We start from the raw sequence: 57,671 nt of genomic DNA on the forward strand, positions 1-57,671 counted from the left end.
GATACGCCTTTCGGCGAAGTGAATGTCCGTCAGGTCTTCGACGAAGTGAAGCCGGGAGTATGGATGCCGGTAGGTCACAATTATGCTTTCGAAGGCGGCGTTTTGGGTGTAAAAGGCAGCGTCCATTTCGGCGGTTCGGTAAAATATCGCGACGTTGTTTTGAATCCGCGGCTCATTGCTGTCAACCCGATAAATACGATGCCGCAGTTCGCTGAAAAAGCTAAAGCCGAAGCCGAATCCAAAACGGAAGCCAAACCCGAAACGGACAAAGAAGATTCGGTCGAAGAAACGAAAAATGAGCCGTTGGGACACGAAGTAAAAGACGGAAAGCGTGTGGCAAAAATGGCAGAAATCCTCAACAAGGAGAATATCACCAACCGCGACATGAACAAGCTTTCACGCCTGATGTCACGGGAAGCGAAAATTGCCAATGACGATGAAGAACAATCGCTCGAGTTAAAAGATAAAAATCAGAAGGTAATCGTTTCAGGAGCCGCCGATAAAGATTCCTCGTACTGGAACGAAATCAGGCCGATTCCGTTGACCGAAAACGAAAAAGAGAGTTTTGAGAAACGTGACTCATTGGAAAATTCTCCCCGGAAAAAATTATTTGGGTCATCAAAAAACGGTAATAAGTTGCTTTCTGGATATCTCGGCCCGCTTTTCACCGGCAAACGATGGACGAACCGCGATACCAGCTTTCATGTCTCCTATCCGGGAATCCTCAACCTGAAATCGGTCGGTTTTAACGCAGTCGACGGATGGAAAATTCACCAGGAAATTACTCTGAATAAAACCGGACGACCGGGTCATGCATTTTGGTTCACTCCCTGGGGAACGTGGGCCATCAACCGAAAGGCTGTTTTATGGGGAGGGAAAACGGCCTTGACGTATGCTCCCATGCATCGCGCCATCGCTAATCTTGATTTTGGCCGGAAAACTGAAGACTTTAACAGCCTTTATGCGGTCGATCCGTTTATCAACGCGGTAGCTTCGCTTTTTGCCAAAGAAAACTACGCCCGTTATTACGAAAACCGTTATATCGATTTCCGTAACCGGATAGATATGGCCAATGGCTTGGTCTTTTACACCGGATTCAGCTGGAATGACCGGCGCCGGTTGGAGAACTCCACTAATTACTCCTTTTTCAGAACCGATGTTGATTACATGAACAATCTTCCGCACAATCACGTGGTAACTGATGCAAATCTGAATAGCCAAATCAACACGGTGCTGAAACTGAAAATCGAGTACACGCCACGCTATTATTACCGGGTAAAAGATGGCGTGAAAGAGATGGCCCATTCCGATTTCCCAACATTCTGGTTCCAGTACAATAAAGGTATCAAAGGGTTGTTCAACAGTACGGCCGATTTCGATTACCTTGAGGCAGGACTTACGCAAGGTATCCATCTAAATTCGGCTACCAGCTTCACGTATGAAATCCGGGGAGGTTGGTTCCCGAATAACGAGCACATCCATTTCGCCGATTTCTCGCAAACCAACAGCCAGCCCTCGCCGGTACTGTTCAAGGAATTCAGGCACGGATTCTTTACTCCGGGCTATTATGAACTGAGGACAGATGATCGATTTGTCGAAGCACACGTTTCGTACAAAGCACCCTATATTTTATTGAAATACCTACCGGGAATCAGTAATACACTATGGCGCGAACTGGTATGGGCAGGCTATTACAAAATGCCTAATCACCCTCAATATACCGAAGTTGGTTACTCGTTAATTGAAGTATTATTCAACGGAAATATCGGCGTGTTTGCAGGATTCGACGACTGGCATTACAGCCGCATCGGCATGAACTTGGTGATTCGCATTTATTAATACCGTTATTCCAACGAAATTCGCATCTTTGACAGCTAAATTTTATCACAATGGAATACACCAAAGTCAGTTGTTTTCCGGAACCGGATTCCGAAACCAACCGTGAAATATTAACGGCTCAATTGGGCGAACTGGGCTTCGAAAGTTTCAGCGAGACTGATGATGCGGTTGAAGCATTCATCCCTTCCTCCGCCTACCGTGAAGAGTTGCTGCACGATGAGAGTCTGGTCAACAATCCATTGTTTAAAGTGCGGTTTCAAACCGAAATCATTCCCGACCAAAACTGGAATGAGGTGTGGGAAAAAAATTATTTTCAGCCCTTGCTGGTAGAAAATCGTTGTCTGATCAGAGCTCCATTCCACAAAGATACACCGAAGGCTGAATATGAAATTGTGATTGATCCGCGCATGGCCTTCGGTACCGGTAATCATGAAACCACTTACCTCATGATTTCGGCAATTCTGCAACAGGATTTGCAAGGCAAACAAGTACTCGATATGGGATGCGGAACCGGCATTCTGGGCATTTTGGCCTCCATGCGAGGTGCTGATATGGTTAAAGCCATCGATATCGATGAGTGGTCATACAAAAACACACTCGAAAATGCCGAAATCAACAACGTAACGAATATCGACGTAGCACAGGGCGATGCCGGTCTTCTTGGCAAAGAAAAATTCGATGTGATTTACGCGAACATTCAGCGGAATATTCTGCTTCAGGATTTACCGGTATATGCCTCCGTGATGTGTAAAGATGCTGAAATTATCGTGAGCGGATTCTATCGCGAAGATTTGCCGGCCATTTCCGCGAAAGCGGAAGAAGTAGGACTAAAACCTGCCGGATACGAGGAACGGAACAACTGGGTGGCTGCCCGATTTATTCGCTAAAATTTCCGCGACGTCCCATTTCCACTACCTCCAAATCGAAAATACGGGCACCTTCGATTGAAAAGCGCACCAGGGTTCGCACCTGATGAAATCCCTGCACTCCGGCAGCTCCGGGGTTGATGTGCAACAAACCGAGCTTGGGATCATTGATGACTTTCAGTATATGGGAGTGACCGGAGATGAATAATTTCGGCGGATGGTGGTAGATTTCCGGTGTCACGTATCGTTCGTACCTTCCGGGATAACCGCCAATGTGCGTCATCCAGACATCCATTTTTTCGCACATAAACCGCTGGTGCAACGGATATTCCTGCCTGATTTGATTGCCGTCGATATTTCCGTAGACCGCCCGCAATGGCTTTAAGCCAGCTAGCCTATCAACCACTTCCAGGTTACCGATGTCGCCTGCATGCCATATTTCATCACATTCCGAAAAATGATTCAGAATGGCATCATCCATATATCCATGCGTATCCGATAGCAGACCGATTCGTTTCATGAGAAAAATTTGCGCGTAAAGATAGTGCTAGATTTACGGCTTTGAAAATGAAGAAGACGTTATATCCGGACCGGCGGTAAGTTGTTGTCCTTCATAGAAGGCTACTACGAAGATGAATTTATCGACGCCTTTATCGATGAGATAAGCACGGTAGCGCATGGCATCTTCAAAACTAAAAAAACGGCCAACAGCATAGCGGTTAAATCCATCGCTACGGCTGATATAAAAGGGACCGGGCACTTGGGTTCTCCGTGTTAAGATACGTGCATCCTTTACCGGTTTTCGCAGGGCACAAATTTGAATCCGGTACATGACCCCGTTGTCTAAGTTTCCCGAAGCTTTCAGAGCCACACCCTTTGCTGTTTCGCCCAGCGATGCCTGCGTGGTTGCATCTGAAGGGGAGGCGAAAGCAACACAGATACCGATAAAAAGGATTAGTAAACGTATCAATTAGCTGCAAGCTTTGGTTTTCACTAATTTAACTTATTATTGAAATTTCCGCAAAATTCCATTAGTCAAATTATCAGCCGGTTAACTTTCTCCAGATATGCAGCAGGTCCTATTCACCACTTATTGTGCACAAAACGAGGATAATCCGGCAACCGTTTATTCCGCAGGAGAAATTTCTTTTCCTGATTAAATTAAAAAACATCCGTCCCGAAAGAAACGGCTGCCGCACTGTTTCGCTACGTCCTACCGGGAATAAACGACATTTTGTAGTTGTTTCCCGTAACGTAAAGAGAACGAAATACAATTTGTAGTTGCTTCCCTGAACGTAAAATGAACGAAATACAGATTGTACTTGCTCCCTTCAACGCAAAGTGAACGAACTACAGATTGTAGCTGCTCCCTGCAAAGCAAAGTAAACGAACTACAGATTGTAGTTTTCTCCGCGCCCGGTCTGGAACCATCTGCCGTTCGCAGAAGCTTCACGCAAGGGAAAAAAGACGTCGTCGCAGATGGCGGTTGCTCTGTAAGCGGGGCCAACAATCTTCTCTAACACTTGAATTCCTCCCGGTTTTCCCTTATTATTGATGAAAACAACAGAGAAATATTCCGTTCTGCGGGATATTCTGCTTCTCATTAAAATGATATCTCATGAAATTAGTTGTTCTTGTCCGTCACGGAAAAGCCGAACATACCGATGAGCCAAAACCCGATTACAGGCGTGATTTGACAACACGCGGAGAAGTGGATGCCACCAGAATCGCCGAAGAAATCAAACCGATGCTCCCGCAGCCACTTCATTTTATATCGAGCCCGGCGAACAGAGCAAAACAAACTGCGACTTTTTTTGCCTCCGTTTTGGGCTATCCCGAGGAAGCCATCCGGGAGGAAGAAGACCTTTACGATGGATTAACCACGACCGAATTTTTGGAGATGCTGGCGAAAGTACCGGAAACATCCGATTGTGTTTTGGTTTTCGGACACAACCCGACGCAAACGATTCTGGCCGACCGGATGCTCGAGTATTTTGGCCGCATTCTTCCTACAGCCGGTGCTGTTGCCATTCGCTTTGAGGTACAATCGTGGGCCGATATCGAACCTCGCAGCGGAGAACAGGCTTTCTATAAATATCCAAAAATGTTTCGTTAAGTTTGTCGCAGAATAACAATTCCGCGTGATTATGCATCTTTTCTATACCCCCGATATAAACGGAAATCAATATACATTGGATGAAACCGAGTCGAAGCATTGTGTCCGGGTTCTTCGTCTGAAAGAGGGCGATAAAATCCAGTTGGTGGATGGTAAGGGAAGTTTTTTCGAAGCAGTTATCAGTCATGCTCATCCAAAAGCCTGCCAGGTTGAAGTGACCGATGCACAGCACGAAGTGGGTAAACGCGACTTTCGGCTACACATTGCCATCGGCCCGACCAAAAGCATCGACCGTTTTGAATGGTTCCTGGAGAAATCGACCGAAATTGGAATTGATGAAATCACACCGCTTTTGTGCCGCTATTCCGAACGGAAAAGTATTAAGCCTGCGAGACTGGAAAACATTATCACTTCGGCAATGAAGCAATCGCTGAAAGCTTACCGGCCGGTTTTGAATGAAATGACCAGCTTCAAGGATTTTATTTCTCAGGAATTTGATGGCGAGAAGTATATTGCTCACTGCGAACCAACCGAACGAAAACTGTTCAGCCATATTCTCCCGAAAGGGAAAGATGCATTAATCCTGATTGGTCCGGAAGGTGATTTTTCTCCAGAAGAAATAAAGCTAGCGCTGGATAACGGTTTTCAGCCGGTTTCGCTGGGAGAATCGAGATTGCGGACCGAAACGGCAGGAGTAGTAGCCTGCCATACCGTTAACCTCATCAACGAGTTGAGATGACCATGAAGTGGCAAAGAATATACAGAAGCATTTGGGGACTCATGGTGTTTATCACGTTGGCCGTTTCAGCCAATGCTCAATCGAAAACATCGGTGAAGATTGCCTTGCTGAAGTATGGTGGTGGCGGCGACTGGTATGCCAATCCAACCTCGCTGGGCGACCTTATTCAATATTGCAATAAAAACATTGGTACCAACATCGACCCGGAGCCGGCAACTGTTGACGTGGGTAGTCCGGAGATTTTCAATTACCCGTTTTTGGATATGACGGGACATGGGAACGTTTTTTTTACGGATGCTGAAGTCAAAAACTTGCGAAAATACCTGACCTCAGGAGGATTTCTCCATGCAGACGACAATTACGGAATGGACAAGTATATCCGCAGAGAAATAAAGAAAGTTTTTCCGGAAAGCGAACTGGTCGAGCTGCCGTTTTCACATCCTATTTACCATCAGAAATACGATTTCCCGAATGGACTACCCAAAATTCATGAGCACGACGGGAAACCGCCACAGGGATTTGGTATTTTCTACAAGGGCCGATTGGTTTTCTTTTATACCTACGAATGCGATTTAGGAGATGGTTGGGAAAATCCGGCTGTTCATCACGATCCATGGTCGCTTAGGGAAAAAGCGCTGCAGATGGGCGCCAATATTATTTCTTACGTATTCGACCATCCGTAAATAAAAAAGCCAGACGGGAAGCCTGGCGATGATTTTAAAACGTTGCCTCTACGGGCAAATGCTTCGATATGGTTTTCCGGACTTCTTCGATGTAACCTATTCGCACCGTTTTGTCACGGGTTGTCGCATTTCCAAAAAGCAAATGCTCCACTGTTTCAATCCCGCAAAATCCAAACACACCAGAACGAATGAAATTCAGAATGGAGTCGGTCATGCCACTGGCATCGGCATGTTTCCGCGAGTCCCCCATATTATTTACAACCAGCGCTTTTTTGCCTTCCAGTAATTTTAACAACCCTTTTTCAGGATGATAATCGAATGCAAAACCACGAGTAAATACGCGATCGAAATATCCCTTCATGATGGCCGGCATGCTCCCCCACCAAACCGGATAAATCAAGCTAATCAAATCAGCTTTTCGCAAATATTCCTGTTCCGTTAAAACCTCTTCAGGGTACTCGCCTTTACGCGATTTTTCAAAATCGGCAGCATAATCAACCGGTTTGAAGTGCATTTGGTATAAATCTCTGACAATGACATCGTGGTGGTTCGCCCGGGTTTGTTCCTTCATCACTTCCAGGTATGCATGGCTTAGTGAATTTGGATTGGGATGGGCGTATATAATTAAATGATTCATTACGCGAACTATCGATTCTATTTTTATTTAATCTAATTAACCGACAAAAGTAACGAATGCCCTGCACGCATCCAAGCTGAATCGCGAAAGGTAAATTTGAGTTAACAAACAAGAAAAGCTGCAACCTCACGGTGCAGCCTTCACTCGGAAAAACTATGCATAATGCAACTAAACCTAATTATGAACTATTTGCGTTGGAAATTCTCGTTATTTAACTCCCCAGTACTCGTTCGATGCCATCCAGCTTTCGATAGCCAGATTGTCGTCTTTTTCCTGATGTCCACCGGTCCAGTACGTATCGGATGACATCCAGTTTTCAACTGTCAGAGGGCTGTCGGAAAAATCAGCTTGTTCCTTAACTCCCCAGTAATTCTCATTACTCATCCAATCTTCTACTTGCAGTTGTCCGTCCTGTTCATTTACTCTCCAGTAGTTATCGCTGCTCATCCAGTCTTCTACTTGCAGTTCGCTATCGTTTATCTCGTTGTTGACTAGGGCAGTCATTTTTTCAACACCTGTACCTGTAATGGCATTGACCGGCGAAAGCATGGCGGTGAACCCAGAGATTCCCTGAGCGTTAGCGATGTTCATTACGCTTACTGTCAGAACTATCATGAAGGTTACGATGACCTTTTTTGCTGAGTTTGTTACTTGTGTTTTCATGACGTTATCTCCTATTTTTTTAATCTTTTATTTTTTGTCCGTTTGACCAGCCTAAAACAGGAAATATGCCAAAAACAACAAATAACTAAATAACAACACCTTACAAAGGAATATCATAGATTCTTAGAGTATTGGAGGGTCAAAAAATTGAACGGTAAAGAACAAAGTATGTTCGATTTCGTACACTCCTAATGGAAGTAACCCTGATGAAGAAAATTCGGGTAAAAGTGTTCCAAATAACACATCATAATATCAAATTATTCAGACTCTTAATTTAATTCGAGCAAAAAAAAGAGGCTGTCCGGATTTGTGACAGCCTCTGCAGTATAATCTGTTTTCGATTATTTACTTTGCTCGAGCTCCAGTGTTTTGGTAGTGGCATCGCAAACTTCGGTTGGGCCGAAATACTGGATGGGCCCCGGATAAACATAACTGGTTTCAACAGCCCATTTTTCGCGGTTTTCCGCCAGTTTCAGGAATGGGGCAGCATCCAGTTCAACCAGCGCTTTCTGAATCACAGGCTTCATGTGTCCGTGACGACGCTCCATGTTCATCATCATGGTAATCGGGACACCACCAGCAATCCACTGATCAGCCGGCTTCGTTGTATTCCGTACAGAAGACATGTAACCGGTCTTACCGTTTCCAATCAGAACGGATGCAGTTGAACCGAGTGAGTAGCAATAATCAGCGTCGAAATTTGACGGTGCTGCGCAACGGCCTTCGTAACCGAAGAAGTGGTTTTGAGCAGAGAAACTGCCTTTATAGGAACCTTCTTTCTTCATTTCCGCCAGACGAACATCTACCATCTCAATCAACAGCTTTTCCGTCTCAATTTTCGAAACCTGTACGTTTCCGTGCGGGTCACGATCGAGTGTCAATTGCTTGGCGATTCCTTCCGGAAGAGAGGCAAACACTTTCGATGAAGCTTTACTCAGTTTACCAATAACGTACTCGCGTTTTTCTGCGTCGGTAGCCAGCGCTTTGAAATCGTTGGCCGATTGTTGTCCTTCAGCGAGCAGATCATTCAATTCGGTAATCAAGGTTTTCATTTCAGGAATGAACTCAATCAATCCTTCCGGAACGAGAACAACACCGAAATTGTGATCGTCTTCAGCACGACGCGCAATCACTTTGGCAATGTAATCAACGATTTCGGCCAAGGTCTGCTCTTTCTCTGCCACCTCTTCCGAAACCAGGGCAATATTAGGCTGTGTCTGCAATGCACACTCCAATGCTATGTGCGAAGCAGAACGTCCCATCAATTTGATAAAGTGCCAGTATTTTTTTGCCGAGTTGGCATCACGCATGATGTTACCGATGAGCTCGGAATACACTTTAACGGCCGTATCGAAACCAAACGAGGTCTCAATCATCTCGTTTTTCAGGTCACCGTCGATGGTTTTCGGACAACCAATCACCTGGATTCCGGTTTCTTTCTGCAAGTAATATTCGGCCAATACGCAGGCGTTGGTATTGGAGTCATCGCCACCGATAACAACCAGCGCATTAATGTTCAACTGCTTGCAAATCTCAACACCTTTATCGAACTGAGACTCTTCTTCAAGCTTGGTACGACCGGAGCCAATGATATCGAAACCTCCGGTGTTACGATACTCGTCGATAATCTCGTCGGTCAGTTCCATGTATTTATGGTCAACCAATCCACCGGGACCACCCAGAAAACCATATAACTTGTTTTCGGGATTCAGTTTCTTCAAACCGTCATAAAGACCAGAGATTACATTGTGGCCGCCAGGAGCCTGACCACCGGAAAGAATAACTCCAACATTCATCACCGGAAGCGAACCAGCATCACCACCTTCTTCAAAGGCGATAAGCGGCATGCCGTAAGTATTTGGGAAGAGTTTCTGAATTTCTTCCTGATCGGCAACCGATTCGGTTTTCTTTCCCTCGACCACTTTTACTGGTCCTTGTAAAGCTTTGGGTAACTTGGGAGCGTATTTTGATCGCTCAAATTGTAAAGCACTTATAGCCATCCTACTTGATTATTTAGTAACAGGTTAATACTATCCAAAAAAGCAGCGTAAAATTAACGGATTATCGCTAGTACACCAAAGTCTAGGCCTGAATTGTGGGAAATTTAAAGTTTAGTTTTCATACCAAACAAAACAAGAGGCCTGAACCGGACCTCTTGTTTAGAATCACTATTTTTTATCTAAAAAATCAATTGGTAAAGAAATCGAAAACGTTCCCTAATTTACTGCTGGGAACACCATAAAATTCGGTGTAAGAACATTTGGTACAAGTGACCGAAGTAAACTTCCGGCCTTGTACATCAAATATTTTTGACCAGAAACCGCCAGCCACTCGAATTTCGCCGACATCGTAGTAACGGTTTCCACATTTTGGGCATACATATTTATTCCTGCTCATTATTCTTTTGATTATCGGTTAATGTTTGATTATTCTTTTTGGCTGGGCTTCTGCCCGCCTTTCTCAACTCGTGATGTAAGAGGTATTCAATCTGTGCGTTGGTGCTACGAAATTCATCCGATGCCCATTTTTCCAACGCATCGTAAGTCTCCGGATCAATCCTGAGCACGAATGATTTTTTCTTAGCCATACAAATTTTTTAATACAACGAGCCTGCATTCAGTACCGGCTGTGCTGCTTCATCTGAACAGAGCACAACCATCAGGTTACTCACCATACTCGCCTTTCGTTCGTCATCTAATTCAATAATGTCTTTTTCTTTTAGCTCATCCAATGCCAGCTTCACCATCCCCACAGCGCCCTCAACTACCTTGGTTCGCGCAGCCACAATTGCTGTTGCCTGCTGGCGACGCAGCATGGCTCCGGCAATTTCGGAAGCATAAGCCAGGTAATTAATCCGCGCTTCATGGATTTTAATTCCGGCTATGGAAAGGCGTTCCATCAACTCCTGCTCCAGCAAATCGTTCACTTCTTCGCCTCCTCCTCTCAGTGTGATTTCAGCATCCTCATCTTCGAAGTTATCATACGGATAATATCCGGCCAGTTTTCGTATGGCGGCCTCACTCTGAATATCAACAAACTGCTCATAATTATCAACTTCAAAAGCAGCTTTGTAGGTATTTTCAACTTTCCAAACCACGACCACACCAATCATCACCGGATTCCCAATTTTATCATTCACTTTTATCGGATCCGAATCAATATTTCTTGCCCTCAGCGAAATCTTCTCTTTTGTAAAAAACGGATTTGCCCACCAAAAGCCATTCGCTTTAACAGTTCCCTTATAAGCACCAAAAAGTACAAGAACAGCGCTCTCGTTAGGAGCAACAATCAGGAAGCCGGGCATTATCAGAATAAACAACACAATACCAATAATTCCGGGAACCAGCATCAGTCTCGTAAAAGAGAAAACCGATAACGCCAGTATAACCAGGGCGAGGAAGAGATAAAGGTACCCCGACATGGGCTTAAATGATTTTTCCATGATTTTAAGATTTGATTTATGATATCATAAAGATATCATTTTTATTTCATTTTAAATATAGAAAGAGCAAAAAAAAGTCCGCCGAAGCGGACTCTTAAATCGTTTAAAGTGAGATTTAATTAAGGTTCAGTTCTACCTGTGTATCACCTGAACTCAAAACGGTGTATTGCTTAGCAAAGCTTAAAATATTGTCGACGGTTTCCTGGGAAGGGCTGTACTTACAAGATTCTTCTTCGCTTTTTAGATTTTCTTGTTTCATTTCCTTATGCCCTTCAACCTCCGTTTTTTCCTTTGATTCACCTAAATCTGTTTCAAAAAGGAAATCAAAATAAAGAGTAAAAATTTCGTTCATAGGCAAATTATGAGTGTTTAATATTATGATTGCTTTGTCTTTAAAACGAAAGGGGATGACATTTTATTGCCATCCCCTTTGAATTTTTTTCTTCTTTTTTTAATCATTACGAAAGTGTCAAATTCAACTGTCGTTCTTCAATCAGTTTTCTTAGGTTAATCAAAGCGTAGCGCATCCTTCCGAGTGCTGTATTTATTGACACTCCACTGTGCTCCGCAATTTCCCGGAAGCTGAATCCAAGATAGTGACGCATGATGACAACCTGCCGCTGATCGTCAGGCAATTCATCAATTAAGTGACGAACTTCGCGAAAAATTTGTTCGCTTACCAGGTCATCCTCGATGTTCATGTCGGAGAATTTCGGGCTATTGAAAATATCCACTTCTGACTCGTCATTTGATACCGTACTCAGGTGCTTCTCTTTCCTGAAGTAATCGATAATCAAATTGTGAGCAATACGGATAGCCCAGGATACGAATTTACCGTTTTCGGTATACCGTCCTTTTTTTAGCGATTGAATAACTTTGATGAAAGTGTCCTGGAAGATGTCTTCAGCAACCGCATGATTCTTCACGATCATAAAAATGTACGTGTAAATCCGGTTCTTGTGACGTGTAATCAGGATTTCGAGACATTCGTGTTCGCCATCTACAAATTTCTGAACGAGCGCATGGTCGTCCAATTGCTTTATTTCTACCATAACAATATAGGGTTGGTTCTCAGGGTAGAAATATTTCTTCTCAGGGTAGAAATATTTCGATAGGCGTGTCTCCTTTTTTAAATTGGTTAATGACTAATTATTAACTTTGCAGACGTCAAATATAAATTATTTTTTACAAATATTAACATTAGACGATTTTTTTTTCACTTTTTTTCATTCCAATGATCTCAGAACCTACTGAATACATCGAAATAAAAGGCGCTCGCGTCCATAATTTAAAGAACATAGATTTAAAAATTCCCCGCGGTCGGTTCATTGTCATCACCGGACTTTCCGGTTCCGGGAAATCGTCGCTGGCATTCGATACGCTGTACGCAGAAGGACAGCGAAGGTATGTCGAAAGCCTTTCCAGTTACGCACGGCAATTCCTGGGACGTATCGATAAACCCGAGGTTGATTACATCAAAGGAATACCACCGGCCATTGCCATCGAGCAAAAAGTAAATACGCGAAATCCGCGTTCAACAGTTGGTACGTCTACCGAGATATACGATTACCTGAAACTGCTCTTTGCCCGTGTGGGAAAAACCATTTCACCCGTTTCCGGGAAAGAAGTTTCAAGGCATCAGGTCACCGATGTGGTCGATTTTATTTTATCGTACCCGGAAAAAACCCGCGTGCTGATATTGTCGCCGCTCCACGTTAAAAAAGACAGATCGCTGGAAACTGAAGCTGATTTGCTCCGGCAACAAGGATTCACACGTCTGGAAATTGACGGCGAAATTACCCGGATTGATGACCTCCTGAATGATCCGAAAAAACTAAAGACAAAAAATGATATTCATATTGTGATTGACCGGATTGCGGTTTCCCGAGACGAAGACACACAAAGCCGGGCCGCGGATTCGGTGCAAACTGCTTTTTACGAAGGCAAGGGCGAATGTGTCATCAAAGTGCTGGTCGATGAGAAAACCGTTACCGAGCATTTCTCGAATCGGTTCGAGGCGGATGGAATTGAATTTGAAGAGCCGTCGATGCACATGTTCAGTTTCAATAATCCCATCGGTGCGTGCCCCACGTGCGAAGGATACGGTAAAATCATCGGTATCGATGAGGATTTGGTGATTCCGAACAAGTCGCTGTCCATATACAACGATGCCATTGCCTGCTGGAAAGGCGAGAAAATGAGTGAATGGAAAGAACAACTGCTCTTCAATGCTGAGAAATTTGATTTCCCCGTTCACAAACCTTATTACGAATTAACCGAAGAACAGCGACATCTGCTTTGGACCGGCAACCGCCATTTTCATGGCTTAAACCGGTTCTTTAAATACCTCGAAGAAAAGTCATACAAAATACAGTACAGGGTCATGTTGTCGCGCTATCGCGGAAAAACAATCTGTCCTGATTGTCGTGGAACCCGCTTGAAGAAAGAAGCGTCTTACGTAAAAGTCGCCGGAAAATCCATCCAGGAATTAGTGGTTATGCCGGCTACTGAACTGCAAAAATATTTTTCCGGCATCAAGCTGAAAAAACACGAACAAAATATCGCGGGCCGGTTGCTTACCGAGATTAATAACCGCATGGCATTTCTTTGCGATGTTGGCTTAGGTTACCTTACCTTAAATCGCTTGTCCTCTACCCTTTCGGGCGGCGAATCGCAACGGATTAACCTCGCCACCTCATTGGGTAGCAGCCTGGTTGGCTCGATGTACATTCTGGATGAACCGTCTATCGGTCTGCACTCACGCGACACGACGCGTCTTATCAATGTCCTCAAAAAACTGGAGGAACTGGGAAATACGGTGATTGTGGTCGAGCATGATGAAGAAATCATTCGTGCTGCCGACGAAATCGTCGATATCGGTCCGCTGGCCGGAATGCACGGAGGTGAAATTGTTTTCCAGGGAAACCATCAAAAACTGGCCAAAGAAGGAACCAGTCTCACAGCAAAATATCTCACAGGAAAAGAAGAAATTACAATTCCAGCCAAACGCCGTTCCTGGAATAACTTCATCGAGATAACGGGCGCCCGCGAGAACAACCTGAAAGGCATCGATGTGAAATTTCCGCTGAATACTATGACCGTGGTAACCGGCGTTAGTGGTTCAGGCAAATCATCGCTGGTGAAAAATATTCTTTTCCCGGCCCTTGTGAAATATTACGGGGGTTACGGCGAACGAACCGGGGCACACCAAAAGGTTGACGGCGACATGCACTTGCTAACGGGAATTGAGTTTGTCGACCAAAATCCTATCGGGAAGTCGTCACGCTCAAATCCGGTTACATATTTGAAAGCCTACGACGAAATCCGGAAACTTTTCGCCGACCAACAAGCGTCGAAAATCAACGGATTCAAAGCATCGCATTTCTCTTTTAACATCGATGGCGGACGTTGCGAAGAATGCCAGGGTGAAGGTGTCATCAAGGTCGAAATGCAGTTTATGGCTGACATCTCGCTGACCTGCGAAAGTTGTGGTGGAAAACGTTTCAAGCAAGATATCCTGGAAGTTCACTACCGCGATAAAAGTATTTACGACGTTTTGGAAATGACCGTTAACCAGGCGATCGACTTTTTCAGTGAAAAAGCAAAAACGGCAGAGAAACGAATCGTAAAAAAACTGCGTCCTCTTCAGGATGTGGGACTCGGGTATCTGAAACTTGGACAATCGTCAAGTACCTTGTCGGGAGGTGAAAGTCAGCGTATCAAGTTGGCCTCTTTCCTGGCAAAGGAAAAAGACTCGCCCACCCTGTTTGTATTCGATGAGCCAACGACCGGACTTCATTTCCATGATATCCGCAAGTTGCTAGATGCATTTAATGCACTGATATCAAGAGGTCACAGCATTATTGTTATCGAACACAATTTGGATGTCATCAAGTCGGCTGACTGGATAATCGATTTGGGACCGGAAGGCGGCGACAAAGGTGGAAACATTGTTTTCGAGGGAACTCCGGAAAAACTGGTCGAGTGCAAAGAATCATACACCGGCGAGTACCTAAAACCTAAACTTCATTTGAAGTAACGATATCACCAACCGGTCATCGAGCGAATTCACTGACCGGTTTTTTCTTTTCCTCCGCTTCCTCTTCCTGATGTTTGTTCAATAGCTTCACTTCCCGTAAGGTAACGAAAAGCACTATGCAAGCCGAAACAAAATCGGAAACGGGACCAGCCATCCAAACACCGGTCAAATCGAAAAACTTGGGTAAGATGAAAAGCAACGGTGTAAGTACAATGACCTGTCGCAAAAGCGTTAGAAACATCGCGATTCCTGCTTTTCCGATGCTTTGAAAATAACTGGACACAATCACCTGGTAACCGACTACCGGAAGCATCAAAGTAAAAATGCGAAGTCCTTTTACTCCAATTTGGAAAAGCTCCTTGTTGTCGTTATTGAATAACCGGATGATTTCGCCCGGAAAAACCTGCACTACAATAAAAGATATCACTGCCACCCAGGTAGCTGACTTCATTGCCAGAAACCAGGTTTCTTTCACGCGGTGAAACTGTTTGGCTCCATAGTTAAATCCCACAATGGGTTGCATAGCCATGTTGATGGCAATCATCGACATGATAATCATGATGACCACCGAATTGATGATTCCCATCGCCCCGACAGCGACATCTGAACCGAAACGAATCAGTTGTGTATTGAAAGTGGCCTGCACCAGACTAGCTGCCAGCTGCATGGCAAACGGCGCCATCCCGATAGACAAAATCCGCAAAATAATAACCGGTTCCAGTTTCAAGTTGGGAAGGTGGAGCTTGACAATTGATTTCTCTCCTCTGAAATGTCGAAGCACCCATAACGTCAGCAGAATCTGCGAAATCACCGTGGCAATCGCAGCACCCTGAACTCCCATCTTCAAACCGAAAATGAAAATCGGATCCAGCACCAGATTCGTGCCAGCACTCAAAAGCATGGAATACATGGCTATTTTCGCGTTGCCTTCGGAGCGAATAATATTATTCAGCGAAAAGCCGACAACCTGAAAAATAGTTCCCAGCAGGATAATATTCAGGTAATCATTTGCGTAGCCGATGGTTTCGCCGGTTGCACCGAACAGATGCAACAACGGATTCTTCACCATAAAACCAATAACGGTAACTAACAGCGACACAATAACCATCAGAGAAAGGCCATTCCCCAACACCTTTTCCGCTTGACGATAATCTTTTTTACCAAGATTAATGGAAATCCTGACACCTGCGCCTACGCCAATCAGCATACCAAATGCTGCTATCAGAATCATAATCGGGAAAATGACTGAAAGCCCGGACAGCGCCAAAGCTCCTACTCCCCGACCAATAAAAATCCGGTCGACAATATTGTACAAAGCATTCATCATCACACCGATGAAAGCCGGCACGAAATATTGCCACATCAAACGGCCAATCTTTTGTTGCTCAAGGTCTCTGGTTGCTTTTTCGGGCATTGGGTTTTATGCTGGTTTAGTTTGATTACCTTAAAATGCTTCTATTTTGAAAGCGCAAATTTAGGGATTATATCCTGTAAATTCTGTTATTGAAAATTCTCTTTCAACCCAACACCTATTTCCACTTTTGTAAAAGTTATATCTTTGTCGACGAAGAAGAGATGTTAACCATGGGAAAAGATCCGCAAAAAAAGAAGGTACTGAACAATCTTCAATCAGAAGACTCACTGCTCGTTATTAAAACCATTAAGGAGCTGAGAGAAACCGGAAACAGCAGTTACATTCCGGTGCTGATTGAGTTGCTTCATTCAACCGATAATCCGGAAATTAAGCAAAAAATCATCCGGTTACTGGGCGAACTGAAATACAGCGATGCTATTCCACGCATTGTTGACGCCATTCAGGACAAAAAATATGCATCCGAACTGAAAGAACTGGTATCGGTGTGCTGGGAGAACGGCCTCGATTTTAGCCAGTATCTCTCGCTGTTCGTCGATCTGGTCATCGAGTCGGAATTTATGGTGGCATTCGAAGCGTTTACCGTTATTGAGAATATGAGCGGTAAAATTGATGACGCCTACAAAGCCGAACAGGTGGAGAAAATAAAAGCAGCGATGGAAACAGCGCCCGCCGAAAAGATGTCGTTACTGGAGGATTTGGAAAAGATTATTCCGGAGATCCGGGAACAGACAGAACAACAATTCTAAGAAAGCAATACGCTCAAATAAAAAGAAGCTGCCCGAATTGGACAGCTTCTTTTGTTTTATGTCGAATAACAATTATTCATTCACATTATTGGAGAAATATTTCATGAACTGAGCCCGTTCGTAAAGCACCGGGTTAGGCAGATTGGAATAACTCAACCGCCCACGGAATTCATCCAGGCTCTTGAAATTCCACTTTTTCATGAATTTCTCGAGATAATCCACCATCTCTTTCACTACCGGAATGCCATTTACGTACATCGCCGAACAAACTTGTCCAACGGTAGCACCAGCCAGCAATTGTTTCACCAAACCTTCGCCGTCATGAATACCGGTAGAGGCAGCAATGTCGATTCGCTTCAGGGTACCGGAAATAATTCCCACCCAACGGAGCGACTGACGAATATCTGCTGGCGAACTGAATACCTCCGCTGCTGAAATCGCGAGTTTATCGAGGTTGATATCCGGTTCGTAAAAACGGTTAAACATCACCACGCCGGCAGCACCGTGTGCATACAACCTATCGACCATGCTCACTAGGTTGGAGAATTGCGGACCGATTTTCATCGCTACCGGAATGTTGACCACTTTTTTCACTTCTGTCAGGATTTCGAGATAACGCTCTTCAATCTCCTCCGATTTTATCTTGCGGTCAGTCGGGACGATAAACGCATTCACTTCCAATGCATCGGCACCGGCCTTTTCAATCTCACGGGCAAATCCCATCCACTCGTTTCCGGATACGCAGTTAATACTGGCGATAATCGGAATGGAAGTTGCCTCTTTCGCGGCTTTCACCAGCTCGATATAGTGATGCAGTGTATTGTCATGAAGATAAGTACGGATATAATCCTCCGCCTCGGGATAAGCCGTATTCTGTAAATCCTTGCTCAGCAAGACATTTACCTCATTGTTGATTTGCTCTTCGAACAAAGATTTCAGGACCACAGCTCCCACACCATTTTTCTCCATTTCCACAATTTTCTCAACGGAGTTGGTGAGTCCCGAACTTCCGGCTACCAGAGGATTTTTCAGGTTTAGCCCTAAATAGGTTGTTGTAAGATTTGCCATTCGGAAAATTTTTATAAATCGACTTTTTGGTTTAAGATTCAGTTATTCTGATAATTTCGTTCACCGAAAATATTGCTTCCAATGCGCACCATGGTACTGCCCTCTTCAACGGCTAACTTGTAATCGCCCGACATTCCCATTGAAATTTCACTGAAATTCGGTGCATCATTGAAATACGTTTTTTTCAGATGCCCAAAGATAGTCGAAAGGCTCTTAAATTCCCGGCGAACCTGATCTATATCATCGGTAAAAGTAGCCATTCCCATCACACCGTCGATCCTCACAAATTGTAGATTTTTAAACTCCTGTGAGTTCAACATCTCTTCGGCTTCCTTCAGGTCCAAACCGAACTTTGTTTCTTCTTCAGCAATGTGAAACTGAAGAAGGACATTTAGGACACGATCCGCTTTCCGTCCTTCCTTATCGATAGCTTTCAATAACCGAAAGCTGTCGACACCATGAATGAGCGATACGAAAGGCGCAATGTATTTGACTTTGTTGCGCTGCAGATGCCCTATCATGTGCCATTCAATATCTTTTGGAAGTGATTCGTATTTCGCTACGAGTTCCTGTACTTTGTTCTCTCCAAACATCCGTTGTCCCGTCTGGTAGGCCTCCATTAAGTCTTCGTTCGGTTTGGTTTTGGAAACAGCAACCAGCTTGACATTTTCCGGTAATGAATTTCGAATTTCAGTCAGATGCTCAGCAATATTCATGCAAACAATTTTTCCTTCAAAGTAAGAAAAAATAATCGTCCCTTCGGGGATATCTTTTCTAAAACAGCCGGCTACTTTGCCCGTCCGGCTTAACGATAATTGGCGTGTACATTTTTTTTTAACTTTACCACACCCAAATCGGGCATAATTAAAAGCCGCAGGCAATTTATGAAAAAGCTGATTCTCCTGATTTTGAGTGTGTTTTTTGTTATTCAACTTCAGGCTCAACCCAATAATTACCCGAATGAAGTTTACCTCGGTGTGAAAGGCGGTAGTACCTTTTCACGAGTACGGTTTTACCCTACCGTGAAACAGGTGATGCTGGAAGGGTATTCCGGAGGTATTGTTTTTCGTGATATTTCGGAGCCTCATGTCGGGCTTCAGGTGGAGCTGAACTATTCGCAGCGCGGTTGGAAGGAACATACCGACGCCGGTGTCGATTATGAGCGACAGCTTGATTATTTTGTGTTGCCCATGATGACTCACGTGAATATTGGCAACAAAGGCTTCCGTTTTTTCATCAATCTCGGTCCATCAGTTTCCTATTTGTATACGGACAAAGAGACATTTAATCCGCCTGCTAATGCAACTTACACGCCGAACGATTACTACGGAAAGCCCGTAGATACCGGCTTCGACTTTCAGTTTGTCGGTGGACTTGGATTCGAATGGCGGTTTAAAGACGGCAACGGCCTGATGCTGGACAGCCGTTTGTATTACAGTTTGCCGAGTTTGTTTGACCCGAAAAAATCAGCCTACGATGCATCGCAGTTGCAAACCATCGAAGTAACCATGGCTTACCTCTTCCGATTGAATAAACACAAGAAAAAGAAGGAATAAGAAATTACATAACACAAAAAAAGGTGGCCTAAATGGTCACCTTTCTTTTTATATACTCGTTTGAGATTTTAATCCAGCTCGTGAATCACCAGGCCTGAACGCAGCTTCGGTTCGAACCAGGTCGTCTTCGGAGGCATGATATTTCCGGTATCAGCAATATCAATCAACTGCTGCATGGAAACCGGGTAAAGGGCAAATGCCGCCTTCATTTCGTCTGAATCAACGCGGCGTTTCAGTTCGCCTAATCCGCGAATTCCACCAACAAAATCGATGCGCTTATCGGTGCGCAGATCTTTAATTCCCAAAATCTTGTCGAGAACCAAATCCGACAAAATGGTAACGTCCAGCACACCAATCGGATCATTGTCGTCATAGCGTCCGGAACGAGCTACCAGTTTATACCATTTTCCATCCAAATACATACTGAAAGTATGCAGTTCTTCCGGTTTGAAAATATCAGTTCCCATTTCTGCCACCTCGAAATCCTCTTCAAGCTTCGTCAGCAATTCTGCTTCCGTCAAACCATTCAAATCTTTTACTACGCGGTTGTAGTCTATAATCTGAAGTTGATTGTCGGGAAAATGAACGGCCAGGAAAAAGTTATACTCTTCGTTACCGGTATGGTTCGGATTATTCTGCCGCTTTTCATTTCCTACCAGCGCTGCTGCTGCCGTCCGGTGGTGACCGTCGGCTACATAAGTTGCCGGAATTTCAGCAAACAGCTCCACAATCCGGTTGATGGTGGCTTCATCATCAATCACCCAGAAATGGTGTCCGAATCCGTCTTCTGCCACGAAATCGTACTCAGGCTCATTTTCCTTCACAATTTTGGCTACGATATCATCCAGTTCCTGAACGGCCGGGAAGGTAAAGAATACGGGTTCCACGTTGGCGTTAGTGTTGCGCACGTGCTTCATCCGGTCTTCTTCTTTGTCTTTCCGCGTAAGCTCGTGTTTCTTGATAACACCATTCATGTAATCATCAACCGACGCCGCACCCACAATTCCGTATTGCGTACGGCCATTCATGGTCTGCGCATAGATGTACAGCTTATCTTTTTCGTCTTGTACCAGCCATCCTTTTTCTTTAAACAGATGGAAATTTTCGACAGCTTTATCGTAAACCGGCTCCGTATGTTCATCGGTTCCTGCCGGAAAATCAATCTCAGGTTTAATGATGTGCAACAGCGACTGAGGATTTCCCTCGGCTTCTTTCCGGGCTTCTTCCGAATTCAACACATCGTACGGGCGGGAAGCTACTTTTTGAGCCAGTTCCCGAGGCGGACGCAGTCCTTTAAAAGGTTTTAAAACAGCCATATCGTTTATAATTCGAACTAATAATTATTCCACTTCATATCTTTCGACACAACTGTCAGTTCACCTTGAAAGTTGTATCTCCTTTTTGAAAAAAGCCTACAATCTGCGATGCAGCAGCTGTCCCGGCATTGATGTTAGCTTCGGCAGTTTGCGCACCCATTTTTTTGGCTGTGAACAACACCCTTCCGGGGAAACGCTGTTCCAATACGTCCCGGTTATCCGGGGCTACATCGGCAGCATAACAGAAGTCTTCGCGCTCTTCCAAAACTTTTTCCAAATCATCTTCTTTGATGATCTCTTTCCGCGCCGTATTGACCAAAAGGGCTCCTTTCGGCATCATCATCATCAGATGATGATTAATAAGTCCGCGTGTTTCGTGATTGCTTGGAATATTCAGCGAAATGATCTGGGACGAAGAGAACAAATCTATCGGACCGTCAGCGTAACGGATGCCCTGTTCTTTAGCTTGTTCCGGGCTCAACGTCGGGCTACAGCCTGTAACATCCATGCCAAAACCTTTGGCGATTCGGTACAAATGCAGCCCTATGTTACCATATCCCATGATACCAAATGTCTTTCCCAAAAGCTCGGTACCGGCTGTTCCGTTAAAACCGTTCCGGACCAGGTTCAGCAACAAACCGAATGTTAGTTCGGCTACTGCATTTGAATTCTGTCCGGGCGTATTCATCACAACAATGCCCCTCTCCCTTGCGGTTTCAATATCGACGTTATCATAACCGGCTCCGGCACGAACCACAATCTCTAATTCGGAAGCAGCGTTCAGCACCTCGGCATCGCACTGGTCACTCCTGACGATTAAAGCGTTCGCATCAGCTACTGCCGCTAAAAGTTCTGCTTTATCCGAATATTTTTCCAACAACTGCCATTCAAACCCTGCTGCTTCAACAATCGCCTTCATCTGTTCAATCGCCTCACTGGCAAAGGGTTTAACAGTTGCTACCAATACTTTTTTCATGTTTGAGTCAGTTTTTTATAATCACATGAAAAAGGTACGGTTACCGTCCGAGCCAATCAATGATTGAAGTCAATGATTCAGATCACGAAAAAAGGCGTGACAGAATCACGCCTTTTCAGTTATTTCATTAGTGTTTGGCTTCAAATTCTTTCATCGCTTCAACCAATACTCCCACGCTTTCAATCGGCATGGCATTGTATATCGAAGCTCTGAATCCACCAACACTTCGGTGGCCTTTGATACCAACAATATTGTGTGCAGCTGCCACTTCGAGGAATTCTTTTTCAAACTCTTCGAAACCCGGAGCCATCACGAAAGTTACGTTCATCCGTGAACGATCTTCCGGATTCGGAATATTCGGAACAAACATCTTGTTGCGATCTAATTCATCGTACAGCAACTTGGCTTTCGCGATGTTTTTCTTCTCCATCTCCTTAATGCCACCGTTCTCTTTCAGCCAGCGAAGCGTCATCAATGCAGCAAATACCGGAACTGTCGGAGGCGTATTGAACATAGATTCCTTGTCGATGTGCGTACGATAATCGATCATCGTAGGAATCGGACGATCAACTTTACCCAGAATATCTTTCTTGATAATCACCAGGGTAACTCCCGATGGAGCGAGATTTTTCTGCGCACCAGCATAAATCACATCATATTTTTTGATGTCAATCGGGCGGCTGAAAATATCAGAAGACATGTCGGCAACAATACGAACCGGAACATCGAGGTCTTCCAGAATTTCGGTACCAAAAATGGTATTATTGGTGGTAATATGGAGATAATCAACATCCGAAGGCACTTCGTAACCGCGAGGGATGTAATTGAAATTTTTGTCTTTTGACGATGCTACTTCAATAACCTCTCCGTAAAGTTTGGCCTCTTTGATGGCTTTGGAAGCCCAGGTTCCGGTATTCAGATAAGCAGCTTTGGTTTTCATCAGGTTGAACGGAACCATGTAAAACTGAGTGCTGGCTCCTCCCTGAAGGAACAAAACTTCGTAATCTGCCGGTACCTCCAGAAGTTCTTTCACGAGGTCCCTTGCTTCATCCATTACCGCAACGAACTCTTTGCTACGGTGCGAGACTTCCATCACCGATAATCCGGTTCCGGCAAAATTCATTACGGCTTCGGCAGTCCGTTCTTTTGTGAATTCGGGCAGGATGGAAGGTCCTGCGTAAAAATTATGCGTTTTCATAGTAGAGGAATATTGAATTGTATTTAGACAACTAAAAATTGAGTACTGTCATTCAAGTTAATGCGCCCCGTTCTCCGCTCCTTTAAAAGCAATTTATCTATCAATTATTCAATCAATTACGAAATAATCAAGAGCGCATTTCAGGTCACTTTACTTAAAAACTGTAAAATTATAACAAATATGAATTTCCCGACAATTATCAGGATAAATGATCTTAAAATTTACAGTATTTTAAATCAATCAATTTAAATAAATGGCAATTTGACCACTTTTGCTTTCAATTTCTTATTCCGTACCCGGATATAAATCTCCGTTCCCAACTTGGTATAGCCGGTTTTTACGTAGCCCATGCCAATACCGATCCCACGAACCGGTGACATACTTCCGGAAGTGACTTCACCAATTACTTCGTCGTCTTCATTCACGATTTCGTAACCATGACGGGGAATACCGCGATCGATCATTTCAAAGGCCCGCAAACGACGGGTTACGCCTTCTTCTTTCTGGCGGGTCAACACATCTTTATCGATGAAATTCTTCTCGTCGGTGAATTTTGTAATCCAACCCAATCCGGCTTCGATAGGCGATGTAGTATCGTCGATGTCGTTTCCATACAAGCAGTATCCCATTTCCAGACGAAGCGTATCGCGTGCGCCCAGTCCAATCGGTTTGATACCTTCTTCTTTACCGGCTTCGAAAATAGCGCTCCAGATAGCTTCAGCATCCTTGTTATTGAAATAAAGCTCGAAACCTCCGGCCCCGGTATAACCGGTTGCGGAAATAATCACATCCGAAACTCCGGCGAATTCGCCTACCGTGAAGGTGTAAAATTTGATGGACGATAAATCGACTTTTGTCAGTTTCTGGAGAATACCGGTTGCTTTGGGTCCCTGGATAGCCAGCTGACTAATTTCGTCGGATGCATTCAGCATCTCTGCCTCTTCAGTGTTTTGGCTAACCAGCCACTGCCAGTCTTTTTCGATGTTGGCTGCGTTAACTACCAGCAGGTATTTCTCCGGCTCGAAACAATAAACAATTAAATCGTCCACGATGCCGCCTTTCCCGTTAGGTAAACAAGAATACTGCGCTTGCCCGGGTGCTAATTTCGAAGCATCGTTGGAGGTTACCTTTTGGATAAAAGCCAACGCCTGTGGACCGGTTACCCAAAATTCGCCCATATGTGACACGTCGAAAACGCCCACGCCATTGCGCACAGTCATGTGTTCGTCCTTAATTCCGGAATATTCAATTGGCATTTCGAAACCAGCAAACTCAACTATTTTAGCCCCGTTGCTGTTATGAATGTCGAAAAATGCGGTTCTTTTCATTTCGCTGCTATTTTACATTTGCCCGAAGAAACGATGAAAAGAACTTATTATCTGAACCTTGCATCGCACTTCTATTTTTGTTTTTACAATATTGTCTTGCTGTGATGTAGACAAAGCTAAGCATTTTTCCTGCCGGGAAAGCTGAAAATTATCAACTTGACATAAGGTTCTTTTCATTGTATATTTGATTAACTAATTTACACTTGGTAGAATATTCCCGTAAAAGAGAAAACATGGCATATACAGACCTGAATTACCTGCGTAATGTGACGGGTGGAGAACCCGAAATTATCCGTGAAATGATAGAATTATTTATCAGCCAAATTCCGGAATTTTCCGAAAACCTGAATAACTATCTGGCTGAAAAGAAATATCTCGAACTGGGGAAAGAAGCCCACAAAGCCAAATCATCCGTTCTGGTGGTTGGAATGGAGCAGCTCGGAAAAGACCTGAAGACACTCCAGCTTCTGACACTTGACGGCAAAGGCGAAGAAACCTATGCCGACTACGTCAAAGAGTTCGACAAGCAATGCAATGCTGCGGTGGAAGAACTAAAACAGGAACTGGACAAACTATAACAAAAAGCTACGGATGAACCGGCGTCATATGTAATACATCGTCGGCAAAATGCCATGTCGCTTTCTCAACCTGCGGAACAGCTCCCGAGGTGAGTTTGCATGCGATGGTGTGCACACCGGCTTCCGGAAATGCTTTCTTCACCTTTAAGTTGGCTGGCGTTCCGATTTCGGAAAACATTTTCAGCTCAGCTCCCACGTCAACCGTTGGGTCCTGGTGCTCCTCATCTTTGTAATAATAGCCCAGAAAAACCGGACATTTTACCTTAGCAAATGTCGATTTTTTCATCCCGGCATCGAGCAGCTGCTGAAGATAAACGGTTGCCTCTGCCCGGTAACTCGTGTACCAGTATTGACCAATTTTACTATTCGGATCATCTCCGGTAACGCGGTATTTGCCGCCGTACACCAAGCGCGCAATTTGCAGTCCCCATGGCTTCGAAAGAATAAGGCTTGCTGATTTCTGGCGTATTTTGATATTCGGAGAATAGAGAATCAGCGCATCGATCATTTTGGGAAAGTTAGCATCCAGCATTAAACTCAATGTTCCGCCGGTGGAAGTACTCATGATAATAACCTTGTTCCCCAGCCGACTGGCAATAACCAAAGCTTCTTTTGCCGTTTCGTACAGGTTGTCCGGCGTCATATCCAAAAGTGGCTCTTTTGTTACCAGCCCATGTCCCGCTAATCTGGCAAAATAGGCATTGCAACCATATCGTTTCGCGAAATCGGCGTTCACCGGGTAACCTTCGTAATAACTGGCCGAAAAACCCGGAAGGTAAAGCAGAACATAGTCCGTTTTTTGATGAACCGAATCGTTCGCCCAGATGATGCGAGCTTCGTTGTCGGGCTTGGTCTTCACCGACGATTCCTTTTTATTCACATACCATGCAACAGAATCCAGAGAAACCGGAACTTTCGGCAAGGTATTATCCAATACCGGCTTCGGCATCACCGGCCCCAACAAATACACTATCACCAGAGCGGCGATAACCAAAAACGGAATGTATCTTTTCTTCACCTTTAGGAATTTTATTTTCGAACAGTTATAACGTTGAAGCGCATAATTAAGTTCTATTCTTCGAACCGGATGATGGCCGTTCGTTCCCGGCCGTTCATCAAGATTTCCAGCTCATTCTCAAACCGAACATGCTTGACGAAGTTGCTTTCCCAAACCACTTCCTGCTTTTTCAGAATATCGAGATTCAAAAAGTTCTCTTTCGTCTTATGAGGAACCGAGAAATAGCCCACATTCATTGACGTAACATTGTGGAAGAAGTGCGAACCCAAAGAAGCATCCAGCGGGAAATCGGGTAAGCCCATTTCTACAATCACCCGCGCATTGTTGATGTTGGCCCAAATGACGGGAATACCTGTGTAAGGATCGCGTGTTCCCCAACGGCCGGGACCAATCAGGACAAACTTCTTCCCTTCTTTTCCCAAACGGTTATTCACTTCCTGAATTTCTTTGGCTATCGCTCTCGTTTCCGTCCGGTCGAAAGTATCGGTATCGACGTAAACCACGTCATGTATCTCTTCAATCCGGCCGTGTCCCATCCCCCTGTGGGAGACCATCAATGTATTTTCTTCATCCATGGCTCCCAAATCGATGGTGATTTCTTCCTCCTGACGAATGAGCGGTTTTATCTGTAGCAAATAGAAAGTTGGTAAACCATACTCGCCATTCTCCAGTTCCATAGAATATTCCAGCTCGACCGGTGACCCCATGGCCTGTTTAAAAAGATTCAGCAGCAGCTGAAGTGTATCGGAAAGCGGGAGGTGATCGTATTTCAAAATATTGGCGAAATCGATCACCCGCGGTCCCTTTTGATCAATCCCCGGAATCAGATAATCATTTTCCATGTCATACGTCGAAGCACAGTGCGTCAAAACACCATCTTTTTCGGCTTCCGCCATACGATACTGTGTAATCGCAGCATCTTCACCGTCCCGGGTCAAATCAAACGAGTCACGGGTCATATCGATGGCGTAGAACTCGCGCTGCGAATCCCGGACCATGTCATGAACCGAACTGTTATTCAGGTTTGGATATTTGGGACAAAACCGGAAAGCCTTCTCCCCTCCAACGACCAGCATTCCCAAACCAATACCGGCTACCGCGAAACCATCCTCCGGCTCCATGTAAGAGTAAGGATAGTAATTAAACGACTGAGCCACTCCGCTGATGGTCGGGTAAAACTTTTCGTTGCGCTCGTGCCCCACCACTTCCTGGATGATGACCGCCATTTTCTCCTCTTCGATTTTGTAATTGATGGCTTCGAAGTATGAAATGGCATCGGGAGTGAAAATGGATGAATAGACCAGCTTCACAGCTGTCATCAGTTGCTCAAAACGAACATCCACATCCGGATGATTATTCGGAATCAGGTAAGTGGAATAAACTCCCGAAAACGGCCGCAACAGCGAATCCTCAAACAAGCCGCTGGAACGAATGGCCAACGGCCGATCCATTCGTTTAATGTACTGAAAGAGCCGCTCTTTCAATGTCATGCTCAATTCGGCTTCCAGGAACTTTTCCCGAATGACATTGTAATCGTGATGATGGTACGCTACATGATATAGATTATTCAATTCCAGGAACTTGTCAAACTCAATTGCGCCAATTATCGCGGTAGCGGGAAGACGGATATTGATTCCCGGAATTAGTTTTTTCAAATCGAGGTTTTCGATCAGGTTACTGATGAAAGCCAAACCACGTCCCTTTCCTCCAAGAGAACCTCTTCCGAGCCGGACGATATAACGGTTTCCTTTTACCAACTGCGGATCGAAATTGACAATTCTTCCCCGGTTTTTCTTTTCCCTGACTTTGGCAAATACATTCAAACACAAATCGCGAATGCGGCTCGGATCATCGAAATCTTCCACGCGATAAGGCAACAACTCTTCTGCCATATTAATCTCACCGCGTGCCATCAACCAGGTTGAAAATGCATTCTGCTTTGCATGATAAACCAGCGACTCAACCGGAACTTTGATGATCAACTCCTCGAATTCGTGAAGATTTCGTGCAACAGCTATTTTTTCGCCTCTCCCGTTCCGGAAAACGAAATCACCGAATCCCAATTTATAGTTGATGAATTCACTGATATCCAACGCCAGACTATCAGAGTTTTTATTGATGAAATCGGCTCCGATATCTTTCGCCCGTTCTGCATTGGTCACGTCATGCGATTGCAGCAGGATGGGAATGGGGAACCGGAGCGTCCGTTTCACATACTTCAACAGCTCCACCCCCGCGTCTTCATCATCCACTCCATTCTTCGCAAATTTCACATCCGAAATAACGCAAAGCAGGTATTCACGGTAGTTATTAATAATCTCCAAAGCATCTTCATAGGTACTCACCAGCAACAACTTCGGACGGGCACGCATTTTCAGAATCATGTGCAATTCATCTGTCGATTCATCCGATACCAGGCTTTGTGTTTGCGTCATCACACTGGTATAGAGCAATGGCAGGTACCGCGAATAATACTTCACCGAATCTTCCACCAGCAAAATAATACGGACATTACCCAGTTGCGTGTCGCGCGCCACGTTCTTCTTGTCCTCGATGTATTTAATCATGGCCATGAAGACGTTGGTGTTTCCGTTCCACACGAAAACGCGGTCGATGGCGGGAACACCCTCAGCAGCCGAATAGAAATAGGCCAAATCGCTGTTGTTGTTAACCAAAAGAAGAATCGGAATGCGGGCCTTCACGAAGTGGATATCCTCGGCCGTGCGCAATGGAGCTTCCTTGTCTACTCCTGCCATGATGATGACCATATCGAAATGGCGCGTGTTCAGCACCTTCAATGCCTCCTCTGAATTGCTAACGCTGGTAAAACGAGGTGCTGCGTACAAATTCAACTGAAGATATTCACCAAAAATTTTATCAGAAAATTGTCCTTCACGAACAATCGAATAAGCATCGTAATGCGTAGCCACCAGGAGAATTTCCTTCACTTTGGTTGGCATTAGTTCCTGAAAAATGTCCCGGTCGGTTTTTCTTCTTTTGTAAATGGAAGAGAGTGAAATATTATCGAACTTACTCATTCGCCATAGGTTAGATTTACCAACAATTATTGGTAACTCGATTCAACAATGAACAACTCCGTCCCTTCCACGAAAGTGCTGCTTCGCTTCATTGTTCCGGAATTGATTTGGTTGAAAATAGCGAAATTTTTACCCTTATAAAACAAAAAAGGAGGCCGAAGCCTCCTTTTCAATGGTATGTTGTTGATACTTTATTCAACCACCCATGTGTTTCCACTGGTCAACAGGTCGTCAACGCATTTAATCTTTGCTGTCGACTTCACCTCTTCAATCTGGGCTACCATGGCCTCATCATAAGACGGGCCTGGTACCGCACGAATAACTCCCATAGCTACCGGGAAATCGGGAAGCGCCATGTTAATCAGCAACTGATGAACGAATCCGTTGGGTTCTGTTACATCGTGAACCAGAATATCGTCGCGGGTAACACCGTCTTCACCGATTTTAACCACTTTCAGACGACCACATTCCAGTACCAGACCTTTGTCTTCGTTCTCACCGAAAATCATCGGCTCACCATGCTTCAGCATCAGCTGGTGTTCCTTTTTCATCTTCGGATCGGTGATGGCTGCATGAATTCCATTGTTGTAAATCATACAGTTCTGGAGTACTTCCACCACCGAGGCGCCTTTGTGTTTGGCGGCTTCTTCAAAAATTTCCTGGCTCAGTTTGATGTTGTTATCCACCGAGCGGGCGAAGAAAGTTCCGCGGGCACCCAACACCAACTGTCCCGGAACAAACGGATCTTCGACTGTTCCGTAAGGTGAAGTTTTGGTTACAAAACCTCTGTCGGAAGTTGGAGAGTACTGTCCTTTCGTCAAACCGTAAATCTTGTTGTTAAACAAGATGACATTGATGTCGATGTTACGGCGAATCAGGTGAATGAAATGGTTTCCACCGATGGCCAACGCGTCACCGTCGCCGGTGATTTCCCAAACACAGAGATTGGGATTGGCACATTTCACACCGGATGCCACCGCAGCAGCACGTCCGTGGATGGTATGAAAACCGTAGGTACTCATATAGTACGGAAACCTGGAAGAACATCCGATTCCTGAAATGACTGCATAGTCTTTATGCGCAATGTTCAGTGAAGCCATTGCTTTTTGAATGGCATTCAAGATGGCATGATCGCCACATCCCGGACACCAGCGAACTTCATTCTCGCTTTTGAAGTCTTTTATTGTTAATGCTAATTCTTCGGCCATTGTTATTCCTCCAATAATTGTTCAAACTTCTCGCACAATTCATGAACCGTAAACGGAAGTCCTTTGACCTTATTGAATTGTTCGTATTTGAAATCGGGTTCTTTATCACGGAGATAGGCTGCAAACTGTCCCATGTTCAACTCGCAGACAATAATCTTCTTAAACCGGCTAAATACCTCATGAACATTGGCCGGCAGCGGATTGATGTAATTGAAGTGTGCCAGACCAATTTTATGATCAAGCGAGCGCATTTCACGAACCGCACTTTCCATGTGTCCAAAGGTACCTCCCCAGCTTACAACCAGCAGGTCGCCTTCCTGTTCTCCACATACTTCCAGTTCAGGAACCATATCGACAACACGCTTAACCTTCTCTGCACGAATTTCAACCATCTTCTGGTGATTTTCCGGATCGTGACTGACGTTACCCATCAGGTCTTTCTCCAAACCACCAATGCGGTGCTGGAAGCCATCCATTCCTGGATAAGCCCACTCGCGCGACAACGTTTCTTCATCGCGGGCATATGGCTTGTATGTTTCCGCATTTTTAGCGATGCGAGGCGTAATCGTAGGCATATCGGCCATTTTCGGAATTCTCCACGGTTCCGAACCGTTTCCGAGGAATCCGTCGGTCATCAGAATAACCGGCACCATTCTTTCCAAAGCAATTTTAGCTGCATGGAAAGCATAGTGGAAACAATCGGACGGTGTGGAAGCAGCCAATACAACTACCGGACTTTCACCGTTACGGCCATAAAGTGCCTGCAGCAGGTCTGATTGTTCTGTTTTGGTCGGCAAACCGGTTGAAGGGCCACCACGTTGCACGTTTACCAGAACCAAAGGCAACTCGGCCATTACACTCAAGCCCAATGCTTCTGATTTCAAAGCCAAACCGGGACCTGAAGTAGAGGTTACCGCTAAATCCCCGGCAAATGCAGCTCCGATAGTCGTGGAAATTCCGGCGATTTCATCTTCAGCCTGAAAAGTTTTTACGCCTAAATCCTTGCGAGCCGAAAGTGCTTGCAATACTTCAGTTGCAGGAGTAATAGGATACGAACCGAGGAAAAGTTCCAGATTGGCCTTTTCCGCAGCAGCGAGCAGTCCCCAGGCAGTAGCAAGGTTACCGTTGATATTCCGGTAAGTACCATGTTCAATGGCCGCCGGATGTACGATGTACCTCGGCGTCATGTGTTGCATGTTCATACCGTAGTTCCAACCACTCCTCAACACTTTAAGGTTAGCTTCCACCACCGCAGGCTTCTTCTTGAATTTATTCTGAATGAAGCTCTCCATGTAGTCCATCGGACGGTCAAACATCCAGCTTACCAAGCCCAGTGCAAACATGTTCTTGCTTCGCAGAATACTTTTGTTGTCAAGACCGAAATCTTTCAACGCTTCCCTCGTAAGGGTAGTTATAGGAACCGGAATTTTGAAATAATCATCCAGTTGCAACTCCTCAAACGGATTGTCCGTACTAAATTTTGCCTTCTGAAAATTCTTCTCCGTAAAACTGTCCTGGTCGTAAATAATCGTCCCTCCGGGGCGCATAAACGGCGCATTTGCTTTTACGGCTGCAGGGTTCATGGCTACCAGCACGTGGGCGTAGTCACCCGGTGTGGTCACCCGGCGGGTTCCAAATTGTACCTGGAAGCCCGACACGCCGCCAACGGTTCCCTGCGGAGCGCGTATTTCTGAAGGATAATCGGGGAATGTCGAAATATCATTCCCAATCAGAGCAGAGGCATCCGAAAACAATGTTCCGGTTAACTGCATCCCATCTCCTGAGTCTCCTGAAAACCGGATGGCTACCTCTTCAAGTTCAATAACTTTTGTTTCCTTAGACATAATTACGAAAACTTATGTTCGACAGGTTTATCCACTTACGAAAAACAATTTTTAAGGCATATTTTATATCAATTCCTCAAAAAAATTACCCGCAAGAGAAAGGATTATAAACATATGTGACAAATTTAATGATTAAAGGCTATCAGCGACTATGACATTCGACTTATTTCGCCCATAATATTAACTTTGGTAGTAAATTAAAATCAATACAGATAATGGCCATTATACAATCTCTTCGCGACAAAACGCCAACCTTCGGCAGTAACTGTTTTATTGCAGAAAATGCTGCCATTATTGGTGATGTGGAAACAGGTGATAACTGTAGTTTTTGGTTCGGCGCCGTTTTACGCGGCGACGTGCATTACATCAAACTGGGTGATAATGTCAATGTCCAGGATAATGCAGTTATTCATGCTACCTACCAGAAATCTCCAACCAACATCGGTAATAACGTCAGCATTGCACATGGAGCCATCGTGCACGGGTGTACCATTCATGATAATGTCCTTATCGGGATGAACGCTGTGGTACTTGACGATGCGGTTATTGAAAGTAACTCCATCATCGCGGCCGGAGCCATCGTAACCAAGGGTACTGTTGTGCGTTCCGGATCGGTTTATGCCGGTTCGCCCGCCAAGAAAATCAAGGAAATCAGTCCTGAGCTTCTGGAAGGCGAAATTCACCGGATTGCCAACAACTACCACATGTACGCTGGCTGGTACAAAGAAGGTGAAGATTAATTGATAATCAGCATCGCATAATATGTTTTAGAATATCCATCCGAAGTGATAGTTTTAAAACAATCAAATCTGGAGCGCTACAAAACAAAAATGTTGCTGAAATACAAAAAGAAAGGGTTACCAATTGGTAACCCTTATCTGTTTTCATTACAAATAAGCTATTATCTTATTTTATGTCCTTTCAGTGCATAGAAAAGAATGAAAAGATAGGCAGGGAAACAAACCCAGTAAGCGGCCTGAATACCAACAATATCTTTTACTCCGCCAAAAGCGAGCGGCAAAATGGCACCACCAACAATCCCCATCACCAGCAACGAAGCTCCTGTTTTGGTAAAGCGTCCCAGGTCAGCAATGGCGAGGGGCCAAATGGCCGGCCACATCAGTGAGTTCGCAAGTCCCAGCAGAGCCACGAACCAAATGGAGTAATTTCCGGATACCAGAACAATCGCCAACGAAGCCGCTACTCCCAACCAGGAATTGATTTTCAACGCCGTATTCTGCGTAATTACCTTTGGAATAAAGAACACCCCGAACAGGTAACCGATTACCATGAAGATAACCGTGTACGTTGTATAAGTTGCCGGATTACCCAGTCCTAAACTGTCGGCATAATCCACAATGGTTGCCAGTGCTATCGTTTCAACACCTACATAGAAAAAGAGAGCAATAACACCCAGAATAAGGTGCGGGAACTGAAGAATGCTGGTCTTTGTCCGTGCATACGATGAAACCGGAGTCTCTTCTTCACTTTCGTCTTCCCCCTCGGCTTTCACTTCCGGCAGCGGAGCGAAATAAACAGCGATGCCCAGCAAAACGAATATGCCTACAATCAGGTAAAACGGGAAATACATCTTTTGCAGCAATGGTGCATCCAGATTCAGGAATAAACTCAGGAATATCGGTGCTACAGCCCAGGCCGCCTTGTTAATGATTCCCATGATACTGATTCGCATCGCGGCACTTTCCTGGGGCCCCAAAATGGTGATATACGGGTTAACCGATGCCTGGAGCAACGTATTTCCCATACCACTAATGAATGATGCCAACAGAAACAGTCCCAGACTCTCGTAACGGGCCGATGGAACAAACAGCGCCAGTCCTACTGCGAAGAAGAAAAACGAAACCATCATTCCACGCCGGTAGCCAATCTTGCTGATGATTACTCCCGAAGGATATCCAAAGACAACAAAGGCCGAAAAGGTAGCTGCCAATACCAGGTAAGACTCAGCTGAAGATAAATCCAGTGCCTTTTTCAGGAAGGGAATCAGGTAACCGTTAATTCCAAGAGCAAATCCAATCACAAAAAACATAACTCCAATAATGATAATTGGAATTACGTAATGATTCCGTTTTGAGTAAGTAGCTGTTTCTGCTGCCATTTTCGAACTAGTTTAGTTTATATAAAAAAATACGTTGTTCACGAATATAATACTTTATTTTAATAGATTAATTGGGATTTTCTCTTTGTCTGCGTGCGGGTTATGCCTACTTTTGAAGGGAAAAAACAAGGGTCATAAACTTTTAAAAAGTACACCTTTGAAATCGAATTTATTTTCAACCCATTACATAAAAGACTAATTTTTTTAATAAGAAACTACTTCATAAGCGAGAATCTTGTTGTTGAGACAGAATGATTCCAACTTTTTGTAGTTTCAAAAGACGAAACAAACGACAAAATGATGAAACCGACTTTAGTTATTCTGGCTGCCGGCATGGGAAGCCGGTACGGAGGCCTCAAACAACTCGACGAAGTGGGCCCAAACGGAGAAGCCATTATCGACTATTCGCTTTACGATGCCATCAGGGCAGGATTTGGGAAAGTGGTATTTGTCATCCGCGAAGATTTTGCAGATGAATTCAAAGCTCGCTTTGCTCCCCAGCTCGAAGGGAAAATCGACGTAGCTTACGTGTACCAGGCGCTGGATAAAATTCCTTCCGTATACGATATTCATCCCGAAAGGGTAAAACCCTGGGGAACCGGACATGCTTTACTGATGGCCGAACCAGAGGTAGATGCTCCCATGGCAGTCATCAACGCCGACGATTTTTACGGACCACAGGCTTACCAGGAAATTGCTTCGTTCCTGACCTCTTCAACCGACAAAAACGAATACGGAATGGTAGGCTACCAGCTGGATAACACATTGTCGGAGTTTGGCTCGGTATCCCGCGGCGTTTGTCAAACGGATAGTTCTGGCCGTTTGACTGAAATTAATGAGCGGACCAAGATTCAAAAGGAAGGTAACCAAATTGTTTATTACGAAGACGATAAACGTTTTCCGTTAACCGGAAAAGAGCCTGTTTCAATGAATTTTTGGGGAGTAAAGACCTCCGTTTTCCAATATCTGAACGAAGGCTTCCGCAAATTCCTGCAGGAAAAAGGCAACCAACTGAAATCGGAATTCTTTGTGCCGTTCCTTATCAATGACAAAATTGTTGACGGAACCGTTAACGTAAAGGTGCTGACTTGCGATTCGCCGTGGTTTGGTGTTACCTACAAGGAAGATAAACCGTATGTTCAGGATAAATTGAAGAAATTAGTTGCAGACAAGGTCTATCCCGAGAATCTATGGAAATAAACTAAAAACTGCCATATGACTAACCATCAACTAAACCAGATTTTTGAATCTTTTAGCCCCAAAGGCCACGTGAAGCATTGGGAACCGTTCGGGAATGGGCACATTAATGATACCTTTCTAGGACGAAACCAGGAAAACGAAGCTTCCGATTTTATTCTACAACGCAAAAACCACAAAATCTTTACGAATGTCGCCGGAATGATGGACAACATTGTTGCGGTAACAGAACACATTCGCGAAGGTCTTAAGAAGACACAGGAAGGTGATATCGACAGAAGGGTAATGCGGTATTTTCCTGCCAGGAATGGCAAATGGTTTGTTAACGACAAAAAAGGGAATTACTGGACGTTATTTCTTTACATTTCCGGAAGTCATAGCGTTGAAAATATCGAAAATCCTGAGCAGGCAATGATGGCCGCACAGGCGTTTGGTCATTTTCAACTACAGCTGGCCGATTTACCGGGCAACAAACTGGTAGAAACCATTCCTAATTTTCACAACGGTATCTCCCGACTCAACGATTTCCGGAATGCCATTGAAAAGGATGCAGCCGGACGTGTAGCTGAAAACCGGGAACTACTGGAACAACTTTCAACGCGCGGAGACGAAATGACGCTTATACAGCAATGGCTTGATTCGGGAGAACTCCCCTTGCGCATTACGCACAACGACACCAAAATCAACAACATTTTGTTTGATAAAAACGATAAACCGTTGTGCATTATCGATCTTGATACCGTGATGCCGGGAAGTGCTTTGTACGACTTTGGCGATGCCATCCGAACTGTTGGAAATACCGCAGCGGAAGATGAACCTGATTTATCAAAAATCAGTTTTGCAAAGGATATTTTCGAAGCTTTTGCAGAAGGCTACCTGACAGAAGCCGGCAAGTTTTTAACGCAAAAAGAAAGAGAAAACCTGGCCTTCTCGTGCCTTTACATGGCGTGGGAACAGGCCATTCGGTTTATGACTGATTACCTGAACGGTGATACCTATTACAAGATTGCTTATCCGGAACACAACCTGGTTCGGACCAAAGCTCAATTCAGGTACCTTGAAGTATTGGAGGAAAACCGTGAAAAAATGGAAAATTTTATCAGTGAAGTAGATTAAGAGCTTCTTGAAATATTTACAATAGCTAAAGGACGGGAAACGATGATTTTCCGTCCTTTTAAATTTATAGTACTAAAGATGGATGTGTTCTGCCTTCAGCGATTCACCAAAAAACACGCCCGCCCGGGTTTCAAAGTTTTCCACTGATTCGGTCGTGAGAAACCGACGAGAACCGCCTGTTGAGCATTTCTTTTCTATTTCCGGATGCCTCTTCAAATAATCAGCCAGCCGGTCGGCTACTATGGGGCCTTGTTCCAGTAACTGAATATGTTTAGGAAGGAATTTCCGAATGGTTTCCGATAGTAACGGATAGTGCGTGCAACCTAAAATGACTGTGTCGATTTCGGCGTCCTTCTCCAGCAATTGTTTCACATTCTTTTCAACGAAATAGTCGGCTCCGGGTGTTCCAATTTCATTGTTTTCGACAATAGGAACCCACATCGGACAAGCTTCCTGATAAGTTTTTACAGGGTGGTCAACCGATATTTTCCGAATTTCCATCGGGTAGGATTCCGATTTTACGGTACCGGTTGTCCCCAATATTCCGACACGACCGGAACGAGTCACGTAAGGAATGCGTTCAACGCTTGGACGAATCACGCCCAATACACGACGAGAGCAATCAATGTTAGGTAAATCCCTTTGTTGTATCGTACGTAAGGCTTTCGCGGAAGCCGTATTACAAGCCAGAATTACCAGATGGCAGCCCATTTCAAACAATTTTTCGACAGCCTGAAGTGTATACTCATACACAACTTCAAATGAACGGGTACCGTAAGGAGTTCGGGCATTATCGCCTAAGTAGAGATAATCGTACTGCGGCAATTCATCAATTACCGAACGAAGAACCGTCAATCCTCCATATCCGGAATCGAATACCCCAATAGGCTTGTAATCTTCAGACATTATTTCCGGTTTTATTTTCCAACCTGAAACTACAAAATTCTGCTTAAACCAAGTATTATTGACAGCCTTAAAACAAAAAAAGGACACTGTCTGACAGCGTCCTTTTTTCAGTTCAAATATTTTTACTTACTGGATTCCCAGTTTTTTCTTCACCAATGGCAGAATATCCTCTGATTGGGCAGAGTGATAAAGAAGATTATTGACGTCGAATACGTAAATCAATCCTTGCTCTTTAGCCACTGCTTCGACAGCTGCACGAGCTTTCTTAACAATGGGTTGGAATTGTTCTTCCTGTTTTTTCTGAAGATCTTGCTGAGCTACAGACTGGAAGTTTTGGATGCGTTGTTGCAAATCCTGCAAATCATTCTCCTTTGCACTACGTACAGCTTCTGAGAGACTGTCACGCTGGGCAATGTAGGCCTGTACCTTCGTCTGGTACTCTTTCTGCATAGTAGTCAGCTGATTTTCCAACTCAGTAGCATGCTTCTGCATCGCTTTCTGAGCAGCATCACGCTCCGGCATTACCTGCAACAACTGGTTAAAATCGATATGCCCAAATTTATATGTCTGTGCTGAAGCGCTACCGGCGAAAAGGGCTACGAAAAGTACTATTACCTTTAAAATGTTTCTCATACTTGACTGATTTAACAAATTATTTCGCATAGATATAGATATTAATTCTTATATCCAAGTTTCTGCAGCACCTGATCACTTAAATCGTATTTGGGGTTCGTATACAGCATACTCATACCCGAAGAACGGTCAAAGATCACAGCATAACTGCCTTGTTCTGCAATTTCTTGGATTGCATTGTAAATATCGTCCTGAATAGGTTTAATCAGCGATTCACGCTTTTTATACAAATCCCCTTCTGGTCCAAAGTACTGCCGCTGCAGCTTTTTATATTCTTTTTCTTTCGAAACGATGACATCTTCCCGACGGCGTTTCATATCATCAGACAATAACACCGATTCGGCCTGAAAATCTTTGTACATCTGATCCAATTCAGCATGTAATGTTTCCAGTTCTTTCTGATACTGTTTCGAAATCTTATCCAACTGATCCTGCGCCGCATGATAAGCCGGAATATTATCAAGAATATATTCTGTATCGACGTAAGCGTATTTTTGGGCATATGTATAGCCCGCCATGCTTAGTATCAGTGCAAAAAGGAGAACGATCTTTTTCATAATTCGTGTTTTGAATGAAATTTCTCAAACAAAAGCAAAAACCAGACCAACTTTTCAGCTTAGAATTGCTGGCCTATGATAAAGTGGAACTGACTTCCGTTTGCGTTCGCCTTATAAGCATCATCAAATCCGTACCCCCAGTCAAATCCCATCAAACCAAACATCGGTAAGAAGATACGAACTCCAAGACCAGCCGAACGGCGAATATCAAATGGGTTATAGTCCGAAAAATCATGCCAGGCGTTACCACCTTCGGCAAATGCCAAACCATAAATAGTTGCTGACTGACTAAGTGTGATCGGATAGTGAAGTTCCACCGTAAATTTCTCGTACAAGTTACCTCCGTTGCTTGGTGTCAACGAGTTATTTTCATAACCTCTCAATCCGATGACATCACTACCATACATACTGTATCCCGACATTCCATCACCCCCGACGCGGAACTGTTCGAATGGTGACCGACGATTTTTATCGTAGTACCCCAGGAATCCTGCTTCAAACTTCGTTCGCAAGATCAATTTCTCATTACGGGAAACCGGAGTGTAAACATCACCTTTGAATTTCCACTTGTGATATTCGATCCATTTGTATCGCTGAGAATCGGGTAAATTCGGATCGCCGTAGTTCACCCCGTCAAAAGACGAATATGGCGGAGTTAACTGAAGTGACAGGGAGAAGTTGGATCCCGTTCGTGTGTACAGCGGGTTATCAGTTGAGTTACGCCCGATAACTGTCTTGAAACTAAGGTTATTCGAAACTCCATCGCGGAAAAGGTAATAACTCCAGTTCTGCAGATTATATCGCTGATACGAAATTTCGTTGTAAAATGTGAAGTAGTCATCAGGCCAACTCAGACGACGTCCCAGACCAATGGATGCCCCGAGTACCGACATCTGCTGGGTAATCTGGTAATCGTACATGTTTGAGTATCCGCCATAACCACCGTAGCTTCCGTAACCGCCGCCATAGTAACTGGAACCGTAGCTTCCGTAACTATACGGATTGTAACCGCCGTAGTTATAGTCGGAGTTACCGCTGGTTTGTTTCGAGTAGTATACCGACAACGTAAATGAGTTCGGTTTCTTTCCTCCCAACCAAGGTTCAACAAATGAGAAACTGTATGATTGATAATAGGAACCGTTGGTCTGTGCACGAAGGCTCAACGTCTGACCGTCACCGGTTGGCAGCGGACGCCACGCTTTTCCGTTGAAAATATTCCGAACGGAGAAGTTGGTGAATTTCAAACCGACCGTTCCGACGAACATTCCTGCTCCCCAACCACCGGAAAGCTCAATCTGGTCATTGGCGCGTTCTTCCAGGTGATAGTTAATATCTACTGTTCCATCTTCCGGATGCGGAATCACCTGCGGATTAATTGTTTCCGGGTTGAAGTGCCCCAACTGAGCCAATTCCCTTACCGAACGAATAATATTTTCTTTGCTGAACAGCTGTCCCGGACGCGTACGCAACTCACGACGGGCAACATGTTCGTGTGTTTTGGTGTTTCCGGAAATAATGATCCGGTTGATCGTCGCCTGCTGTCCTTCGTAAATACGCATCTCATAATCGATGGAATCATTTTCTACTTTAGTTTCCACCGGATTAATATTGAAGAACAGGTAACCGTGGTTCAGGTACACGTTACTAACCGCATCGTCATCTTCACGCAGACGCTTGTCAAGTAACTTCTGGTCGAACACATCGCCTTTCTTGATTCCAAGAACATGACTTAGATACTCAGAGGTGTAAACTGTATTACCTACCCATTTGATATTCCGGAAATAATACCGGTCACCTTCAGAAATCCAGATTTTGATGCTAACGGTATTGTCTCCATTATTATATACTGAATCGGCCGTGATCATCGCATCACGATATCCTTCTTCGTTATATTTCTTAATGATATTCTGCTTATCCTCTTCATACTTGTCTTCCAGGAATTTTTTGGAACGGAAAAAGTGTTTCAGGCCTTTGTCCTTGGTCTTTTTCATCGCGTGTTCCAACTGGCCTTCGGATAATGCCTTATTCCCATAGAAGGAAATTTTCTGAATCTTCACTTTTTCCTTCTTATCGACGTTAATGTCCAGAATGACATGATTTTCCTTGGAAGGATCATCCCGCTGAACAATGTTCACATCGGTATTGAAGAAACCTTTGCCGTGATAGTAATTCAAAATCTGTCGCTGTGCATTGTTAATCAGGTTATCGGTAACCTGACCGCCAATAATTAACAATACCTTTTTCTCAATCTCATCTTTCTCGCCCTTGGATACTCCATTGTAGTTTACTTTGGAGAGCCGGGGTCGTTCCTGGAGATAAATATCGAGCCAGATTTTATTACCGACAATCTTAGTCGCGGTAATTTTCACATCAGAGAATAATCCCTGACGCCAGTATTTTTTGATGGCTGCAGTAATTTGATCACCGGGGACGGAGACTTCGTCTCCAACCTGCAGTCCCGAAAGTTTCTTAAGTACTTCTTTATCCAGGAACCGAATTCCACTAATTTCGATCCCCCCAATGGTGTACATTTTCTGGCTATCGTAATAAATGGAAAAATTGGTACTGTCGGCTACCACCTGGGCAAAAACACCTGCACTGCTGCTAAAAATTAAAAGAAAAAAGAGTATCAGTTTTTTGTACATGTCAGATTCTGATTTGTTCACTTGTTTTACCAAACCTTCTCTCTCGCTGCTGGAAATCGGCAATGGCTTCAAATAAGTCATCTTTTCTAAAATCGGGCCATAATTTAGTGGTGAAATAAAACTCCGTGTAAGCCATCTGCCAAAGCAGGAAATTACTTACCCGGTATTCTCCGCTGGTTCGAATCAACAATTCCGGATCTGGTATCCCCTTTGTCGAGAGATAATTATCGAAAAGGTTTTCATCAATCTGAGAGGTTTTTATTTTTCCGCTGCAGGAATCTTCTACCAAACAACGCACGGCATTCAAAATTTCCCATCGGCCTGAATAACTGAGGGCCAATACGAGCTTCAATCCGGTGTTCTCTGATGTCAGAACCATTGCTTCCTGCAACTTGATACGGGCGTTTTCAGGCAGGCTATCCGTATCTCCAATTGTCATCAGTTTTACATTATTCTTGTTTAGATTCTCCGCTTCACTGGTAATTGCATGAACCAGGAGCGACATCAAAGCCTCTACCTCCTCTTTCGGACGACTCCAGTTTTCGGTAGAAAATGCGTAAAGTGTCAGGTACTTCAACCCGGCCTCTCCGGCACCTTCAACCGTCGAACGTACTGCTTCAACTCCTTGCTCATGCCCAAAGATCCGCTCGTTCCCGTGTTGTCGCGCCCATCTTCCGTTACCATCCATAATTATGGCAACGTGATTTGGCATGTGCTCCTTGTTCAATTTATTAATTCCCATTTTCTTATTCACTAGTCGTATACCGGACAATTCTTTTTACCGTCCCACAACAAGATGATGAAGGACACGGTAAACGTTGACAACCAGTCGTTATTATGCACGGTACTGGACGAAAACTTGTCGGCGTAACCGGCGTACATCTGCCGGTTTCCCGTAGGATCTGTTGGATCCGGTACCTGTGATGTGTCGAAGTAATGGAACCGAATCGGATCATCCAGGTTATCGATATTGTCCGTAAAGGTTTTCCGAACCATCGCTTCTACATTGATGGCAAAAATATCGGAAATATTCCACTTTATACCCATCCCAACCGGAATAACCGGAGAAAAAGCATCTAACCCATTGGTAGTGTGGCCATTTTCGTCGACATATGCATTGTAATATAAGTTGCCATTCTGAGGAATTCTCGGCTGCTGATTCAGGATTAAAGTCCCTGAACCATTTGCACGCGTGTACATTGCACCAATTCCTGCAGAAATATACGGCGTAAAGGAAGCATTTTTATTGCCCAACTCATAATCCTTAAAATTGAACTCAAAAATTCCTTCGAGCATCTGAATGGAGCGATGAAAAGAATAATACTGCGACAAATCGCGCGGGTAATGATATACCAACGAATTGGGAAACGTGAATCCCATTCCAGGTTGCGAAAGATATACATCGTTGTATATGCCTTTCACATTCAACGAGGCAATCATCAACTGTGCCTTTACCGCCATTCGCTTATTCATATTCCAGCGCGCAAACACGCCAAAAGCCGGCGAAAGCGATTTCATGTAATCAACCTGCTGAACATCTCCCCAGTAAAACGCCAACCCGGTCATCAAACCAAGATCCGCAGTTTTCTGAGCCTGAACCTTCATACCGGCCAGGAAAATTGCCATAATGATTAGCAGTTTCTTCATCCAGTTCAAATTATTGAGCCAAAATTTTGAAACCGTTTGATTGAATATATCAGTCCAAAATTCATCTGTCCGACTCAAGGTTTACAAATGTAATAGATTCGCAGAATTTTCCTTCCGCTCTTACCATAATAAACCGATAAAAGCGTGAAAAATTGCGTATTTAACCGGATAAAGAATTTAGTTACGTCGATCGACACCCCACATCAATTTGGTGCGCAACGTTCCGTAAAAACTGTGGTTGAAAAGTTTGAGGACTTTGATACCAAAATCCGCTTTGCGTAAACGGATTTCCGTTCCCGATTCACAAACTGCTGAACGGGAATCGAGCGTCGTCATAAAACGACCACCTCTTCCTTCAACAGTCATTACTATTTGCTGATAATCGGGAATAACCACCGGCCGGATATTCAGGTTATGCGGCGCAATGGGACTAATAATAAAATTCGAAGCCACCGGCGGTATCACCGGCCCCCCCACACTTAGTGAGTATGCCGTAGAACCGGTTGGCGTAGATACAATTAATCCATCAGCCCAATACGAATTCAGGAACTCATCCCCCACCTGGGTGTGAACGGTTATCATTTGCGAAGTATCCCGTTTATGCACCGTAAATTCATTCAGTGCGTACGGGAAATCGGCTAACGTGCCATTATCGTCTTCCAGCTGTATCAATGAACGCGTTTGCAGACGATAGCGTCCTGCGAACAGGTCCTCGAGGGCATACTCCAGTTCCTCCTGGGCAATGTCGGCTAAAAATCCCAGCCTTCCACTGTTGATCCCGACCATCGGAATTCCCGAGTCACGAACAAACGAAACACCCTCCAGAAAAGTTCCGTCTCCGCCAATGCTGAAAAAGAAATCAACATCTTTCAGCTCTTCCGGCGTTGAGAAACTTCCCGCAACAGCCGGATCGCACTTCACCTCTTTACAGAGATAGGCAGCGAAGGGCTGATACATCACCACATCTACATGATGTAGATGCAGAATGTCGAACAAACGTTTCAGACTATCGTAAAAAACCGGATTAATTGTTCTACCGAATATGGCTATTCTCATGAATTGCAGGCATTTTCAAGTATTCAGATATCGCATAAACTGATCGAACCGATCGTCATACAAATTATTTATGCGTGAATCGTCCATGTATGTGGCCTTGATGTTGTAATCGTACCGTGTGAATGTCTGTATGACACCCGACAAATCCATTTTGTTCAATTTGAGGGTCACATCCAACTCCTTGCTCGATTCGGATGGCCGGCTCACAAAGAAACTAAGTATCTTGGCATCATTGCTTTCCACAATCTGGGCAATTTGGGAAAGAGAGTAATCGGTTTTGCACAACTCCAGCACAATAATTCCGCCGGGCTCATTCACAGCCACCAAATCGGCCAGTTTCCTGTTCGCTTCTCTTTGCGAAATTGCTCCCATGTAGGAGTGATCCATATCGAGTACCGGAACAACGGTTACACCACATTGCGAGGCAATACCCACTACCTCGAAAACATGCTGATTGCGGTGTACATGCGGCTGTGGGAAATTGATACCATATTGCTCAATCTGCTCCTCAAAATTGTCGGCATTATATATGTCCTGATCGGAAATCACACCAAAATATTCCGCTCCATTCACTACCGGAAGATGGTTCACATGGAACACCTCCATCAAATTAAGAGCTTTAAGTCCTGTTTCTTCAAGACTTACCGTTGGAATACTGTCGGATATGAGTTCGCTGGCTGTCACAATATGATATATTTATTTATTCATTTGCAATCTAAATTGTAAATTGCGCGTTCAATCAATACCTGTAAAAGATGACACGCTTAAGTGTAAATATAAATAAAATAGCAACACTACGAAATTCGCGGGGAGGCAATATTCCTAACGTTTTGGAGGCTGCCATGAACTGTGAAAAATTTGGTGCAGAAGGAATTACCGTCCATCCCCGTCCGGATGAACGTCATATCCGCTACAGCGATGTAAGAGAGCTTCGCCCGCTGGTTACCACCGAGTTTAACATCGAAGGATATCCTTCCGATAAATTCATGGATTTGGTGCTGGAAGTAAAACCACACCAGGTAACGCTGGTACCCGACGCGCCGGATGCCGTGACTTCAAATGCCGGATGGAATACCCTCGACAACAAGGAATTTCTGACGGAAGTGGTTGGCGAATTCAAAAAGGCCGGCATTCGTACTTCGCTGTTTGTGGGAACCGAAGCCCGCTTTATTGAAGGTGCCGCTAAGGTTGGTGCCGACCGGGTTGAGTTGTACACCGAACCTTACGCGACCGATTTTCCGGCTGCTCCTGAAAAAGCCATTTCGCCTTTCATTCATGCGGCTGAAGTAGCAATCGAATCAGAACTGGGACTTAACGCTGGTCACGACTTGAGCCTGGAGAATCTTCCTTTCTTCTATCAGAACATTCCCGGCCTGCTAGAAGTCTCCATTGGTCATGCCCTGATTTCCGAAGCCATTTATCTTGGTTTGGAACTGACAATTTTAAAATACAAAGAGTGCCTGAGGTAATATATGCGTGTTTCACTGAAGTATAAAAAAATGGGCTCCGGCCCGAATATGGTTATTCTGCATGGGCTTTACGGCTCGTCAGATAACTGGCTTACCATTGGAAAACATCTTTCAGAATCCTATACGGTTTATCTGTTGAATCTGCGTAATCATGGTGATTCGCCCAATGCAGATGTGCACACATTTGAAACCATGAGTGAAGATGTGGCCGGCTTTTTCGAAGAACAAAACCTCGACAAAGCCACTGTTTTAGGCCACAGTATGGGCGGAAAAGTTGCCATGCATTTCGCGGCTGACTATCCCGATAAAGTGAGCTGTTTGATTATTGCCGATATAGCGCCGAAGGATTACACAGAACTTGATCGGTCGAAATCGAATTTCCATATGCACCAAACCATTCTCGAATTGCTCGACGAATTGGATTTGAGCCAGGTGGAAAGCCGCAAAGAGATTGACAAATATCTGGCAACCAAACTGGATGCGGTTGGATTACGACAATTTTTACTGAAGAACATCAAACGCACAAAAGATGGGCAGTTCAAATGGCGTTTGAATGTGCCGGTACTGAAGGAGTATTTGCCAAGAATCATCAGTGAAGTCAACGCGGAATGGTTTGAAGACCGGAAACCGATTCTTCGCTACCCGGTAACGTTTATCCGCGGCTTGAAATCGAAGTACATCAACGATGAAGATATTCCGGACATTCAGGAAATTTATCCGGAAGCACGGATTATCGACATTCCCGATGCAGGCCACTGGTTGCATGCCGAACAGCCCAAATTGTTTCTGGAGGCTGTTCTATCGTGCGTAAAGCCGGGTTAATTTCAGCAGCTTTTCACCGTGACTGCGATGTAATTCGCGCTTGGAAAAACGCCAGTTCCAGTTTCCCTCTACTGTTCCCGGCGTATTCATCCGGGCCCGATCACTCAGTCCCAATACATCCTGGAAAGGAATAATGGCTGTTTCGGCTACCGAAGACAAAGCCAACCGGATGAGTTGCCAGTGCTTCTCTTCTTTCGGATTTGGCATATAAGGAATCACTTTTCGTCTTTCGTCTGCAGTTAATGATTTCCACCAGCCGCGTGTGGTATTGTTGTCGTGTGTCCCGGTATACACTACGAAATCGGTTTCGTAATTGTGCGGCAAGTATTCATTCTCACTGTCATTGTCGAAAGCGAACTGAAGGACCTTCATTCCGGGGAAACCATATTTTTTTCGCAAAGCGTGAACCTCTTCCGTAATCGTTCCCAAGTCTTCGGCAACAATTGGGAGATTTCCCAGCTGATCGCGCAAAATGTGGAACAACTCATCGCCCATAGCGGGAAGCCATTCGCCTTTCACTGCGGTCTTTTCACCGTAAGGAATCGCCCAAAACGATTCCAATCCTCTGAAATGATCGATGCGTACCCGGTCGAACATTTTCAGGTTGAAATGAATACGCGCCAACCACCAGTCAAAACCACGCTCTTTTAGTCGGTCCCATTTGAAAAGCGGATTTCCCCATCGCTGGCCTGTTTCGCTGAAATAGTCAGGAGGAACGCCACCAACCTTCACCGGCTTTCGCTTTTCATCCAGCATAAACAGGTCTTGATTAGCCCAAACATCAGCACTGTCATACGAAACGTACAGCGGAATATCGCCCAAAATTTCGATTCCTTTTTTGTTGGCATACTGCTTCAAAGCAAACCACTGCTGAAAAAAGATAAACTGCACGAATCGTTGATACTCGACATCTTCCCGGAAACGGCGGTAATAAAAATGAAGCGCACCTTCTTTCCGATCGGCCAATGCATCCTCCCAATAACTCCAGTTTTTTCCTTTCAGATTTTTATGACATGCGTAAAAAAATGAGTACGAATCGAGCCACCAGGCATGCTCATCCCAAAACTGCATATATTCCTGAAGTCCGAATCCTCCGGTTTCCCGGAAACGGATGAACGCTTTTCGCAGAAGTGGTTCACGAAACTCTATTGCTTCGGTAAAATCGACACGATGAGTGGAAAAATGAGGGGCCGTTATTACATCGTCACTTTCAAGGTAACCGGTTGAGACCAGTTCATCCAAATCGATGAGATTCGGATTTCCGGCGAAAGCTGAATAACATTGGTAGGGCGAATGATTGAAGCCGGTTGGATTCAACGGCAAAATTTGCCACACTTTTTGTCCGTGTTCCGACAGCCAATCGACAAACCAACGGGAAGAATTTCCCAGGGAACCCATTCCATATTTTCCCGGCAGGGAGGTAGGGTGTAGTAATATTCCACTTTCTCGTTTCATCGGGACGATTTATGTTCCGCTCATTGCATTCAGAATGCCGCAAAGATAAGAAAGATGACTTACAGGATTGAGAGAGCAGCGCTCCGATTTGAATGTAAAGGGCACAAAAAAAATGGCTGCCTGAATAAAGACAACCATTTCTCAGAATCGGCAGCACATTTTACTGCTCTTTTCTTCTTCCATTTCCCTTTTTCTTCTTCATACTGCTGTTGCCAACTGTTTCGGCAACTTGAACATATCAATCACTTGTGGCTGATCGGTAAAAACTTTCTTTGCCACATCAGAGATGAGCAGCACCTTGGAATACAATGCGTTCATCCGGGCCAACCGAAGTGATTGCAACCGCTTTTGCTCAACCTGTTGTTGATTGAGTTTTTGTCCCATCGACTGAAGTTCTCCTCTCAGAACTCTGATCTGCCAATAATAATCAGGTGGGCAATGAACAACCTGAAGGGCTGCACGATGTTTCTCAACCAAACGTTGCAATTCCTGCAACTTCATCAGCATCTGATTGCGGTTGGTGCTGGCCCGCTGATAATCGCAAAAGCCCAGTTGTTCCCATACCCTTCTGTCATGTGGAAAAGCAGCCTGAATGTATAGTCTCAGAGAACGAAAAACAATACATGCATGTTCCATCTTCGCTGCAATCTCTTCCTCCATCAGGCTAATTTCTTCGTCCAGGGAGTCGGTTGCCGGCACTGATTTGGCCTCCTTTAGGGTACGTTGAAAATGAAGTAAAAAATCTTCGTTGATAGCCGGTGTGTGGTCCGACAACTGCCGCATATACAACGGCAGAAGATTTTTGATCTCTGATCCAATCCGAATCAGCTGCGCATCACTGAACTGGTAATTTCTTCCTACATCCATAATCAAAAAGTTTTTTGTGTAAAAAAATCGCTCTTTCGCTCCCGGCGAAAGTGACGCCGACCTGGTAAATGAGTAAACTCAACTACGGGTCGTTTCACGTAAGAAAACACAGTGGCAAAAATGCCAGGACTTGCCATAAAGGCGGGATTAGGAAGGTTAAGTGTGTGAGATAAGAATCTGTCTTTGAATTACCCCTTTTCTCCTTTAACCTCTTTCGTCGGTTCTTTACCTATAAAGACTGTCTACAAATTACAGAAAAAAAGCCTCAAAATCAATGCTTATAAAAAATAAAGAAAGTTAAAAAAGAGAAAGTTAATCGAGTACAAAGTGGTAGGTAATGGTTCCTTTTTGGAAAGCAGGAGCATTGTTATCGGTGTTGAAACGGGCTGACAATGCAGCTTTTTTGGCGGCAGCCAGCAGCGACGGATTGATGGTATTGGAGCCTTTTACACCAGGATTTGCCTGGGTTACTTTACCATATTTGTCAACGGTAATTTCAACGACAACTGTTCCTTCCTCGTTTCCGGGGAAGTCGGGTTTGGGAAGTCCACCTACCAAACTCCGGCCGGAAAGATTGAACGTATTGCCGCTTCCGCCCCCGTTGCCATAGCGGTTGACACCGGGCGTACCATCGGGGCTTCCCTGGTTGCCTCCACCATAAGTCACGCCCTGACTCTTGCTGTCGGAGCCATTGTCAGTTTTGCCACCACCAAAAGCAGATTGCGCCCGGGAATTGATCTCGGCAATTTTCCGCTGCTCTTCTTCCCTCTTTTTACGCTCAGCCTCTGCTTTACGCTGACGTTCCAGCTCAGCCTGTCGTTGCCTTTCGAACTCCTCCTGACGGGCTTTTTCTTCGGCTATTTTCTTTTGGCGCGCTAGTTCTTCCTGCCTCTTTTTCTCTTCGTCAACCTTGCTCTTCTTTGTACCGGAGTTCACAGCAGCTGATTCTTCAAAATCCTGCGTCATCACCTTTTCTTTTCCCTGATCAGGCGTTGATTTGGGCTGTGCTTTCGGCTTGGGTTGCGTTTTCGGCTTACTAACCGGAGGAGTTGCCGGTTCGTTCTTTTTTTCCTCTTTTTTGACCGGAGCCTGCGCCGCCCTTCTGGCAGGTTCACGAGCGCCTGACCCTGTAGACGAATTTCCAAAATCGACCAAAATCCCCTTCTCTTCCGGTAACGGAAGCGGGGTTATGAATCCGAAGAATAACAACAGCAGCAGAATCACCCCGTGAAACAGGATGGTTCCTACTATTCCTCTTCTATGTTTACCGATTTTGGACATAAAACTATTTACCGGTTCTCGTCAGGGCTTGTCGCCAGAATCATCTTATAATGATTTCGTTTGGCAATATTCATCACTCTCACTACCTGCTCAATCGGCACCGATTTTTCAGCATGCAGTGAGATGTAGATATCTTTTTTCCCTTGCAGTGTTTCCTGCAAATAGGGCTCAATTTCACTGAAATTTACCTTCACCAGGCGGCCGTTATTATTCACGTAATATTTCAGGTCTTTTGTAATCGAAATCGTAGTAAGCGGCTTGGCATTGGTTTGATTGTTGCTCTTCGGAAGCAACATTTTCAACGCATTGGGGCTAATCAGGGTCGATGTGACCATGAAAAAAATGAGCAACAGGAATACGATGTCGGTCATTGACGACATGCTGAAACCTGCGTTCACTTTATTTCTTCGACGTAATGCCATAAAAATGCTTGTTTATTTTGCTGGTTCGTGCAGTAAATCCATAAATTCAGAAGTGGTTGCCTCCATTTTGAAAACCACTTTCTCGACACGCGCCACCAGGATATTGTAAGCGAAATAGGCGATAATTCCCACAATCAATCCGGCAACGGTCGTCACCATGGCCTGGTAGATACCACTGGAAAGCAACGAAACATCCACATTACTTCCGGCATTCGACATATCGTAAAATGCCCGAATCATTCCCATAACGGTTCCCAGGAATCCCAACATAGGGGCGCCTCCGGAAACACTGGCCAGCGTAGGAAGTCCTTTTTCCAGCTTCGAAATTTCGAGGTTACCGACATTCTCGATAGCGGTATTTACATCGTTCAGCGGACGACCAATACGCGACACGCCTTTTTCAATCATCCGGGCGACCGGTGTTTCATTGGTACGACAGAGCGCCAGCGCTGCGTCGAAACGACTGTTGTGAATGTTGTCTTTTATCTGGTCGATGAAACGGTCATCGATTTTTGCGGCTCTTTTTATGGCATAATAACGCTCCACAAATATGTAAACAGCAATAATCGAAAGAAGAAAAATAGGAATCATGATCCAACCACCTTTGAGAACGAGATCCCAAAACTTCAGCTCGATAGCTCCCTGTGCTGCCTGAGCGGCCATATTGGCGGTATCCGCGGCAGCGTCCGTACTTTGGAGGAATAAGAGATTAATCATATGTATTACCGTAATTTCGTTGTGATTTTGATGTCTTGAATATCGCGAAAATATGATGAAAGCAAAAATAATGAATCTTTATTAATCTTACTGGTCAGTTGACGATTTGGCTGCCTCCCTCTTCTTCTTTTTCAATTCCTGTTCGCGCTTTTTCTCCTTACTTTTCTTGAAATAACGCCGGAAAAGATCGTTGAAAGAATCAAATTCTTCCCGGAAGGAAATACCAATCCCCTGCGTATACGGGCTGGTGTCGTACAGCAAGTCATCGTTGGAGCGGTTGTACGCCTTCAATTGCAGTTTACCTGATTTATCGAGATTTACATATACCTCCACTTCACCAACAATCTGGTTGGTATTGCTCGACTGCAAACTACCGTTGTTACCAATGTTACCATTGATGGTCACCCGGTCATCGAGAATCTGGGTACTTAGCGCTACCTCAATTTCCCGGTTACTCACCTGGTCGCCCGGACGATAATTGAATCCTATATCGAAATCGTTGCTAATCTGCGAAAGCCAATTGGATAACTGATTAGACAATACTTCCGAAGTGGTGGCATTGACCATACTGGCACCGGTGGTTTCAAAATTCTGGTTACCACGAAGGTATTCAGGCGTATAGAACTGCCCCATGACCAGCAAGGAGAGAATTTGTCGGTTGATTTCGTCCTGCGTACTGATGTACTGCTGAACTTCATCACGGGTTCGTTTATCAGCGGTGGGGAACTCAATATCGAATTTAACTGCCGGATTAAAAAGTTTTTTCGAAAGATTTATTTTTACCTCTACCGGAATCCGCCGTGAATAATCGCCCTCGTTACTTGTATTCAGCAACAAATCGTATAGCGACGCGCGCAATTTATACACCGCATCGAGGTTGACCACAGCATCGTATGGATCGCCATTCCACGAGATAGTTCCGCCCTGCTCAATCCGGAATTTTTTATTGATAACATTTTGCAGTGTGAAAAGGTAATCTCCTTTTTCGACTACGTAATCGCCATACACCCTGAAATTGCCTTCGCGGTCGTATACAAGACGCAGGTTTCCGTTCCCCTGCCCTTTTATAACATCGCCAATCGTCGAGTCAAATATGATTTGCACTTTGGCACTGGGTGTCGCTTCGACATCCATGTACATCTCAAAATCCGAATCGCTCTCCGGCTTTTTGATGGTCAGATGCTGAGCGGTATCAGTTTTCGCCGAATTCACGAACGAGATAAAATCATATTCGCTCGCCGATTCCGGTCGCTCCATCGGAATAAATATTTGCGTGCCCGGTTCGGTTCGTAACGAAATATCGAGCCGCACGTGCTGTCTTTCACCGGTAATCTTAACGCCGCCTGATGCATGCGCTTTTCCGTAAAACAGGTTGTTATCGCGCGCAGTCGTATTCAATACTTCAACATTTGCTGTCGTAACCGACATGTCATATTTCATGTCGCTGAAGAGATTGTGACGTATCGTTCCATCCAACCGGGCAATGTGATTATCCTCGTCCTTTAGTAAAATCCGGTTAAAAACGATGGAATCATTCCTAAAAAATACAGTATCCGAATAGGTGTAATTTGTCTTCAGGTAATCGATCCCGATTTTACCACTCTGCACAAAAACATCACCATCGAAACGGGGTTTATCCAGATTTCCCGACATTCTTAGTTTTCCGTATCCTTCTCCGCTGAACTGATCGGCAAAACTGGCCATAAACGGATACAACATCTGGAGTGGAACACCTTTTATTTTGGCCAGGTAATCCACGCGGTTACTGTCGGGCGTGTAGGCTCCGGAAATGTCAAGCCGGTCCTTTCCATTCGATGTGAGATTCAATGACGAAACAACCTTCTGTTTCACCGGATCCCAGTTGCTCTTTATGGAAACGTCGCCCAGTGGAGTGTCCTGGAATATCAGGTTCATAATGCCCAAATCTCCTGACACAACGAGCTTTCGATACAGGTTGCTGAAACTGGCTTTACCGTCGAGCGTGCCACTCATCATTAAACTGGTATCGAGCAAAGCAGAAAAATCATCCAATTTCAGGTTACCGAAAGAAAGGTTGAGCTTGTCTTTCGGATTTTTGGAAACGACGCCATCTACCTTAAACATTTCATGCCGGTGATGCACGTGAAAATCATCGACCATCCAACGCGTTGAGTCCACTGTCAGACGCGAAGGTTCTATCTGCCATAAACTATCTGCTACCCATATTTTTGTCGGGTGAATCTCTACTTCAGTGTGGTTTCTTCCGGTTACCGAATCACGACTAAACGTTGTGAGCGTATTGATCTCGCCACTGTAAGTCACTGTATCGGTATTGTTCCAGGTCAGCCATGTAGCCAAACTATCGTTGAATGCAGTGTTGTTCAGTGTCAGGTTGTAAATTTCGTGCTTCCCTTTCAATGTCACTTTGTTGATGCCCGCGCGGATACTGGTTCTGTCAGCATCAGAGCGCGCCCGCACTGAAAATCCTTCTACATCATTATTCTTGTATGCAATATCCGGCGCAAATCCATCGAGATTGAACAAATGCTTTTCCGAATCGAAATCGCCGGAAATACGGACCGGCGGCTTCGCTTCCAATTCCGGAAGAAAAAATTTGCTCAACTGATCAGATTCTTTGAGCTGCAAATTGAAATGGAACTTGTTCTCCCCGACGGCATGTTTTCCGGCAAAAGGTAGCTTCGCGGACGGTAAATAATGCTGCACGTAGTCGCGGAACGAAAGAAGAATATCATTGAAACGGTATTTTCCGTCCATATCCAAATCGACAAAATCGGAGCGAAGGGAAATGGAGTTGTGCTCAGGCGAGTTCTCGGTTTTCAGGTTTACACCCGACAGATCCAGCGTTCCAATATCGCGGGTGTAACTTATCTGGTCGAAGTTAATCTCCCCGTTCATGTTGTCGATATTGCTTCCACGGAAATTGGCTTCGAGCCCAAATGAAACACTCGCGTTTTTTATCTTTTTGTCCAGTCCTAAGACATACAAGTTGGCTTTATCAACCGTAGTGGTAAAGTTGAACACCGGAATTTTCGGTTCCAGATCGGCCTTACCGGAAAAGAAGAACTGCAGGTTCGGGTCGTCAGCATAAATTTCCCCGTCGAAACCTCTTTCCCGCGCATTTCCGTTCAGGTAAATCGACCGGATGCGGTAGTTATTGTAGTACAAACTATCAATCATTCCCTGGATACGTGCATTGAATTTTCCGTTCCCAAAGCGGGTTCCATTCAGTTTCGTCCGCATCGATATGGCTCCCAGTGATTGATTATTCAGAACCTTTCCCAAGTCAAAGGATTTGGTAATCACGCGTCCTTCAAAATCGACCTTCCCGTTCTCGGTTGGCTTAAACGCAACGTCACTGGAAATCTGTCCCAGGTCGCCATTGAGCGTACCATAAGCCACAAAGTCCGAAGGGAATCCCGTAAAGTTACCCCGATAGGTCAACTGCACACTGTCGAGCAGTTGCTTGGGAATCTGAATCGGCTTCATTCCTTCCGGCAGTTTCAGTGCCGCTAAATCACGGAAATCGAAGGTATTGTCATAAAACTTAAAGAAGATGTAAGTCTTCTGCCAGTCGGGCAATCCCTGCATATCGAGATCAGCCTGAAACCGGGTGTATTTTCCGATTCTGAATTTGAAATCCCTGATTTTGAAATTATCAACGGTCCCTCTTACGAGTCCCGAAAAGTGAAACGGCGCGTCCATTCCCCACAACGAGGGCACAAAATAAGCCAGATCGTGCAACGAGATCCGTGAATCGTTAAACTGTGAATTAATCTGGTATTTATTCAGCTTCGATAAGAAAGGATACAGTTCATCATTCTGAGTCAATTCGGTAGAATCGACTGGAATGCTCCGGGGACTAAACTGCAACTCCGCCGCATCTAGCCTTGTACTGTCTGTTTCCAGGAAGAAGTTGGTGGCTGTCAAAGTTGACGAATCAATCCGGGCATTAAAAGCGATGTTCTTCACCGCAAATCCTGATTTCTCGTTAAAGGAAAGATGATCGACGCGAAAAGACATGGCGGAATCAGTATTCTGATAATCGAGAAGAGACAAGTTCAGATGATTAACGTCTATGTTATGAAAATTCAGACCATGCTCATGCGGATTGACACCACTAAGCTGCCGGAATCTGAATTGTGAATTCCGTAAATGAATATTGTCAAAACTAACTTTCCACGGATGAACCGTATCAGCAGGCATCGCGTTAAGCGAGTCGATTAAAAACTGAAGATTCAGCTTCGACGAGTCCTTACGCAAATTAACCTGTGCATCCCACAGGTAGAGATTGCTGAAATGAACAATCCGCTTTCGCGGACGAATGCTGTCGATGTCGGCCTTAACGTTTTTTGCATAAATCAGGGTATCATTCTCCTGATCTTTAATCAATACTCCTTCGAGAACAATCTGGTGAAAGAACGCAATATCAACGCCCTGCACACTCACCTGCGTATTCAGCGTGGCCGAGAGCTGCTGCGTCACCCACTGCACAACTCTCAACTGCACCTTGTTTGAGCGAAAAGTGAGATACGCCAGCACCGGTAACGACACAACTACCAGCAAGGCAATCAATAATATTTTATGGCTTTTTTTAATACTTTTGCGCTTTTACGAAGAAACATTCTCTCCGGAAATCATGTTAATATTGGGGCACATAAAAATAGTTTTTTTTCAACAGACAATCCAAGTATTCAATAGCTGTCTGCACCAAATTTTTCAAGGAAAATAAGCACGATGAATAATCAGGAAAATATTGTCATTTTAGGTATAGAATCCTCCTGCGATGATACTTCTGCCGCCGTCATTCAGAACGGTGTCATTAAGAGTAACGAAGTAGCCGGGCAAGCTGTTCACAAAGCGTACGGCGGAGTTGTCCCCGAACTGGCTTCACGTGCTCATCAACAGAACATTATTCCCGTTGTAGACCAAGCTATTAAGAAAGCAAAAATCAGTCGCGATGAAATTTCTGCCATCGCATTTACGCGTGGCCCCGGATTGTTGGGTTCTTTACTGGTTGGAACATCGTTTGCCAAAGGCTTTGCCCTGGCTTCCGGTATCCCGCTCATCGAAATTAATCACTTGCAGGGACACGTGCTGGCACATTTCATTAAAGAAAATGAAAATGATGAGTCTCAACCGCAGTTCCCATTTCTGTGCCTGCTGGTTTCCGGTGGAAACTCGCAAATCATCATTGTGCGCGACTACCTCGACATGGAGGTTATTGGACAAACCATCGACGATGCAGCTGGCGAAGCTTTCGACAAATGTGCCAAAGTGATAGGTCTTCCGTACCCGGGAGGACCATTGATTGACAAGCTGGCCAAGGAGGGAAATCCAGAAGCGTTCAAATTTTCCGAACCGAAAATTCCCGGACTGGACTACAGTTTCAGTGGACTGAAAACATCCTTCCTCTATTTCATTCGTGACAACATAAAAGACAATCCGGATTTCATCGAGGAGAACAAATCTGACATTTGCGCTTCCATTCAGCATACCATCATCAAAGTGTTGATGGCAAAACTAAAAAGGGCCGCCAAAGAAACCGGTATCAAGGAGATTGCCGTGGCCGGAGGTGTTTCGGCCAACAGCGGCTTACGCGAAGCCTTGCAAAAGGAAGCGGAGAAACGCGATTGGAAACTGCACATCCCCAAATTTGACTACACGACCGACAATGCAGCCATGATTGCCATTACCGGTTATTACAAATATGTGAAAGGAGAATTTGTGGGTCAGGACGTCGCCCCCTTCGCCCGAATGGTCATCAATAACGATTGATCGAATCAAGGAAATACGAGTTGCGAAGCCCGGTATCATCTGCCGGGTTTTCTTTTTTCCTTCCGGGAAGAAAAATCAGAAGACATTGAATAACTTCAAGGTCACTACGACAAGGGCCAACAAAAGGAAATACTTGACCACTTTGGGGCCCCAGCTCACCGCAAACTTAGCGCCGACTACCGCTCCCAGCATATTGCCGATGGCCAGAATCAAACCGGCTTTCAAATCCACTTGGTGATTGAAAAAGAAAACGGCCAGTGCAAAAGGAGTATACAACAGGATAATCCATTTTTTCACGGCATTACCACGAACCAAATCGTAACCGCTTCCCATCACCAAACCGGCCAACAATAAAAATCCGGTTCCTACCTGGATAAAACCGCCATACATTCCGATAAAAAAGAAAATCAGGTATTGCCACCAAACGGGCCGTTCCGGGTCTGCGGTCATGCTTCTTTCCCATGTCTTCGGCTTGAGCAGTACCAGGAAAAACATGAGCCCCAACACCACGGCAATCACTCGCCGCATGATCTCTTCATTTAAGTCAGCTGCTATAAAAGCACCGGGAATGGCCCCCATGACCGCCGGAATGGCCAGTCTCGAATCAACTTTCATCTTGAAAGCCTGGTTATCGCGAAAGGTTTTTACTCCAGCAATATTCTGCAGCAAAATGGCAACACGGTTAGTTCCGTTAGCTACACCTGCCGGAAGTCC

General features: G+C 44.7%; 53 protein-coding genes (2 of these 53 cut by a window edge). 15 read left to right on the top strand and 38 right to left on the bottom strand.

The window, feature by feature from the left end:
- Together CLV93_RS08330 and prmA are read left to right on the top strand one after the other, a co-directional pair.
- Nucleotides 1-1,839, top strand: partial view of a DUF5686 and carboxypeptidase regulatory-like domain-containing protein gene (locus CLV93_RS08330; protein ID WP_106541719.1) — the 3' portion only. It extends 879 nt beyond the left edge of the window; the window shows 1,839 of its 2,718 coding nt (coding positions 880-2,718); its start codon lies off the left edge, out of view; the stop codon is at nucleotides 1,837-1,839.
- A gap of 50 nt (nucleotides 1,840-1,889) precedes the next feature.
- A complete protein-coding gene (prmA, locus tag CLV93_RS08335; RefSeq protein ID WP_106541720.1) occupies nucleotides 1,890-2,726 on the top strand; it encodes a 50S ribosomal protein L11 methyltransferase in 837 nt (278 codons plus the stop codon).
- Here the strand turns inward: prmA and CLV93_RS08340 are convergent.
- The 3 genes from CLV93_RS08340 to CLV93_RS08350 form a co-directional block, all read right to left on the bottom strand.
- A complete protein-coding gene (locus CLV93_RS08340) occupies nucleotides 2,716-3,225 on the bottom strand; it encodes a metallophosphoesterase family protein (RefSeq protein WP_106541721.1) in 510 nt (169 codons plus the stop codon). The genes prmA and CLV93_RS08340 overlap by 11 nt on opposite strands.
- Before the next feature lie 33 nt (nucleotides 3,226-3,258).
- On the bottom strand, nucleotides 3,259-3,675 hold the full coding sequence (locus CLV93_RS08345) for a hypothetical protein (RefSeq protein ID WP_106541722.1): 417 nt from the start codon (nucleotides 3,673-3,675) through the stop codon (nucleotides 3,259-3,261).
- A 421-nt stretch (nucleotides 3,676-4,096) separates the two neighbouring features.
- Nucleotides 4,097-4,309 (bottom strand): hypothetical protein, encoded by a 213-nt coding sequence (locus tag CLV93_RS08350; RefSeq protein ID WP_106541723.1) that lies wholly within the window; start codon nucleotides 4,307-4,309, stop codon nucleotides 4,097-4,099.
- 14 nt (nucleotides 4,310-4,323) lie between these two features.
- Here CLV93_RS08350 and CLV93_RS08355 point away from each other — a divergent pair, with 14 nt between their 5' ends.
- Genes CLV93_RS08355 through CLV93_RS08365 form a run of 3 tightly spaced genes read left to right on the top strand, consistent with a single transcriptional unit; the run spans nucleotide 4,324 to nucleotide 6,243 of the window.
- Complete coding sequence (locus CLV93_RS08355; protein ID WP_106541724.1) at nucleotides 4,324-4,821, top strand: SixA phosphatase family protein; 498 nt, start codon at nucleotides 4,324-4,326, stop codon at nucleotides 4,819-4,821.
- A 31-nt stretch (nucleotides 4,822-4,852) separates the two neighbouring features.
- Nucleotides 4,853-5,560: a 16S rRNA (uracil(1498)-N(3))-methyltransferase gene (locus CLV93_RS08360; protein WP_106541725.1), complete on the top strand. Its 708-nt coding sequence runs from the start codon at nucleotides 4,853-4,855 to the stop codon at nucleotides 5,558-5,560.
- A gap of 2 nt (nucleotides 5,561-5,562) precedes the next feature.
- Nucleotides 5,563-6,243: a DUF4159 domain-containing protein gene (locus CLV93_RS08365; RefSeq protein WP_211297781.1), complete on the top strand. Its 681-nt coding sequence runs from the start codon at nucleotides 5,563-5,565 to the stop codon at nucleotides 6,241-6,243.
- 34 nt (nucleotides 6,244-6,277) lie between these two features.
- Here the strand turns inward: CLV93_RS08365 and CLV93_RS08370 are convergent, their stop codons facing one another.
- The 8 genes from CLV93_RS08370 to CLV93_RS08405 form a co-directional block, all read right to left on the bottom strand.
- Nucleotides 6,278-6,880 carry an NAD(P)H-dependent oxidoreductase gene (locus tag CLV93_RS08370; protein WP_106541726.1) on the bottom strand — a complete coding sequence of 201 codons (603 nt, stop codon included), beginning with the start codon at nucleotides 6,878-6,880 and terminating at the stop codon, nucleotides 6,278-6,280.
- Nucleotides 6,881-7,087: 207 nt separating this feature from the next.
- Nucleotides 7,088-7,543 carry a hypothetical protein gene (locus CLV93_RS08375; RefSeq protein WP_106541727.1) on the bottom strand — a complete coding sequence of 152 codons (456 nt, stop codon included), beginning with the start codon at nucleotides 7,541-7,543 and terminating at the stop codon, nucleotides 7,088-7,090.
- 341 nt (nucleotides 7,544-7,884) lie between these two features.
- Nucleotides 7,885-9,543, bottom strand: a complete 1,659-nt coding sequence (locus CLV93_RS08380; RefSeq protein ID WP_106541728.1) for a diphosphate--fructose-6-phosphate 1-phosphotransferase — start codon at nucleotides 9,541-9,543, stop codon at nucleotides 7,885-7,887.
- Nucleotides 9,544-9,730: 187 nt separating this feature from the next.
- Nucleotides 9,731-9,940, bottom strand: a complete 210-nt coding sequence (locus CLV93_RS20650) for a zinc ribbon domain-containing protein (RefSeq protein WP_106541729.1) — start codon at nucleotides 9,938-9,940, stop codon at nucleotides 9,731-9,733.
- Nucleotides 9,927-10,130 (bottom strand): type II toxin-antitoxin system antitoxin, encoded by a 204-nt coding sequence (locus CLV93_RS08390; RefSeq protein ID WP_106541730.1) that lies wholly within the window; start codon nucleotides 10,128-10,130, stop codon nucleotides 9,927-9,929. Before CLV93_RS08390 ends, CLV93_RS20650 begins: the two co-directional genes overlap by 14 nt.
- Before the next feature lie 9 nt (nucleotides 10,131-10,139).
- Entirely contained in the window at nucleotides 10,140-10,985 is an 846-nt protein-coding gene (locus CLV93_RS08395; RefSeq protein ID WP_106541731.1) for an SPFH domain-containing protein, read from the bottom strand.
- 115 nt (nucleotides 10,986-11,100) lie between these two features.
- A complete protein-coding gene (locus tag CLV93_RS08400; RefSeq protein WP_106541732.1) occupies nucleotides 11,101-11,337 on the bottom strand; it encodes a hypothetical protein in 237 nt (78 codons plus the stop codon).
- Between the two features lie 106 nt (nucleotides 11,338-11,443).
- A complete protein-coding gene (locus CLV93_RS08405; RefSeq protein ID WP_106541733.1) occupies nucleotides 11,444-12,037 on the bottom strand; it encodes an RNA polymerase sigma factor in 594 nt (197 codons plus the stop codon).
- 182 nt (nucleotides 12,038-12,219) lie between these two features.
- Between CLV93_RS08405 and uvrA the strand changes: the two genes are divergently transcribed.
- The gene (gene uvrA, locus CLV93_RS08410; protein ID WP_106541734.1) at nucleotides 12,220-15,024 is read left to right on the top strand and encodes an excinuclease ABC subunit UvrA; all 2,805 of its coding nucleotides are present in this window, start codon (nucleotides 12,220-12,222) and stop codon (nucleotides 15,022-15,024) included.
- A gap of 16 nt (nucleotides 15,025-15,040) precedes the next feature.
- Here uvrA and CLV93_RS08415 read toward each other — a convergent pair whose 3' ends face one another.
- Nucleotides 15,041-16,438 carry an MATE family efflux transporter gene (locus tag CLV93_RS08415; RefSeq protein WP_106541735.1) on the bottom strand — a complete coding sequence of 466 codons (1,398 nt, stop codon included), beginning with the start codon at nucleotides 16,436-16,438 and terminating at the stop codon, nucleotides 15,041-15,043.
- 89 nt (nucleotides 16,439-16,527) lie between these two features.
- Here CLV93_RS08415 and CLV93_RS08420 point away from each other — a divergent pair, with 89 nt between their 5' ends.
- A complete protein-coding gene (locus CLV93_RS08420) occupies nucleotides 16,528-17,145 on the top strand; it encodes a HEAT repeat domain-containing protein (RefSeq protein WP_146141986.1) in 618 nt (205 codons plus the stop codon).
- A gap of 72 nt (nucleotides 17,146-17,217) precedes the next feature.
- On the opposite strand, the gene CLV93_RS08425 is transcribed toward CLV93_RS08420, so the two are convergent.
- On the bottom strand, nucleotides 17,218-18,213 hold the full coding sequence (locus CLV93_RS08425) for a dihydroorotate dehydrogenase-like protein (protein WP_106541737.1): 996 nt from the start codon (nucleotides 18,211-18,213) through the stop codon (nucleotides 17,218-17,220).
- Nucleotides 18,214-18,251: 38 nt separating this feature from the next.
- Entirely contained in the window at nucleotides 18,252-18,929 is a 678-nt protein-coding gene (locus tag CLV93_RS08430) for a YggS family pyridoxal phosphate-dependent enzyme (protein WP_106541738.1), read from the bottom strand.
- A gap of 168 nt (nucleotides 18,930-19,097) precedes the next feature.
- On the opposite strand from CLV93_RS08430, the gene CLV93_RS08435 reads away from it, so the two are divergent.
- Complete coding sequence (locus CLV93_RS08435; protein WP_106541739.1) at nucleotides 19,098-19,769, top strand: porin family protein; 672 nt, start codon at nucleotides 19,098-19,100, stop codon at nucleotides 19,767-19,769.
- Between the two features lie 68 nt (nucleotides 19,770-19,837).
- On the opposite strand, the gene CLV93_RS08440 is transcribed toward CLV93_RS08435, so the two are convergent.
- The 4 genes from CLV93_RS08440 to gcvT form a co-directional block, all read right to left on the bottom strand.
- Nucleotides 19,838-21,085, bottom strand: a complete 1,248-nt coding sequence (locus CLV93_RS08440) for a DUF1015 domain-containing protein (protein WP_106541740.1) — start codon at nucleotides 21,083-21,085, stop codon at nucleotides 19,838-19,840.
- A 55-nt stretch (nucleotides 21,086-21,140) separates the two neighbouring features.
- Nucleotides 21,141-22,061 (bottom strand): NAD(P)-dependent oxidoreductase, encoded by a 921-nt coding sequence (locus tag CLV93_RS08445; RefSeq protein WP_106541741.1) that lies wholly within the window; start codon nucleotides 22,059-22,061, stop codon nucleotides 21,141-21,143.
- A gap of 127 nt (nucleotides 22,062-22,188) precedes the next feature.
- On the bottom strand, nucleotides 22,189-23,259 hold the full coding sequence (gene serC, locus CLV93_RS08450) for a 3-phosphoserine/phosphohydroxythreonine transaminase (RefSeq protein WP_106541742.1): 1,071 nt from the start codon (nucleotides 23,257-23,259) through the stop codon (nucleotides 22,189-22,191).
- A gap of 245 nt (nucleotides 23,260-23,504) precedes the next feature.
- Nucleotides 23,505-24,587 (bottom strand): glycine cleavage system aminomethyltransferase GcvT, encoded by a 1,083-nt coding sequence (gcvT, locus tag CLV93_RS08455; RefSeq protein WP_106541743.1) that lies wholly within the window; start codon nucleotides 24,585-24,587, stop codon nucleotides 23,505-23,507.
- 233 nt (nucleotides 24,588-24,820) lie between these two features.
- On the opposite strand from gcvT, the gene CLV93_RS08460 reads away from it, so the two are divergent.
- Nucleotides 24,821-25,165, top strand: coding sequence for an Hpt domain-containing protein (locus tag CLV93_RS08460; RefSeq protein ID WP_106541744.1), 345 nt, complete (start codon nucleotides 24,821-24,823; stop codon nucleotides 25,163-25,165).
- Between the two features lie 7 nt (nucleotides 25,166-25,172).
- Here CLV93_RS08460 and CLV93_RS08465 read toward each other — a convergent pair whose 3' ends face one another.
- The 4 genes from CLV93_RS08465 to CLV93_RS08480 all read right to left on the bottom strand — a co-directional run bounded on the left by CLV93_RS08465 (nucleotide 25,173) and on the right by CLV93_RS08480 (nucleotide 32,273).
- On the bottom strand, nucleotides 25,173-26,183 hold the full coding sequence (locus CLV93_RS08465; protein WP_106541745.1) for an alpha/beta hydrolase: 1,011 nt from the start codon (nucleotides 26,181-26,183) through the stop codon (nucleotides 25,173-25,175).
- Between the two features lie 53 nt (nucleotides 26,184-26,236).
- Nucleotides 26,237-29,221: a PEP/pyruvate-binding domain-containing protein gene (locus CLV93_RS08470; protein ID WP_106541746.1), complete on the bottom strand. Its 2,985-nt coding sequence runs from the start codon at nucleotides 29,219-29,221 to the stop codon at nucleotides 26,237-26,239.
- A gap of 191 nt (nucleotides 29,222-29,412) precedes the next feature.
- Nucleotides 29,413-30,429 carry a 2-oxoacid:ferredoxin oxidoreductase subunit beta gene (locus tag CLV93_RS08475; protein ID WP_106541747.1) on the bottom strand — a complete coding sequence of 339 codons (1,017 nt, stop codon included), beginning with the start codon at nucleotides 30,427-30,429 and terminating at the stop codon, nucleotides 29,413-29,415.
- A gap of 2 nt (nucleotides 30,430-30,431) precedes the next feature.
- Nucleotides 30,432-32,273, bottom strand: coding sequence for a 2-oxoacid:acceptor oxidoreductase subunit alpha (locus tag CLV93_RS08480; protein ID WP_106541748.1), 1,842 nt, complete (start codon nucleotides 32,271-32,273; stop codon nucleotides 30,432-30,434).
- Between the two features lie 215 nt (nucleotides 32,274-32,488).
- Here CLV93_RS08480 and CLV93_RS08485 point away from each other — a divergent pair, with 215 nt between their 5' ends.
- A complete protein-coding gene (locus CLV93_RS08485) occupies nucleotides 32,489-33,013 on the top strand; it encodes a gamma carbonic anhydrase family protein (RefSeq protein ID WP_106541749.1) in 525 nt (174 codons plus the stop codon).
- Nucleotides 33,014-33,174: 161 nt separating this feature from the next.
- On the opposite strand, the gene gluP is transcribed toward CLV93_RS08485, so the two are convergent.
- A complete protein-coding gene (gene gluP, locus CLV93_RS08490; RefSeq protein WP_211297782.1) occupies nucleotides 33,175-34,392 on the bottom strand; it encodes a glucose/galactose MFS transporter in 1,218 nt (405 codons plus the stop codon).
- Nucleotides 34,393-34,689: 297 nt separating this feature from the next.
- Here gluP and CLV93_RS08495 point away from each other — a divergent pair, with 297 nt between their 5' ends.
- On the top strand, nucleotides 34,690-35,592 hold the full coding sequence (locus CLV93_RS08495) for a nucleotidyltransferase family protein (protein WP_246187273.1): 903 nt from the start codon (nucleotides 34,690-34,692) through the stop codon (nucleotides 35,590-35,592).
- A 15-nt stretch (nucleotides 35,593-35,607) separates the two neighbouring features.
- A complete protein-coding gene (locus CLV93_RS08500; RefSeq protein ID WP_106541750.1) occupies nucleotides 35,608-36,705 on the top strand; it encodes a phosphotransferase enzyme family protein in 1,098 nt (365 codons plus the stop codon).
- Nucleotides 36,706-36,777: 72 nt separating this feature from the next.
- Here the strand turns inward: CLV93_RS08500 and murI are convergent, their stop codons facing one another.
- The 8 genes from murI to CLV93_RS08540 form a co-directional block, all read right to left on the bottom strand.
- Nucleotides 36,778-37,611: a glutamate racemase gene (gene murI / locus CLV93_RS08505; RefSeq protein WP_106541751.1), complete on the bottom strand. Its 834-nt coding sequence runs from the start codon at nucleotides 37,609-37,611 to the stop codon at nucleotides 36,778-36,780.
- A gap of 126 nt (nucleotides 37,612-37,737) precedes the next feature.
- Entirely contained in the window at nucleotides 37,738-38,244 is a 507-nt protein-coding gene (locus tag CLV93_RS08510; protein WP_106541752.1) for an OmpH/Skp family outer membrane protein, read from the bottom strand.
- Nucleotides 38,245-38,285: 41 nt separating this feature from the next.
- Nucleotides 38,286-38,801 (bottom strand): OmpH/Skp family outer membrane protein, encoded by a 516-nt coding sequence (locus tag CLV93_RS08515; protein WP_106541753.1) that lies wholly within the window; start codon nucleotides 38,799-38,801, stop codon nucleotides 38,286-38,288.
- Nucleotides 38,802-38,860: 59 nt separating this feature from the next.
- Entirely contained in the window at nucleotides 38,861-41,446 is a 2,586-nt protein-coding gene (gene bamA / locus CLV93_RS08520; protein WP_106541754.1) for an outer membrane protein assembly factor BamA, read from the bottom strand.
- 1 nt (nucleotide 41,447) lies between these two features.
- A complete protein-coding gene (gene uppS / locus CLV93_RS08525) occupies nucleotides 41,448-42,188 on the bottom strand; it encodes an undecaprenyl pyrophosphate synthase (protein WP_106541755.1) in 741 nt (246 codons plus the stop codon).
- An 11-nt stretch (nucleotides 42,189-42,199) separates the two neighbouring features.
- Nucleotides 42,200-43,093 (bottom strand): DUF6089 family protein, encoded by an 894-nt coding sequence (locus CLV93_RS08530; RefSeq protein WP_146141987.1) that lies wholly within the window; start codon nucleotides 43,091-43,093, stop codon nucleotides 42,200-42,202.
- 177 nt (nucleotides 43,094-43,270) lie between these two features.
- On the bottom strand, nucleotides 43,271-44,149 hold the full coding sequence (locus tag CLV93_RS08535; protein WP_106541757.1) for an NAD kinase: 879 nt from the start codon (nucleotides 44,147-44,149) through the stop codon (nucleotides 43,271-43,273).
- A gap of 15 nt (nucleotides 44,150-44,164) precedes the next feature.
- Nucleotides 44,165-44,833 carry a CBS domain-containing protein gene (locus tag CLV93_RS08540; protein WP_170108899.1) on the bottom strand — a complete coding sequence of 223 codons (669 nt, stop codon included), beginning with the start codon at nucleotides 44,831-44,833 and terminating at the stop codon, nucleotides 44,165-44,167.
- Between the two features lie 71 nt (nucleotides 44,834-44,904).
- On the opposite strand from CLV93_RS08540, the gene CLV93_RS08545 reads away from it, so the two are divergent.
- Entirely contained in the window at nucleotides 44,905-45,618 is a 714-nt protein-coding gene (locus tag CLV93_RS08545; RefSeq protein WP_106541759.1) for a pyridoxine 5'-phosphate synthase, read from the top strand.
- A 3-nt stretch (nucleotides 45,619-45,621) separates the two neighbouring features.
- Nucleotides 45,622-46,440 (top strand): alpha/beta fold hydrolase, encoded by an 819-nt coding sequence (locus CLV93_RS08550; RefSeq protein ID WP_106541760.1) that lies wholly within the window; start codon nucleotides 45,622-45,624, stop codon nucleotides 46,438-46,440.
- On the opposite strand, the gene malQ is transcribed toward CLV93_RS08550, so the two are convergent.
- From malQ to CLV93_RS08580, 6 genes are all read right to left on the bottom strand, one after another.
- Nucleotides 46,417-47,895, bottom strand: a complete 1,479-nt coding sequence (gene malQ, locus CLV93_RS08555) for a 4-alpha-glucanotransferase (protein WP_106541761.1) — start codon at nucleotides 47,893-47,895, stop codon at nucleotides 46,417-46,419. The genes CLV93_RS08550 and malQ overlap by 24 nt on opposite strands.
- Nucleotides 47,896-48,093: 198 nt before the next feature.
- Nucleotides 48,094-48,762 carry a hypothetical protein gene (locus CLV93_RS08560; protein WP_106541762.1) on the bottom strand — a complete coding sequence of 223 codons (669 nt, stop codon included), beginning with the start codon at nucleotides 48,760-48,762 and terminating at the stop codon, nucleotides 48,094-48,096.
- A gap of 312 nt (nucleotides 48,763-49,074) precedes the next feature.
- Entirely contained in the window at nucleotides 49,075-50,043 is a 969-nt protein-coding gene (locus CLV93_RS08565; RefSeq protein ID WP_106541763.1) for a cell envelope integrity TolA family protein, read from the bottom strand.
- A gap of 8 nt (nucleotides 50,044-50,051) precedes the next feature.
- Nucleotides 50,052-50,465: an ExbD/TolR family protein gene (locus tag CLV93_RS08570; RefSeq protein WP_106541764.1), complete on the bottom strand. Its 414-nt coding sequence runs from the start codon at nucleotides 50,463-50,465 to the stop codon at nucleotides 50,052-50,054.
- Between the two features lie 12 nt (nucleotides 50,466-50,477).
- Nucleotides 50,478-51,182 (bottom strand): MotA/TolQ/ExbB proton channel family protein, encoded by a 705-nt coding sequence (locus tag CLV93_RS08575; protein ID WP_106541765.1) that lies wholly within the window; start codon nucleotides 51,180-51,182, stop codon nucleotides 50,478-50,480.
- Nucleotides 51,183-51,269: 87 nt separating this feature from the next.
- The gene (locus tag CLV93_RS08580) at nucleotides 51,270-55,745 is read right to left on the bottom strand and encodes a translocation/assembly module TamB domain-containing protein (RefSeq protein WP_170108900.1); all 4,476 of its coding nucleotides are present in this window, start codon (nucleotides 55,743-55,745) and stop codon (nucleotides 51,270-51,272) included.
- A gap of 171 nt (nucleotides 55,746-55,916) precedes the next feature.
- Here CLV93_RS08580 and tsaD point away from each other — a divergent pair, with 171 nt between their 5' ends.
- On the top strand, nucleotides 55,917-56,957 hold the full coding sequence (gene tsaD, locus CLV93_RS08585; RefSeq protein ID WP_106541767.1) for a tRNA (adenosine(37)-N6)-threonylcarbamoyltransferase complex transferase subunit TsaD: 1,041 nt from the start codon (nucleotides 55,917-55,919) through the stop codon (nucleotides 56,955-56,957).
- Between the two features lie 75 nt (nucleotides 56,958-57,032).
- Here the strand turns inward: tsaD and CLV93_RS08590 are convergent, their stop codons facing one another.
- On the bottom strand, nucleotides 57,033-57,671 hold the 3' portion of the coding sequence (locus tag CLV93_RS08590) for a sulfite exporter TauE/SafE family protein (RefSeq protein ID WP_106541768.1). It continues 111 nt past the right edge of the window; the window shows 639 of its 750 coding nt (coding positions 112-750); the start codon falls outside the window, past its right edge; its stop codon occupies nucleotides 57,033-57,035.

This window comes from Prolixibacter denitrificans (genome assembly GCF_003014495.1).
Classification (GTDB): Bacteria; Bacteroidota; Bacteroidia; order Bacteroidales; family Prolixibacteraceae; genus Prolixibacter; species Prolixibacter denitrificans.

Coding starts and splice junctions, on each gene's coding strand:
- prmA (WP_106541720.1), top strand. CDS start 1,890: ATGGAATACACCAAAGTCAGTTGTTTTCCGGAACCGGATTCCGAAACC.
- CLV93_RS08340 (WP_106541721.1), bottom strand. CDS start 3,225: ATGAAACGAATCGGTCTGCTATCGGATACGCATGGATATATGGATGAT.
- CLV93_RS08350 (WP_106541723.1), bottom strand. CDS start 4,309: ATGAGAAGCAGAATATCCCGCAGAACGGAATATTTCTCTGTTGTTTTC.
- CLV93_RS08355 (WP_106541724.1), top strand. CDS start 4,324: ATGAAATTAGTTGTTCTTGTCCGTCACGGAAAAGCCGAACATACCGAT.
- CLV93_RS08360 (WP_106541725.1), top strand. CDS start 4,853: ATGCATCTTTTCTATACCCCCGATATAAACGGAAATCAATATACATTG.
- CLV93_RS08365 (WP_211297781.1), top strand. CDS start 5,563: ATGAAGTGGCAAAGAATATACAGAAGCATTTGGGGACTCATGGTGTTT.
- CLV93_RS08370 (WP_106541726.1), bottom strand. CDS start 6,880: ATGAATCATTTAATTATATACGCCCATCCCAATCCAAATTCACTAAGC.
- CLV93_RS08375 (WP_106541727.1), bottom strand. CDS start 7,543: ATGAAAACACAAGTAACAAACTCAGCAAAAAAGGTCATCGTAACCTTC.
- CLV93_RS08380 (WP_106541728.1), bottom strand. CDS start 9,543: ATGGCTATAAGTGCTTTACAATTTGAGCGATCAAAATACGCTCCCAAG.
- CLV93_RS20650 (WP_106541729.1), bottom strand. CDS start 9,940: ATGAGCAGGAATAAATATGTATGCCCAAAATGTGGAAACCGTTACTAC.
- CLV93_RS08390 (WP_106541730.1), bottom strand. CDS start 10,130: ATGGCTAAGAAAAAATCATTCGTGCTCAGGATTGATCCGGAGACTTAC.
- CLV93_RS08395 (WP_106541731.1), bottom strand. CDS start 10,985: ATGGAAAAATCATTTAAGCCCATGTCGGGGTACCTTTATCTCTTCCTC.
- CLV93_RS08400 (WP_106541732.1), bottom strand. CDS start 11,337: ATGAACGAAATTTTTACTCTTTATTTTGATTTCCTTTTTGAAACAGAT.
- CLV93_RS08405 (WP_106541733.1), bottom strand. CDS start 12,037: ATGGTAGAAATAAAGCAATTGGACGACCATGCGCTCGTTCAGAAATTT.
- uvrA (WP_106541734.1), top strand. CDS start 12,220: ATGATCTCAGAACCTACTGAATACATCGAAATAAAAGGCGCTCGCGTC.
- CLV93_RS08415 (WP_106541735.1), bottom strand. CDS start 16,438: ATGCCCGAAAAAGCAACCAGAGACCTTGAGCAACAAAAGATTGGCCGT.
- CLV93_RS08425 (WP_106541737.1), bottom strand. CDS start 18,213: ATGGCAAATCTTACAACAACCTATTTAGGGCTAAACCTGAAAAATCCT.
- CLV93_RS08430 (WP_106541738.1), bottom strand. CDS start 18,929: ATGAATATTGCTGAGCATCTGACTGAAATTCGAAATTCATTACCGGAA.
- CLV93_RS08435 (WP_106541739.1), top strand. CDS start 19,098: ATGAAAAAGCTGATTCTCCTGATTTTGAGTGTGTTTTTTGTTATTCAA.
- CLV93_RS08440 (WP_106541740.1), bottom strand. CDS start 21,085: ATGGCTGTTTTAAAACCTTTTAAAGGACTGCGTCCGCCTCGGGAACTG.
- CLV93_RS08445 (WP_106541741.1), bottom strand. CDS start 22,061: ATGAAAAAAGTATTGGTAGCAACTGTTAAACCCTTTGCCAGTGAGGCG.
- serC (WP_106541742.1), bottom strand. CDS start 23,259: ATGAAAACGCATAATTTTTACGCAGGACCTTCCATCCTGCCCGAATTC.
- gcvT (WP_106541743.1), bottom strand. CDS start 24,587: ATGAAAAGAACCGCATTTTTCGACATTCATAACAGCAACGGGGCTAAA.
- CLV93_RS08460 (WP_106541744.1), top strand. CDS start 24,821: ATGGCATATACAGACCTGAATTACCTGCGTAATGTGACGGGTGGAGAA.
- CLV93_RS08470 (WP_106541746.1), bottom strand. CDS start 29,221: ATGAGTAAGTTCGATAATATTTCACTCTCTTCCATTTACAAAAGAAGA.
- CLV93_RS08475 (WP_106541747.1), bottom strand. CDS start 30,429: ATGGCCGAAGAATTAGCATTAACAATAAAAGACTTCAAAAGCGAGAAT.
- CLV93_RS08480 (WP_106541748.1), bottom strand. CDS start 32,273: ATGTCTAAGGAAACAAAAGTTATTGAACTTGAAGAGGTAGCCATCCGG.
- CLV93_RS08485 (WP_106541749.1), top strand. CDS start 32,489: ATGGCCATTATACAATCTCTTCGCGACAAAACGCCAACCTTCGGCAGT.
- gluP (WP_211297782.1), bottom strand. CDS start 34,392: ATGGCAGCAGAAACAGCTACTTACTCAAAACGGAATCATTACGTAATT.
- CLV93_RS08495 (WP_246187273.1), top strand. CDS start 34,690: ATGATGAAACCGACTTTAGTTATTCTGGCTGCCGGCATGGGAAGCCGG.
- CLV93_RS08500 (WP_106541750.1), top strand. CDS start 35,608: ATGACTAACCATCAACTAAACCAGATTTTTGAATCTTTTAGCCCCAAA.
- murI (WP_106541751.1), bottom strand. CDS start 37,611: ATGTCTGAAGATTACAAGCCTATTGGGGTATTCGATTCCGGATATGGA.
- CLV93_RS08510 (WP_106541752.1), bottom strand. CDS start 38,244: ATGAGAAACATTTTAAAGGTAATAGTACTTTTCGTAGCCCTTTTCGCC.
- CLV93_RS08515 (WP_106541753.1), bottom strand. CDS start 38,801: ATGAAAAAGATCGTTCTCCTTTTTGCACTGATACTAAGCATGGCGGGC.
- bamA (WP_106541754.1), bottom strand. CDS start 41,446: ATGTACAAAAAACTGATACTCTTTTTTCTTTTAATTTTTAGCAGCAGT.
- uppS (WP_106541755.1), bottom strand. CDS start 42,188: ATGGGAATTAATAAATTGAACAAGGAGCACATGCCAAATCACGTTGCC.
- CLV93_RS08530 (WP_146141987.1), bottom strand. CDS start 43,093: ATGAAGAAACTGCTAATCATTATGGCAATTTTCCTGGCCGGTATGAAG.
- CLV93_RS08535 (WP_106541757.1), bottom strand. CDS start 44,149: ATGAGAATAGCCATATTCGGTAGAACAATTAATCCGGTTTTTTACGAT.
- CLV93_RS08545 (WP_106541759.1), top strand. CDS start 44,905: ATGACACGCTTAAGTGTAAATATAAATAAAATAGCAACACTACGAAAT.
- CLV93_RS08550 (WP_106541760.1), top strand. CDS start 45,622: ATGCGTGTTTCACTGAAGTATAAAAAAATGGGCTCCGGCCCGAATATG.
- malQ (WP_106541761.1), bottom strand. CDS start 47,895: ATGAAACGAGAAAGTGGAATATTACTACACCCTACCTCCCTGCCGGGA.
- CLV93_RS08560 (WP_106541762.1), bottom strand. CDS start 48,762: ATGGATGTAGGAAGAAATTACCAGTTCAGTGATGCGCAGCTGATTCGG.
- CLV93_RS08565 (WP_106541763.1), bottom strand. CDS start 50,043: ATGTCCAAAATCGGTAAACATAGAAGAGGAATAGTAGGAACCATCCTG.
- CLV93_RS08570 (WP_106541764.1), bottom strand. CDS start 50,465: ATGGCATTACGTCGAAGAAATAAAGTGAACGCAGGTTTCAGCATGTCG.
- CLV93_RS08575 (WP_106541765.1), bottom strand. CDS start 51,182: ATGATTAATCTCTTATTCCTCCAAAGTACGGACGCTGCCGCGGATACC.
- tsaD (WP_106541767.1), top strand. CDS start 55,917: ATGAATAATCAGGAAAATATTGTCATTTTAGGTATAGAATCCTCCTGC.